Genomic DNA, 56,423 nt, shown 5'->3' on the forward strand with positions numbered 1-56,423 from the left:
AGAGAAAAATACGTTTATTGGTATAATGCAAAATATCGGCCGAATTTGATTCCCGTACTTGCAATCTCATAACATTGCTAGGCTATGCGTATTCTTATTCGGCTTCCAAATTGGCTGGGTGATGGAGTGAGAAGTGCCGGCTTTGTGTGCGCTTTGCATCCGTGACTCACCTATATTTCGTTACAAAAGCCAAGCTGGCGCCGCTAATGTTGCTGCTACCAGGAGGCGCATGTACTGTCGTGTTTCCCCTCAGTGAGTCAGACTATTAGGTGCTTGGCGTTTCGGCTGCTGGCTCCGGCAACTAAGGGCTATTCTACGCTTATTAGCCCACTTAACTCCTTTCCTGCCGGCCTGTTAGGTTGCAAGTCGTAACCACTAGCGTGTGGGCTGCGCGTGGGGTAGGAAATGGTTTTACGTGACAATCGCCGGCTCAATCTGTTAACTTGCTGCGGCGCTATTTTGGCGTTGCCTTCATCTTCTATCCTGTCTTTCCCATGCGCTACGGCCCCATCGACCCACACCTGTTCATCGAAAATCGCCGCCGTTTCAAGGAGTTGCTGCCCCCGGCGTCGCTGGCTATTTTCAATGCCAACGACATCATGCCCACCAACGCCGACGGCACCATGGCGTTTCGGCAAAACAACGATTTGTTCTACCTGTCCGGCGTCGATCAGGAGGAAAGTATTCTGGTCATCTGTCCCGATGCCAAGCTGCCACAGTACCGCGAAATTCTGTTTCTGCGCGAAACCAGCGAGCATATTCTAGTGTGGGAAGGCTACAAACTCACCAAAGACCAGGCCCGCCAACAGTCAGGCGTGCCCACCATCATGTGGCTCGACTCGTTCAAATCAGTATTGCCCGCGCTGATGAATGAAGCTGAAAACGTGTATTTGAACAGCAACGAGCACATCAGGGCTGTGGTGGAGGTGGAAACCCGCGACGCCCGCTTTGGCAAGTGGCTACGCGACGCCTACCCCCTGCACCAGTACCGTCGCGTGGCCCCACTCATGCATCAGCTGCGCGCCATCAAAAGCCAGGAGGAAATCCGGCTGATGCGCCAGGCCGCCGACATCACCGATAAAGCCTTTCGCCGTTTGCTGGGCTTCGTGAAGCCGGGCGTGATGGAATACGAGATTGAAGCCGAAATCTTCCATGAGTTCTTACGCAACGGCTCGCGCGGGCCAGCCTATAGCAGCATCATCGCCTCGGGCGAGAATGCCTGCATCCTGCACTACGTCAGCAACGAGCGCGAGTGCAAAGACGGCGACGTGCTGCTGCTGGACTTCGGGGCCGAATACGCAAATTATGCCGCAGATTTGTCGCGCTCCATCCCGGTGAATGGCAAGTTCACCAAGCGCCAGCGCGATGTATACGAGGCTGTGCTGAGCGTAATGAAGTTTGCAACCTCGCAGCTAGTGGCGGGCAATAACATTGAGGAGTACCACGCCGCCGTGGGCCGCCACATGGAGCAGGAGCTGATTAAGCTGGATCTGCTTAATGCCAACGATGTGAAGAACCAGGACCCGGCCGCGCCTCTGTATAAGAAATACTTCATGCACGGTACCTCCCACTACCTGGGCCTCGACGTGCACGACGTGGGCGACAAATACCGCGTGTTTGAGCCGGGTATGGTGTATACCTGCGAGCCGGGCATTTACATCCGGGAAGAAGGCCTCGGAATCCGTCTGGAAAATGATATTCTGATCACGGAAAATAGCAACGACGACTTAATGAAAAATATTCCTTTGGAGGCCGAGGATATTGAGCGTCTGATGCAAGCCAGCCGTTAATCTAGCCCGAGCAGTCTTAGCTCACCAAAATTCCCGCTGTGCTGCTACCATGTAGCACAGCGGGAATTTTAATTTTCAGCCGGAGTTTCTGAGGCTCTGTTTGTTATATTCGGATAATAAAATATATTTTTTTATGCTTAATAATTAGCCCTAAAATGCGGTCGATTTGCTTGAAAATGGGCTTTGTAGGGTGGTGCAAGGGGGTAGCCGGTAGGTAGCAGAATACACACTTGCTACAACTTTATTCTCCCTAGAACGGTATAGGCAGCATATTCCGCCTCATACTCTCTCCCATATTGAGCGGATCTACTACAAGTTTTACCCAATCTTTTCTCTTGTATGAGACACCTTTTAACCACAACGGCGGCACTCGGACTAGCCATGTTCGCAGCCGCCCCCAAAGCCCAGGCCCAGACCTCCGACCACAAGACGGTGATTGGCCTCTCGGCCAATGCCTTCCAGTATAAAGGCAACCTGGGTTCTGATTATTGGGACTTCAGCCGCTCCAAATGGGGCCCTGGCATTTCCATCAATCAGTACATCGCTCCCGGCCTGAGCATCGGTCTGCAAGGCAGCTATGCCGAGCTGAAGAAGTCGTTAGGCCCTAACAGCAGCACCTTCGCTACCAACATTGTAAGCGCCAATGTGCCCATCAAGCTGATGCTGAACAACGGCTGGGCTCTGAAGGAAGATGCCTTCGTGCAGCCCTACATTCTGTTGGCACCTGGCATCCTGTATTACAGCCGCGAGGGACAGTATCGTTCCAACAACGTAAACACCAACATCAACGCTGACGAGACCAAATTCGCTGGTCAGGCTGGTTTAGGTATCAACTTCCGCATCAGCGACAACATTGGCATCTTCGTGCAGACCTCGCAGGTAGTAGGCTACAAGGCCAACCTCGACGGTAGCACCGGTGGCGACAACGACGGCTGGGACGACCGTTTCCTGCAGCACTCGGCTGGTTTGAACATTGCGTTCGGCAAGGCGAAGGATGAGGACATGGATGGTGTGCCAGACCGCAAAGACAAGTGCCCCGGCACCCCCGCTGGTGTAGCAGTAGACGAAAATGGCTGCCCACTTGATGGCGACGGCGATGGTGTTCCAGACTACCAGGATAAGTGCCCCACTGAGAAAGGCTTGGCTTCGCTGGAAGGCTGCCCCGACCGCGACGGTGATGGCGTACGTGACTCAGAAGACGAGTGCCCCGATCAAGCTGGTCTGCCCGCACTGCGTGGCTGCCCCGATTCGGATGGCGACGGCGTAGCTGACAAAGACGACAAGTGCCCCAACACTCCTGCTGGTACTCAGGTTGACGCAACCGGCTGCCCTGTAGTAGTAGACTCTGACGGTGACGGTGTAAACGACGACGTAGATAAGTGCCCCGGTACTCCGGCTGGCGTAACGGTTGACGCCACTGGCTGCCCGCTGCCCATTCCCGCTGAAATCCGCAAGCTGGAGCAACCCATCCGCTTCGAAACCAACAGCACGGTAATCCAACGCAGCTCGTACACTACCCTCGATAAGATGGTACAAGTGCTGAAAGACCACCCTGAGTATAGCCTGCGCATCTCGGGCTACGCTGACAGCCGCGGTACCGATGAGTACAACCAAGGTTTGTCGGAGCGTCGCGCTGAGTCGGCTAAGACGTACTTCACTGGCAAAGGCATCGACACGAACCGTATCCCAACGGAAGGTTTCGGCGAAAGCAAGCCAGTTGTTCCGAACACCTCGCGTGCTAACATGGCGAAAAATCGTCGTGCCGAGTTCAAGTTCGAATTCTACATCCCTAGCCAGCCGCAACCCTAATCCTGCGCTGCGCTAAAGCAAAAGGGGCGAACCATTGGTTCGCCCCTTTTTTGTGTTGGTTGAATTATTAGATTACGGTGTGGTTTCGTGTACTACATTAGGTAGAAACTCCGCCAGCCGCTCGGCCTGCGCCCGAGTGAAGTTGCCGCTTACATCAAGTAGCACAAACGAATTGGGGGAACTGCTGAGGTGGCCGGTGGCTACCATCTCCTGCACTTGGTCGCCCTGCTGCCGAATGGCATAGCGCAACGCTGTATTATTGTCGGGGGCTGATACAGCTAACGGTGTGTACCGCTCGTTTCTTAGTAACCCGTCTACCTCTTGGCTTAGCCCTTCGTTGGTGAGTTTCAGCGCGCCCGCCGAGGTAGGCGTGAAGGCCAGCACCTTGCAGCTGCGGATAGACGACAGTGCTTGTGCCAGGTCGTTGTCGCCGCCTAGCTTACCCAGGCGGCCCAGCAGTAGCCGGGTGGTCAGCCCCGCCGACCACTCGGTGGTGCGGAAGCCCGGACGGCCATCATACTTGCGAAAAAACTCGGCCACAGTGCGGGCCGGCGTGCCGGGGCCACTGGCCCGGCAGCCACTTAGCAGCAGCACCAGCGCGGCCACCAAGGAAAAAGCATAGCGTTTCATGCGCCTAAATTGCGCCAAATTCCGCTGCTATGCTTTGTGTGGATTACTTCGCAGTCATTTTGTCGAACGCTACGGCATTCAGGAAATACACGTCGCGGTTGGCACCAGTAGTAGCCCGAATATGCTGGTAGCCGAAGGCCAGAAACCGGCTGCCGTACCAGGCCAGCATGCCTTGCTGGGTGGCGTTGTTGGCTTTTTCTTTGGTGTCGCTGAGAGTGGTTTGTACAGGCACCATCAGGTCGTTGGAAGACGCGTTGGCGCCGTCGATTAGCTTGTAACGAATGCGGTACTCGTCGAGGTAGGCCAGCACAAACCGCTGGCCATCGGGTAGGGGGCGCAGTTGTACCATCTCCACCAAATCATAGCTGCGGGCATTTTTCAAGACAAATGTATTGTCCCACAATAAGTTGCCTTCGTGGTCAAAGCCACAGACGATGGCGTGTGTGGTATAATAGCCATCAGTGTTGTTGCCGTACGTGCCCAGCGGCATGCCCGAGCTAGGCTGGTAGGGAACCGTATTGCGAAAACGCTGATTGTAGACCTCGCCCACCAGCACGTATCCATAGGAGGTAGGCAGCAGCTCGTGCGTGAGCAGGCGGTAGTGGAGGCGTAGGTTGCGGTTGGTGGCGCGTAGTTGCTCGCCGCGCACTTTCAGCCGCACCGCCCGCCTCGGCGACACAAAGTCGAAGAAGTGCTTCAGATTCAGAAAGTCGTAGAAGCGCAGGCTACGGCGACTGCCGGTGAGGGTAGGCGCCTCGTTCAGATCAGCCACAAACAGCCCTTGGGCATAGCGTGCATCGCGCAGGCTGTAGGTGCCCAGCAGCAGCCGGTCGCGGAGACCGGGGCTGAGCTGGGCCATGAGCAGGTTCCGGTCGCTCTCGGCTTGCACAAACTCCGAGCGCAGCAGCTGGCCCTCCGCCGACAGTTCCTTTACCTGTAGGCGCGATTTGTAGCCATTGGTCTGGCTGCTAATAAAATCGACGCGGCGCGCCAGCGGATCGACGGAAAAGGTGAAGTTGGTAGGTAGCTGTTCATAGATAGCCGGCAGCGAGCTAATGCGATTGTGGCGCAAATCCAGTAGCAAGGCGGTCAGATGATTTTCAATCATCACCGTGAGGAACGCCTGCCCACGCAGCACCCGGAAATCGTAAATACTGCGCACATCTTCCGCCTCAAACATGTGGGCATACAGCACACCCGTTTGGGCGTCTAGCTCGGCTATCCACAGTTGATTGCCTAGCAAATCGGGCCGGAATAACGCATAAACCGTCATGCCATCGGCCGTGAGTCGGTCGAAAGAAAATCCCTTGGGTACCTCCAGCGGCGACGACCACACGGGCCGCAGCTGATAGTCGTACTTCTGAAAGCTGAGGGTAGTAGCAAAAGCACCAGGCTTCAGTTGCTCTACCAGCAGCACTACGCTACTATCGGTGGGTAGGGGCTGAATGCTGACCTCGCTGTTGTAGGCATCCAGCGGTAGCTCCAGGCGGGCGGGCTGCGTGGGCTCCTCGGCAGCCAGTGCCGAGCCTATGCACAGCCAAAGCAAGGGTAGTAGAAATAGCTTCATCGATAGGTGTAGAAAGGGCGTAGTGGTAGAATTACGATAAATCAACCAGAAAAGCCAGTGCGTGCGCGTTGGTTTGTTACTACCTGATGCCAACCGGCGCTATTTTCCATAAAAAAGCCGGCCTTACGTGGAAGTAAAGCCGGCTGAAACAGTAAACGAATACGGGGCGCCTACCCTGCACCCAACTCCAGCAAGGTGTCGAACTCCTCGGACCGCAAGGGCATCACCGACAACCGCGACTGGCGTAGCAGGGCTATTTGAGTTAGGCGCTCATCGGCCTTTATCTGGGCCAGCGACACGGGGCGGGGTAGGGCCTCGCGCGGGGCCAGGGCCACGGCCACCCAGGGGCTGCCCGCTTCGGCGGTGGTATCGGGGGCGGCGGAGGCTACCACTTCGGCTACGCCTACTATCTCTTTGTCGGATACGCTGTGGTAGAACAGCACCAGATCCTGGGGTTGCATCTGCTGCAAAAAGTTGCGGGCCTGGTAGTTGCGCACGCCGGTCCAGTCGGTGCGGCCTTCTTGCAGGAAGTCCTGCCAGGAGTATTTTTCAGGTTCTGATTTAACGAGCCAGTAGTTCATAGAAAGCAAACGGAAAATGAGAACTACAAACTTATAACAAAGCGGCCTACCCGGATTGCACCAGGTAGGCCGCTTCAGGAGAGGTAGCAGTTGCTATCGTAGGTAACGGGCGCGTAGCAAATCACTGGTGGCCGATACAATCTGCACCTGAAAATCGGGCCTGGAGTTGTCGTTGAGATGCACGTAGAAAATCGTTTTATCATCATTCTGTGACCAAACACCTTGGTGTTGGGTAGGGCCAGGCCCAATACCGGGCGCGATATAGAGCAGGGTGCCATCTTTCTCAAAGCGGAAGCCGTCGCCGCCTTCAAAGGGCATATTGTAGCGCATCGGCTCCTCAACCCAGGTGTATCCTTGCGGACGATAGGTAGGCGTTTCATCCGACTTGGCCTCGTAGGAATTCAACCACAGCTGGCCAAATAAGTATGAATTGACGGCTTCCGGCGACACGTTGTCGTCGTCCGTGGAGCAGGCACTAAACAATAGGTTGGCGAGCAGAAAGCAGCCTAGAAGTACTAAAAAACGCATATATAGTATGAGTGCTAGAAAGGAAATGGGGTAACGTAAGAAGGAGCTATATCTTGCCCCAAACGTTGCATGCTACTTCTCCAGCCGCCGCACTTTCAATACATTATTTTCCAACGACACGATTTCCAGGCGGTAATCTGGCTCCTGCTTGTCGTCCAGGGAAATAAGCACGGTGTTGTCGCCGTCCATTTTCCAGGTGCCTTCGTGGCCTTCCAGGCCATCGGTAGGGGCAATGTCGTACTGTGTGAACAAGCCGGCGCGGTCGAAGGCAAAGCCCGTGCGGCCCCGCGAAGGTGGAAACGCGTAGGTGTTGGGCCGATAGACCAACACGCCCTCTTGGTCTTCCTCGTGAGCATGCAACCAAGTGCCTTCCAGCTTGCGCAGGTTGATGCTGGACTGCGTGCAGGTAGCGGCCAAAAACAGGATGCTTAGGAAAGTAAGGAAGGTGAAAAGACGCATAAGGGTGGTGGTTTTAAGGTAGCTCATCCTCGTGAGGAGAGCGTACGTTTTGCCGAAGGGTAGGATCAGATACTCCGAAGAGCGCAAAGTTTTTTCTTGCTTGCAGAAGGCTTACCGTATTTGCGCCACCTGCATAGGTCGGATTTGCAACTTGTACTCTATCGTCTTCCCAAAAGCAAACAGGGCATATATCGAAGGTATGCGTATTAGCTTCTGAAAACGTAAAGTAATCGCAGCAAAAGCATTGGTATAGGCCGAAAGAATTTTTCTTTCTTTCCATGAGCGTGCTTTGAATGGGAGAGGTCATCGCTGGAAACATATACGTATATCGGCTGTATTGGGGTCCGGCACGATGAATCCGTGTCCGAGCAACTGGTTTGCCCGTATCTTTACTGCGCTCTGTCCATCGCTGATATCCGGCGCAACCCAACCCCTAAGTTCCCTACCCGTGACCAATCGCGACCTGATTCGGGCTTTTAAACTGGCGGCGCAGCTGCTGGAGCTGCACGACGAAAATCCGTTTAAAATCCGCGCCTACGAAGGCACCGCCAATGCCCTCGACCAGCTCAACTTTCAGGTAGCGGATGTGGACCGCACCGGCCTACCCGACCGCACTGGCCTGAGCAAAAGCGCCGCCGCCCGCGTAGCCGAACTCCTTGATACCGGTTCGTTCGACGAGCTAACGCGTCTATTGGCCCTCACCCCGCCCGGCGTGGTAGAGCTACTGAACATCAAAGGCATCGGCCCCAAGAAAATTCGCCAGCTGTGGCGCGAGGCGGGCATCGAAAGCCCCGAGCAGTTGCGCGAAGCCGCCGAGCAGGACGAGGTGAGCAAGCTGAAAGGCTTCGGTAAAAAGACGCAGGATTTGATTCTGGCCGCCCTCGAATTCACCAGCCAGAGCAAAGGCAAGCTGCTGTTCCCGCAGGCCGAAGCTCTGGCAGCCGACCTGCAAGCCCGCCTCCGCGAGGCCTTACGCACCGAGCAGGTGGCCGTGGCCGGGGAGCTGCGCCGCTGCCTCGAAACCATTGAAACCGTGGTGCTGGTGGCCGCTACCTCCACCCCCGACCGCGGCCACGATACCCTGGACGCGCTGGAGGGACTAGCCGCTGAGCCTACTCAGTGCGGCGTATACTGCTGGCGCGGCACGGCTACAGAGTCGGGCGTGAAAGTGGCCGTGCATTTCGTGACCAAGGAAACCTTCACCAATCAGCTGTTTCTGCTCACTGGCAACGAAGCACACCTCACTGAAGCCTTACCCGGCGCCGCGCCCGGCCAACCGACTACGCTGCGTCAACTGGTCAAGAAAGAGCAATTTTATCAGGAGGAGGCAATCTACGAGAAAGCCGGCCTGCAATACGTGGTGCCTGAACTGCGCGAGGGTAGGGGCGAGCTGGCCCTGGCCAAAGAGCAGAAAATCCCGCGCTTGCTGGAAGACACCGACTTGCGCGGCTCCCTGCACAACCACAGCAACTACTCCGACGGCGCCCACACCCTGCGCCAGATGGCCGAGTGGCTGCGTGACCACCAGTACCAGTACCTCGGCATTTGCGACCACTCGCAGGCGGCGCACTACGCCAACGGCCTCTCACCGGAACGCGTGCGCCAGCAGCAGCAGGAAATCGACCAGTTGAACCAAGAGCTGGCGCCGTTCCGCATTTTCAAGGGCATCGAGTGCGATATTTTGGGTGACGGAGCGCTGGATTACACACCCGACGTGCTTAGCTCGTTCGATTTTGTGGTGGCCTCCGTACACAGCAACCTGCGCATGGATGAGCGCAAAGCCACCGACCGCATGTTGCGCGCCATCGAAAACCCGTATTGCACCATGCTGGGCCACCCCACCGGCCGACTGCTGCTGCGCCGTGAGGGTTACCCGCTCGATTTCAAGGCCATTATCGATGCCTGCGCAAAGCACGGAGTCATCATTGAAATCAACGCCAACCCCTGGCGCCTCGACCTGGACTGGCGTTGGGTGCGCTACGCTCTAGACCAGGGCGTGCGCCTCAGCATCAACCCCGATGCCCACCACACCGATGGCTACGCCGACATGCGCTACGGCGTGCTAATGGGCCGCAAAGGCATGCTAACGCCCGACATGACCTTTAATGCACTGTCGGTGGAGGAGGTAGCGGCCTATTTTGCGGCGCGGAAGGCCACTATCACGCCGCCATTGGAGTATAAGAAGTCGTTGTTTGAGTAGAAAGCGCGCATGAAAATTCTGGTTCTGCGTTTTTCCTCCATCGGCGACATTGTGCTGACTACCCCCGTAGTACGCGCCATCCGGCAGCAGGTGCCTGGCGCCGAGGTGCACTTCTGCACCAAGCCCGCCTACCGCGGCTTGGTCGAATCGAACCCATACATCAGCAAAGGGCATTACCTCAGCGGCTCCCTGCACAAGCTGGCCGCTGAGCTACGCGCCGAGCGGTTCGACTACATCGTTGATCTGCATAATAACTTACGCACTAGATTGTTGAAGGCTCAACTGCGCGTGCCCAGTAGTAGTTTCGATAAGCTGAACTTCCAGAAATGGCTGCTGGTACGGTTCAAAATCAACCGCCTACCCCACGTGCACATCGTGGACCGCTACCTGGCCGCGGCCGCGCCCCTGGGCGTGCGCAACGACGGCCAGGGCCTCGATTATTTCATTCCCGAAAAGGATGAGGTGGACCTTACCACCACGCTACTCACCCATTTTCAGCGCGGCTATGTGGCCTTTGCCATTGGGGCACAGCACGCCACCAAGCGCCTACCCGTAGAGCGCATTATTGAGCTATGCGGGCAGTTGGGCCGGCCTGTGGTGCTGCTGGGCGGCCCCGAGGACGAAAGCACTGGCCATGTGGTGGAGCTGGCCTTCGAAAAAGAGGCAGCTACCGTAGCCCCTCCGCCCCCACAAATTCCCGATAGCCCTTACTACTTCCCCAAAACCAAGACCTCAAGCCCCCAAGCCCCCAAGACCCTCATCTACAATGCCTGCGGCAAGTTTAACCTGAATCAGTCGGCCTCGCTGGTGCGGCAGGCGCAACTGGTTGTCAGCCACGATACAGGCCTGATGCACATTGCGGCGGCGTTCAAAAAGGAGATTTTCAGCGTGTGGGGCAACACAGTGCCGGCCTTTGGCATGTATCCCTATCGCACGGAGTTTCGGGTGCTGGAGGTGGAAGGACTGGCGTGTCGGCCGTGCTCTAAAATCGGCTTTGCGCAGTGCCCACAAGGCCACTTTAAATGTATGCGCGACATTCGGTTCAACCTCGATTTGCCACCCGCACAGGATGGACGATGAGGTGTTGCCGTTCTATATATTAAAAGTGCAATTATGGCATAGAGATTGAGAGGAAAGCGCCTGATTCAGTCAGGTAGAATCATATTTAACTCATCCTTTCATGTTTTCTATGCGATTTTTTACTCTTCGTGTACTAGCTGTTCTGCTAGTATCTAGTTTATTAACGGCTTGCGGCCCCAAAATTTACCTGGCCAACGATTTCAGTGCCTATGCGCCCAAGCACAAGGTAGTGGCAGTGCTACCGGCAGCAGTTACTATGGAGCTACGCCCCAATCAGGCCAAGCGTACCAGCGCCGAGCAGCAGCGCGACGTTGAATTCAAAACCGGCCTCGACTTTCAGGAGCGCATTTATAGCTGGTTACTGCGTCGGAGCCAGCAACAGCGGGGCTTCACGGTGCAGTTTCAGGATATCATGCAAACCAATGCCAAACTGCGTGAAAGCGGTATTCCGTTTGAAGAATTGCGCGCCCATTCTCCGCAGGAACTGGCCCGTATTCTGGGTGTTGATGCCGTGCTGACGACCAACGTGCGCACTACCAAGCCCATGAGCGATGGTGCCGCTATTGCCGTTGGTGTGCTGGTAGGTGCCTGGGGGGCTACCAATCAGGCCAACATCACCGTAAATATCCACGAAACTCAGGAAGGCAAGCTCCTGTGGAAATACGATTATCTGGCCGCAGGCTCGGTAGGAAGCTCCACCGAAAATATGGTAAATGCGCTCATGCGCAACGCCTCTAAAAAATTTCCCTACGCTCCCAAATCGTAAAACGACTACCCCTACCTTCTGCCTGACGTTTAGAAAGCTGCCTCCACCAGGGCAGCTTTTCTTTTATGCATAGTTGCTGGTACATTCGTGTAGTGGCTTGTTCTTCAACTTCCAACGAACGTATACCCGCCTATGGCTGCCCTTTGCCAACACCTTGCTGGTCTTACTCAACTTATGCCAGCTGCTGAACACGTGTGCCCCGAATGCGTGGCGCTAGGCGACATCTGGGTGCATTTGCGCGTCTGCCAGACCTGCGGCCACGTGGGTTGCTGCGATTCTTCCAAGAACAAACATGCCACCCGGCATTTTCGCGACACCCAGCACCCCGTGGTTGCTTCCGCCGAGCCCGGCGAGCAGTGGGTGTGGTGCTATGTGGATAGTCAGATGGCGGAGTATTGAAAGACAAAATTAGCTAAGCCGAGACTATCCAAAACACCTGCGAAGGCCGTAGAAGTTAATGGTCGGCTGATTGCCTTTTGAACTGCTGGATCTCCTATATCCGATGCTCGGTCTTGCTTTCGGTTGATGCAGTAAAACTTGTTGGATGATTGTACAAAGACGAAAGCTGCGGTGTAGCCTACCCTATCTACATTTCGTATTCTTTCGGCCATCAAGCCGTCAGATAAGTAGTAGTATAATGTTTTATAAGAGCCAGCAGGATCAGTAGAAATATAGTAAGGTCCAACTAGGTGTTGCTCACCTGGGTGCAGACAGGAAGTGAGCAAAAGCAGAAGTAAGACAAGATGCTTCGCGTACTTAATAGCCATTTTTGAAGATACATAAGAAAAGCCTCAGGCTCAACAAGCGTGTAGAACGCCATGTTGAGCCTGAGGCTTTTCTACCCAATGTGAATGCATTGCCTACCCAATCTTGCTGAACCCGCAGTACGAGTGCAGCACCTCGGGCAGCGCAATACCATCCGCCGTTTGGTTGTTTTCCAGCAGCGCGGCCACAATACGGGGTAGGGCCAGCGCCGAGCCATTGAGCGTGTGCAGCAACTGCGTTTTGCCACCCTCGGCGCGGTAACGCAGCTTGAGGCGGTTGGCCTGGTAGGTTTCGAAGTTGGAAGCCGAACTCACCTCCAACCACCGTTGCTGGGCGGCGCTCCACACCTCTAAGTCGTAGGTGAGGGCTGAGGTGAAGCCCATGTCGCCGCCGCAGAGGCGCAGCACCCGGTAGGGCAGCTGTAGCTTTTGCAGCAAGCTTTCGATGTGGCCTACCATCTGCTCCAAGGTAGCGTAGCTGTGCTCGGGCTCCGTAATCTGCACAATTTCCACCTTGTCGAATTGATGCAGGCGGTTTAGGCCGCGCACGTCGGCGCCCCAGCTGCCGGCCTCGCGGCGGAAGCAGGGCGTGTAGGCGGTGTTGCGGATGGGCAGCTTCTCTGTGGGGATAATCTCGTCGCGGTAGAGGTTGGTAATGGGCACCTCCGAAGTTGGAATCAGATAGAGATTATCCTGCGCATCGTGGTACATCTGCCCCTCTTTGTCGGGTAGTTGGCCAGTGCCGTAGCCCGAGGCCTCGTTCACCAGAATGGGGGGCTGCATCTCGGTGTAGCCGGCGGTGCGGGCTTCGTCGAGGAAGAAATTGATGAGTGCCCGCTGCAAACGGGCGCCCTGGTTTTTATACACCGGAAAGCCTGCGCCAGTGATTTTCACGCCCAGCTCAAAGTCGATGATGTCGTACTTCTTGATCAGCTCCCAGTGGGGTAGGGCATCGGCGAGTAACGCGGGTTTGTTGCCTACCTCGCGCACCACCTCGTTGTCTTGGGCCGAGCGGCCTTCGGGCACGCTGCTGTGGGGTAGGTTGGGTAGCTTCCAGAGCACTTGTTGCAGACCTTGCTCCACCTGCGCCAGCTCGTCGGCGTGCTGCTTGGTTTGCTGCTTGAGGGTAGCGGTGCGGGCTTTCAGCTCCTCGGCTTCGGCCTTGTTGCCAGCCTTCATCAGGCCACCAATCTGGCGGGCCAGCTCATTGGCTTCGGCCTGGGCCGAGTCATGCTCGGTCTGGAGCTGGCGGCGGCGCTGGTCGAGGTCGAGGACGGCTTGCACGTCGGCTTCGGCAGTTTTATAATGCTTCTTGGCGAGGGCAACCAGCGCCTCGGCGGTGTGCTCGCGCAGGACGGAAACTTGCAACATAAGACGGAGATATCGCGAAATGGGAGAAAGCAAAAGTACGCAGCCGGAACGGAAGCGCCGTACCCAGCGTTAGCCCACCAGTACCAACACGAATCCAGGGGCAGGGATTTTTTGAAAATCCACGTATCCCATTTGGCAAAGTGCGCGTATTACCCTAACATTGCGCTAAACAAGCCGGCCGCTGTTGCCGGGCCTACAGGTAATTTGTACTGTTGTGAGGCCCATGCCGATTTTCCAGCGCCTCCCCAGTACCTCCATTCTTTCTTCGTCTGATTTCGCGCTTCGCGCCGCTCGGCGGTTGCCTTCGTTGCCCAACGTAAGCCTATGCGGCCGTGTGTTCGGTCCCGAGTCCGCCCTTTCGCCCCTACTACCTAATTATGTACACTATTGACGAGTTAAAGAACCGTCTGCTGTCCGAGTTAAAGGAAATTGCAGAAGAGCTTAAGGTTGGTAACTTCCGCAGACTCAGCAAACAGGATCTGATTTACAAGATTCTCGATCAGCAGGCACTTTTGCCCGCCGATCAGCTCCCTCAAAAAAATACAACTCCTGCCCCGGTTGAAGCAGCAGAGGCACCGGCTGCGCCCCGCGCCAATGGTCGGGCTCCCCGTGCTGCTGCGCCGCGCCGGGCAGCCAGCCCCAAAACGGCCTCTCCGGAAGCAGAGGTGGCCGTAGCGGAGGCTTCGGTAGCAGAAGCTACTCCTGCATTGGAGGTTGCGCCTGCGCCAGTAGCAGAAGCAGCTCCTATCCCAGAAAAGCTCTCTGAGGAAGCTCCGACAGAAGCTCCTACCGGTAACGACCGCCCCATTAAACTATATCAGCGCCCCGAGCGCCGCCCCCGCAACGGGCAGAGCAGCCGGGAAAACGTGCCGGAAACGGCTATAGCTGCTAGCGACGTGGCAGTAGCCGACGAGCCAGCAGCAGTGGAAACCACCGCTGCTCCTGCGCCTATCCTCCGCGACCAGCCCACCGCTTTTGTGCGGGAAGGCAGGGAGCCGCGCCCCGAGCGTGACCAAAACCAGAACGGCCGCGACGGTCGGGAGCCCCGTGAGGGCCAGCGTAACGACGCGCCCCGGGAATTCCGCACCAACGATCGGCCCCAGCGCAACGACGCCCCGCGCACCGATGGACGGGAGCCGCGCCCCGAGCGTGACCAGAACCAGAACGGCCGCGACAACCGCGAGCCACGCCCCGACCGCGACCAGAGCCGCGCCGAACGCGACCAGCGCCGCGAGGAGCGGTTTGCCGCCCGTGAGCAGCAGCGCCAGCAGCGCCGCGAGGAGCAGCAGCAGAACCCGCGCCAGCAGCAGTCCGCCCCCGCTCGCAACGATTTGGATATCACCATTCAGAGCGAAGGCACGCTGGAAATGATGCCCGACGGTGGCTACGGTTTCCTCCGCTCGCCGTTTTACAACTACCTGGCTTCGCCCGACGATATTTACGTGGCGCCCCAGCAAGTGAAGCAGTTTGCCCTAAAAGCTGGCGACACAGTGAAATGCACCATTCGCCCGCCCCGCGAAGGCGAAAAATACTTTGCGCTGGTAAACGTGGAAAACGTGAACGGCCGCTCACTGGAAGAAGCCCGCGACCGGATACCGTTCACCAACCTCACGCCGCTTTTTGCGGAGGAGCGCCTCAAGCTCACCACCAAATCCGGGCAGTACAGCACGCGTATTCTGGACCTGTTTGCCCCTATTGGCAAAGGCCAGCGCGGTCTGATTGTGGCTCAGCCCAAAACTGGTAAAACGGTGCTGTTGCAGGAAATTGCAAACTCCATTTCCGAAAACCACCCCGAGGTCTACCTCATTATTCTGCTGATTGATGAGCGCCCGGAAGAGGTAACGGATATGGCCCGCTCGGTGAAAGCCGAAGTGCTCAGTTCAACCTTTGACGAAACCGCCGACCGCCACGTAAAAATTGCCAGCATTGCGCTGGAAAAGGCCAAGCGCCTGGTAGAGTGCGGCCACGACGTAGTGATTCTGCTGGACTCGATTACGCGTCTGGCGCGTGCCTACAACACGGTGCAGCCAGCTTCGGGCAAGATCTTGTCGGGTGGTGTGGATGCTAATGCCTTGCATAAGCCCAAGCGCTTCTTCGGCGCAGCCCGCAATGTGGAAAACGGCGGCTCGCTCACCATCATTGCCACGGCCCTCATCGAAACCGGCTCCAAAATGGACGAGGTGATTTTTGAGGAATTCAAAGGCACCGGCAACATGGAATTGCAGCTGGACCGCAAATTGGCCAACAAGCGCATCTTCCCAGCCATCGACGTGCCGGCTTCCGGTACCCGCCGCGAAGACCTGCTGATGAGCAAAGAGGAGCTGAACCGCATCTGGGTGCTACGCAAGTTCATGTCCGACATGACGGCCTCCGAAGCCATGGAGTTCCTGAAAGACCGCATGAAAGGCACCAAGGACAACGACGAGTTCCTGATTTCGATGAATGGCTAAGAAGTAATCGTTTAGCAATGAAAAGGCCCGCTTCGCGCAATGCGAAGCGGGCCTTTTTGCTTATTGTAAAACCGAAAGCCAATTACGGCTGCCGCTTGTCAAGAACCTGCTCGAGCACAAAGGAAATCTGTGTGCCGTCGTAGAAGCGGTAGTGCATCTCAGTAAAGCCGTATTGCGGATGAAAATAGAAGTCAAGATAGCTCCTGCCCAGTTTGCTGTGCTCGCCAACGGCATGGATCAGCCAGCAACCAGGTAGGGTTAGCGAACCATACTGACGAACTTCTTGCTTATCAACTTGGTAGGTAGGCGTAACCTTTCCCTTAAATGCTCCCCAGCCCATCATGATATATAATGGATTTTCTTGCCAGCTGCCTCCTACCCGCAACGACGCGGGCTTAACCTGTGGGAATGGCGCCACTTCGGTATAGGCATACTGATTACCGCGGATAGGATGCATCCAGATTTCCTGCCTGTTCTCGATAGCACCAGTAATCTCCTGTTCGTGCCACCAATATTTCTCTGGTTTGTCTAATCGCTTCGTTTTTGGATTTGGGTAGGCCAGAAACGTCAGCGAATCTTGAGTGGTGTAGGTATAGCGGACCTGAAAGCCAGTTTGTCGTTTGGGCTGCCCTACCCAAGGCTGTCCTAGAGGTTGAAATGTGATGCGTTCCTGGCTCAGCGTATCGCCTTTGGGACTGACGAAAATGGCGTGGTAATGATAGGTACGATTGGCGTTGAAAATAACGAGGCTGTCGGGTGGGGGCTGAGGTGCTGATAGCAAGCTGGTTAGCGAAAGAAAAAGTGGCAGCATTAGGATGGATTGAATCATAGAAAATAATAGTAGGCTATTTCGAACCAAAGTAAGCATAACGCTCATCCATTACCTTTACCCTATGGAACAGACCGCTGACCGCCCCGAAATTCTCTACCTCTTCGACCCTCTATGCGGCTGGTGCTACGGCATGAGCCCCGTGATTCGGCAGGCGCAGCAGGCCTTTGCGGGCCGCGTAGACGTATCCGTGCTGTGCGGCGGCATGCTGACGGGCAACGATGTAGCGCCTATTGGCGATAGTTGGGACTTTCTGAGCGGCGCGGCCGCGCAGATTGGCGAAGTGACAGGCGCCGAGTTTGGAGCCGCCTACCATACAGTGGGGGAAGAAGGAGCGGTGCAACTGAACTCGGAGCCACCGAGCCGCGCCATTGCCGTGTTTCGCCAGCTGGATGGCGACCAACAGCGCACCATTCAGTTTGCGCACGATGTGCAGACTGCTTTGTTCCGCGATGGTGAGAATCTGAACGACCTCGCTACTTATTTGCCGTTGCTTGCGCCGTACGACATCGATGCGGCTACCTTTCAGCGCCTGTGGGCCGCGCCAGAGACTATCCAGGTAGTGCAGCAGGAGTTTGCTACCGTGGGTCGGCTCAACCTGGAAGGCTTACCTACTACCGTGTTACGTGTGGGCAATGAGGGCTATATACTAGCCAAAGGATATCAACCCTACACCGTATTTGCGGCCGGACTAGAGCAGGCCTTAGCTGAGAAAGCCGGAGGGTAGGGACAAGCAGGAGTTAACTGCCGAAGCCGCCCAGCTGTACTACCTGCTTTTTAAGGGGCGAATAGGCAATCCGTCGGCGGTCCTCTTTCCCTACCAGATATTGAAAGCCAATAGCATCTGCGCGGCGCTGAACGTCGGCCCACGTGTCGCGGTCGAGGGGGTTGCCGGCGGGGAAAGGAGTTGAAGAGGGTAGGGCAGGCTGATGAAAGTTCTTATCAGCAAAAAAATCATCCATACGGCGGCGCACGTACGCCTCGCGGGCCCCAGGGGTGGGGGGCGTGGTACCAGCCATGTCGTAGACCATAGAAGCCTCCAGATCGGCGGCTGACAGCCTTTCATGAAAAATTACCTGTCCGGTGTGGTCAGTGATAGTGAAGTCTATTTGGCCGCTTAAAACATCCTGGCCGCGCAATACCAGCCGAAACACGTCGGGTATGCTGGGAGTGGAAAAGTCATGTCGCTTCTGTACCACTTTCAGCGTGTCAGACTGAGCCGACACCTTACCGGCACGGGCGGTATCGGGTGCTTCCAGCGGCGTAGTAGCAGCGGCAGTCGTCGTATCGGCAGCGAGGGGAGAAGGAGCCGAATATTGGCTACTTTGTTGATAACAGGCACTGGTGAGCAGTAGGCAGGAGAAAGCAATGAGAGGGCGCATACTGTAGAGGAGGAGTGGACGAGCTAGTTTAATACGGCAAGGTCTTGCTTGGCGTTTTCGGCTACTCGTTACCACCAGCGCCAGAGCAACATCGCCACAAACGCCGCGCTCATACACAGCGACGATACTTGGTTCATGCGCATGGTATAATCGAAATTGGCGGCGCTGGCATCGTGCCACACCAACCAGATCCAGCGGCCAAACAGCCCAACTACGGGTAGGGTAGCCACCAAAAACAGCAGCGCATGCGGCCACTCCTGGCGCCACGTATACACGGCCACCAACAGGGCTGCCCCCGCACCCAACGCCGCGCCCGCAAACACAAACGTGCCCCGAATGCCCAGGCGAAGGCTCAGCGTCCGGTCACCACGTTGAGCATCTTCTTGATGCTGATATACTTGCGTGAGGGGATAGGAGCCGCACAAAAACAAGGTGCTCACGAGGGCAAGCAGCAAGTTGCTAGAGTCCAGAATAACCGCTGGAGAAGCGCCTACCCCTATCTGCGTTATTAGAAATGTATAGGCCCCCTGAAACACCACCACCACCAGCGTACTCACGAGCGGGTACTTTTTCAAGCGGATGCCCTCGTAGCTATACGCCTTCGATACCAGCAGATACACGGCCACTAAACCCGCGAAGGGTAAGGACAAGAGTGCCCCGCCCAGCACAGCCAGCGCATCGAACAGCCACACCAAATGCAGCAATTCCCGCGACACAGGCGGCGGCTGACGCAGGCCGCCGATGCTGCCTTCGTCGCGGTCGTAGTAGCTATTGTAGCCGTTGGACGCAGGGTAGGCCAGCAGGTGCAGCACCACAAACACGCCCACCGCCCGCCATAAGCTAAATGGCTCCCGCAAGGCGCTCAGCCCAAACCAGAACACAGGCATCAGGTACACCGAAAATGGAATCCGCAATAGCGGCAGCGCCCGACGGTAGGAAGTCAGAAGTAACAATGAGTAATTGAAATAAGAATCAGCAGGCGGTTATTCGCGCAGCTTGCGGCATGCTTTCTATACTGGTGCAGCAGATGGTTGTGTTGGAAGCCGCACCAATAGAATTGCCCCCAATTTTAATTCTTAATTTTCAACTTCTACTCGATGCTTCGGCCAGCCCGTAAGGTAGAGCACCTGAGAGCCAGACCAGTGGCGGGCCTTGCCCACGCGCCATTCAAACGCGCCGGTAGGGTCGGCGCGGCGGGTTAGAGCCAAGAGTTGGTCGGGTGGGTACAAGCGTAGAATCGATACCACACCGTCCCAGATGGTGCACACCGGAATGAGGGGGATGAGGTAGGTGAACAGCAGCCGGCTCCAGCGAAATGGTCTGACAAACGGTGTAATACACAGCAACGCAATGGGCATGACGAAAGCTGCCAGCGCCACTTCGTGCCAATGCTTGCCGGCCCCCTCAAACACGCCAATGCCCGCTCGTTGCCGCACGGCGTCGGCCAATATGGCCTCGGCCACTGCAGGCGAAAAATGATGAAAAGCCGAAAACACCACCCGAAACCCCGATAGCGTGGCCGGCACACGGGTAGCATCCACGGGGGTAGGCATGAATGTAAGGCCGCCGCCCGTGCGCTCGTGTAGGTGTTGCCAGGCGGTGGGCTGGGGGTAGAGGTCGGTGAGGATAACGCCTAGTTGGGGTAGGCCTGTTGCCTGCAACTCCCGCCAGACGCCCTCCGTACCGCCGCCTGCGCCCGCACACAGCTCCAGCAGTTGGGTTTGGTTGGTGTGTTGGAGTGCCTCGCGCAGGAGGGAAACGATAGGCTGGTAGATTTTCAGCCCCGAAATCATGAAGCGCAGGTAGTCCATCATGCCCGCCCGCACCGCCTCCGGAAACCACGGCAGGTCTTCAAACTCGAATAGTTGCAAGCGTAGCTTCATGCGGCCGAGTAATGTGGCAATAGGTCATGGTTGACGTATACCGCTGCTACTAAAGCCGCTACCAGCCAGGGTAGGCTAATAGGTAGGCTCACCCAGCACACAACAAACAGCACATCGAAGTGAAAACTGCCCAACTTGCTGTACTCAGCTAGCAACCAGTAGCAGCCATACACCGCAAAAAACACCGCCACGAAACTCACAAAAATTCGGATGGTACCCCACAGCAAAGCCATTCGCTGCTCCGTCGAATCAGGTAGGAGGGCTGAGCGTATAAATAGCCATTTCATATGCAGGATGCGGAAGCATCCTGCTAAGAAAGCCCAAAAACCACCACAGAGCGAAAGGCATAGGTGACCCCAAAAGCCCATTGGAGTATCAGCTACTACCAGAAGCACAAACCCTAGCACGGTGCCGCCCCATGTGGTGTGCCACAAGTGCTGCCAGACCCTTTTTAGAGCCAAGTTGTTTTTCCGAATGTCCTTCATTGCCAACGTATCGTCCATGGGCAGGCGGCAGAGCAGCGCCGGATATGCCCTACTGCTACGCCGACTTCGCCTGAAACGTTAGCTGCTACCCGCTTAGGCGTTCTGGAAACGCGGTGGTGCTGGCTCGCATAGAAAATACACCGCCGCCAAAGCCGCCGCCAGATATGGCAACGACATGGTGAGTAGGCTGCGCAGATCAACCACTGGCAAATGATGCATCACAAAAAAGTTGGTCAATGCGTAGCATCCTACTACAGCCACAGTGCCAATGGTGCGCCGGGCCGAGCAGGTAGGCAACTGCCCTAGCAACCTGAACAAGGGTACACACAAGGGTAGCACTGCCAAAGAAACCAAAGCCGCCAATAAGCCACTGAACAGGCCAATAGAAAAATCAGCAGCGCGGTCGAGTGCAAAGTCAAGTGTCAGCAGCACGGTGCCGCCCAGATTGCTGAGTAGCCACAACGATAACGCCTTGCGCAAAGAGTAGTTGGTTAGTGAAGTAGAAAATAACATATAATGAAGCAGTAAAGAGTTGGAAAAAGTAGTGACGAAACGAGAGTTAAAAAGAATTTCTATTTTCTGGAAGCATTTCCCAAAAATGGGAAAAGTGAAACTGTATCTTGATTTTATATACGAAAGGGCGGTTTTACAGGATTTTTATCATTTGGAACTTTTTTTACGAAGTGCCTCATAACACCCAATCCAGGGCTTTTTATTGTAATTTTTTTACGGGCCGGCATATGCATAGCATGCAGCACTGCTATACGCTTATCTGTTGGGGCAATAAAAAATAGAACATGAAGAAGTACCGGCCAATAGAACGTCCCATTTTGATAGTAGCTGTTAGTCGCAGATTGGCCAATACCTAGGTGTTCTACCACACAGTTAGAAGAGGGTATTTGGAAATGATGAATCTATTCACAAGCTTTGCATCACAAAGTGCTCTGTACGCTATGAAGCCAGTTACTGATCCGCTCGCCCAACTCACGGAAATCCGCGCTATTATGGAGCGCTCGTCGCGGTTCATCTCGCTTAGCGGCCTGTCGGGGGTAGGGGCGGGAATAGTGGCGCTGGCTGGGGTAGGCGTGGGTAACTGGTACCTTAATAGTCAGTACGGCGAAGGCGGCTTTATGCGACTAATGAATGGCAACTACGCCAGTCGACTGGAAGCCCTACCGTTTCTGCTAGGTTTGGCGGCCATTATTATTGTGTTGGCACTAGGCGTGGCTTTCTTCTTCACCCAGCGCCGCGCCCGGCAAAACGGTATAGCTTTGTGGGGGCCACTGGGGCGGCGGCTGGCACTCAGCCTGGCCATTCCGCTGACGGCAGGTGGGTTGTTTTGCTTGATGCTTTACCTGCGCGGAGCCGCCGGACTGGTGATACCAGGCATGTTGTTGTTTTACGGTCTGGCCTTGCTCAATGCTAGCAAGTATACTTTGGATGAAATCCGTTGGCTGGGTCTCACCCAAATTGGGCTAGGACTGCTCGCAACCTTGCTTCCGGTTTGGGGGTTACTGTTCTTTGCCTTCGGGTTTGGGCTGTGCCACATCGGCTACGGCCTGCTCATGTATAACCGTTACGAACGTTCCCGCCCCGCGTGAAGTACGCCATTCATACGCTCAATAAAGCTTTCGATAACCGCGTGCGGCTAGGCGTCATGGCCGTGCTCATGACCACCGACTCGGTGAGCTTCAACGACTTGAAAGAAGCCCTGGACCTCACCGATGGCAATCTGGCCAGCCACGTATCGGCCCTGGAAAAAGCCGGCTACGTGACCGTCAGCAAGCAGTTTGTGGGCAAGAAGCCCAATACCACCTACACCGCTTCAAGCGAAGGCAAGCAAGCCTTTCAGGACCACCTGAATGCTCTGGAAAAGCTACTGAAAGGAGGGTAAGCTCTTTTTTTTTGTGCATAAACTTTGAAATACAAAGTACTTTAATAAAAATAAATTATGGCAACTTATTCACCCAGCGCTGCCTACCATTCTGTAGCTGCACCCACCGCGCCGCCTTTTCCGCTCACGGCCCTGCAAAAGCTAGCCTTGCCAGTAGGCGCCATCCTATTTGATGTTTTGTTCTGGCACGAGCGCATGGCGCTAAATATGCTGGTATACACAGTATTTGTGCTGGGCGTGAGCGTAGCCGGACTGCCACGCACGGCACCACAATGGCGCTCGGGCTATTGCTGGCTGCTGCTGCTAGGCACCATACTGAGCGCCTGCTTGGTGGCCGTGTACGCCTCCGGGGCAGCGCAGTTGGCGGCGGTGGTATCGTTGGCCGGGTGGTTGGGCTACCGCAACCAGCCCCACTTGCGCCTGGTGCTCTACGCTGTGTTCACGGGCTTGCTGAACCTGGGGCCGGCCACACAGCGCCTGTTCCAACTGCTGCGCTTGCCAGCCAACCTGAGCGACAGGGTAGGACGGGGCTGGTTCTATGGTCGGCTGCTGCTATTGCCGCTGGTGGCGCTGGTAGGCTTTCACTTGCTGTTCGTGCTGGCCAATCCGAAGTACGAAGCCCTCACGACGCGATTCTGGGAGATAGTAGGCGAGGCCCTGGACCTGCTATTCAGCCGATTGTCGGTGCCGCACGTGTTGTTTTTTCTGCTAGGGTTGGTGCTTACGGCGGGGGCGCTGCTAGTCCTACCCATTCATTACTTCATCGACCGTGAGTCGCGCTTCGGAGAATTTGTGCAGCGGCAGCGCGACCGGGTAGCCTCGCTGGGCGTGCGTCGCCCCGATTTTCGCACCGACCGTTTTCCACCCCTGGGCCTGCGGCGTGAGTACTTAATAGCCATGAGCCTGCTAGTGCTAATGAACCTGCTGCTACTCGTGGTCAACCTCATCGACATCAGCTGGATCTGGATAGATTTCCGACCTTCTGCCAGCTTCGACCTCACGCAGTTCGTGCATGAAGGCACGTATGTACTCATTCTGAGCATCTTGGTAGCCATGGGGATTGTGCTGTGGTTTTTCCGACGCAACCTCAACTTCTACCCTCGGGGCTTGCCTACCCTGCGGTGGCTGGCTACCGTGTGGGTGGTGCAGAACGCGGTGCTGGCTGTGTCGGTGGGGCTGCGCAACTACTACTATATTGTATACACGGGCCTTGCCTACAAGCGCATCGGCGTGTATGGCTTCCTACTGCTGACGTTCTTCGGCCTGCTCACGGTGCTATTGAAAATCTGGCAGCGGCGCTCGGCCTACTCTCTGGTGCGCCTGAACATGCTGGCCGCCTACGCGGTGCTGCTCCTGCTGGCTGCCGGCAACTGGGAAAGCTGGATGGTGCGCTACAACCTGCAACCCCGCTTCCACCGCGTCGACTACGGTTTCTTACTGGATATGCCCGACCGTGTGTTGCCCGAGCTGGCTGCTGCGGCGTCTACCCTCGTCGGCCGCGAGCTAGTGCAGGAAAACAACTACAACCAGTGGGTAGCCCTACCCGAAACCGAGGCGCAGTCCCGACTGCACCAGCGCATCCAAAACTTTCGGGCGCTGGAAGCCCAACGCCACTGGCCCAGCCGCTCCTGGGCCGATTGGCAGGCTATACAAACCCTCAAAGCAAACCCAGCTGCTCATGTTTCTCAACCTCGCCCTTAGTCTGCTCGCGCTGCTGAGTTGCGGCGGTGGGGTAGTGGTCTTGGCCGTGGTACTCACCTGGCAGGAGCACGCCGCCACCCCCGATGTGCGCTGGCGGCGGCTGGTGTACTTGGTACTACCCGTTACGGCGCTGGTAGCGGGCCTTATGCTTGGGTCATTGACGTTGGTTTTTCGGTATTGGACGCCGGCTGTGGCGGGATAATTCCTTATGTTTTATCTACTGGTTGAGGCTGGGTACTTCCTGCTACGAGCGTTTCGCCTGATTCCGGCGTTGCTATGGTGGGCACTGGCAGGATTGGTATTTGCTGGTTTGAATCTAGCGTTGCAGGATGAAGTGTGGCCCAACACGCCCGCCGCCGCGCCCGCTGCGGAGCTGCTAGCACTGAGTTGCCTACCCGTGGCACAATGGGGGATGATCATCACCCTGGAGAGAATCCGGCGCACCGTGCGACATACCTTCTGGTGGGCCTGTTGGTCGTTGGCATGGCTGCTGAGTATCTTGGCGTTTGCTGGGTTGGTACTTCTGTGCGTGTTTGGTGGTATAGAAGTGCTGAGGCAATAGAACATCAGCGAAAACCAGTGGGCCCGATACGGTCGGGCTACATCTGTGCGTTGAAGGGCTTTGCCTACCGTTCTGTGCCCGCCCGCGCCTAATCTGGTATATTTGTACCTGCCAGGCCCCTACCCGTTGCGCGGGCCGGTCCCAACGCGCTCCGCATGTCCGCTCCCGACCTTCCGAATCAAGAGAATTCTGCATCTGCCCCGCCTCGCCGCCGTTGGCCCAACCGCTTGTCGCGCTTTCTGTGGGCACTGTTTATCATTGGGGTAGGCGTGTTTCTGCTCTACCCTATCTTGGTGAGCACCAACTTTCTGTTTCTGTTTGGGAAGTCGCCGAGCTTGGAGGAGCTAGAGGACCCCAAAGTGGAGCAAGCCTCGGAGCTCTACTCGTCCGATGGCGTGCTGATGGGCACCTACTTCCGCGAAAACCGCTCGCCGGTGGCGTACAGCAAGATTTCGCCTTTGCTCATTAAAGCCCTGATTGCCACTGAGGACGTGCGTTTCTACGAGCACTCCGGCATTGATGCCACCGCCCTGGCCCGCGCCGTGGCGGGTGTGCTTAGTGGCGATACGCGCAGCGGCGGCGGCTCTACCATTACGCAGCAGCTCGCCAAAAACCTCTACAAAACCCGTCGCGGTGAAACCCGCGGCGGACTGGGCCACATTCCGGGCGTGAGCACCATCATCAGCAAAACCAAGGAATGGCTGACGGCCGTGGAGCTGGAAAAGCGCTACACCAAAGAGGAGATCCTACGCATGTACCTCAATACGGTAGAGTATGGCTCCAATGCCTACGGAATTAAGGTAGCCGCTAAAACCTTCTTCAGCACCTCCCCCGACAGCGTGGCCCCTCAGGAAGCGGCTATGTTGGTAGGTCTGCTCAACAACCCTACTGCCTTCAACCCCCGCTTTCACCCCGAGGCTGCTTTGAAACGCCGCAACTTGGTGCTCACGCGCATGGAGCAGGCAGGCTTTCTGCAACCCGCTGCCGCCGATTCCTTGCAAAAGCTGCCTATCGCGCTCCAGTATCACGTAGAGCGTCACATCGATGGACCGCCTACCTACTTCCGGGGCGCCATCAGCCAGGCGCTGAACACATGGTGCGAGCAAAATGGCTACGACCTCTACCGCGACGGCCTGCGCGTGTACACCACCATCGACTCGCGCATGCAGGAGCACGCCGAGTACGCGGTGGAAAAGCACATGAAGAACCTGCAACGGCGGTTTGATACGTTCTGGCGGAACCGCAACCAGAATCCCTGGGTGAACGAGAAGGGCAAGGAGATTCCGGATTTCATCGAAACCCAGATGAAGCGCACCCAGCAGTACAAGATGCTGGCCGCTGAATTCAAGGGCCAACCCGCCCGCCTGGATTCGGCCCTGCACGCCAAGCGCCCCATGAAGGTATTCACCTGGAAAGGCGACAAAGACACGACCCTACTGCTTTCCCCATTAGACTCGCTGGCCTACTATAAACACTTCTTGCAGGCAGGCATGATGACGATGGATCCCTTCACCGGCCAGATAAAGGCTTGGGTAGGCGGCCTCGACTACCGCTTCTTCCAGTACGACCACGTGAAGCAGGGCAAGCGCCAGGCGGGCTCTACGTTCAAGCCCTTCGTCTACCTCACTGCTATTGACAACGGCTATACTCCCTGCGACCGAATCCGCGATGAGCGCGTAACCATCAAGTACGTGGAGGACGGCAAGCCCATGGAGTGGCAGCCCGATAACGTAACGCGCTCTTATACAGGCACCAACATGACGCTGCGCCACGCTATGGCGCGCTCCGTAAATTCCGTGACGGCCCAGCTTACGGAACTGGTGGGCTGGGACAAAGTGGCCGAGTACGCACACAAGGTAGGTATCCGAAGCAAGTTATTGGGTGTGCCCAGCATCGGCCTGGGCTCGGGAGGCGATGTGAGCGTGTATGAGATGGTGAATGCCTACAGCACCTTCGTGAACCAGGGCTTCCGCTCTGAGCCGCGCCTGATTACGCGCATCGAAGACCGCAACGGCAACGTCATTGCCCAGTTCGACCCGCGCCAGAAACGGGTTATCTCGGCCGAAACGGCCTGGCTGATGACCTACATGCTGCGCGGTGGCATGGAAGAGCCCGGCGGCACCTCGCAGGCGCTGTGGGACTATGAGCTTTGGAAAAATAACAACCAGATTGGCGGCAAAACCGGCACCACCTCCAACTATTCCGACGGCTGGTACATGGGCGTGACCAAGGACCTCGTAACGGGCGTGTGGGTAGGCGGCGAGGACCGCAGCATCCACTTCCTCCACTCCGAGCAGGGTGAAGGCGGCCGCATGGCCCTGCCCATCTTTGGCCTGTACATGGAGAAAGTCTACCAGGACAAGGAGTTGGACTACAAAATGGGTCCGTTTCCGAAGCCTACCGTCAAAATCAATAAGAAATACCAGTGCGTGACGGAAGCTCCCCGCCGCCAGCGCGAAGCCGTCGACTCGCTGCGGATTGATAACCTGCTGGATCAGATCAACTCCGGGCGGAGCAGTGTACCGGATAGTTTATAAGGCAGTTCGAGCTTGTCATTCCGAGCGGAGCGGGGAATCTGAATAATCCCTTAGGTTAACTCAGATTCCTCGCTCCGCTCGGAATGACACTTACTCCTCCGGCTCGTAAATTTCCTCCAGCGCCTCCTGCAAATGCGGATATTCAAACCGAAAGCCGTGTTGCAGCACCTTATCAGCACTCACACGCTGGGAAGCGAGGACAATCTCGCTCATCTCGCCCATCAGCAGTTTCAGGCCAAAAGCAGGTACTTTGGGAAGAACTAGGGGGCGATGTAACACTTCAGCTAAGGTTTCGGTGAACTCGCGGTTGGTGACTGGGTGAGGGGCCACGCCGTTGTAAACCCCGCGCCACTCGTTTTCCTCCATGGCTTGGATGAACAGCCGGCACAGATCATCAATATGAATCCAGGACATATACTGCTTGCCTGAACCCAGCGGTGCGCCCGCGCCCAGCTTGGTAGGCTTGGCAATAGCGGGTAGGGCGCCCCCATCGGCGCTGAGCACAATACCAATGCGAATAACCACCGTACGAATGCCCAGGGCCTGCACACGCTGGGCTGCTACTTCCCATTTACGGGCCACTTCAGCCAAAAAGTCGTCGGGGTCGGGGGGCGTATTTTCGTCTACCGTGTCGCTACCCTGGTCGCCGTAAATACCGATTGCCGAAGCTGACAGAAACGTCTGTACACGGTGGTTGTCGCGGGCTAGCGTGCGGGCCAGTAGGTTGGTACCCTGCAAGCGGCTGTCGATAATCTCCTTCTTGCGCTCATCCGTCCATTTTCCGTCCGACACGCTGGCACCAGCCAAGTTAATCACATAGTCAGCGTAGGGAACGGCATTTTCGTCGATATCGTCGTGGCGCGGGTCCCAGTGAAAGCGTCGGAATCGCTCGGCGTGGGCTTCGCGGCTAAGCAGCGCCACTTCATAGCCAGCATCAATCAGCATTTCGGCCAGCCGGGTGCCAATCAGGCCAGTGCCGCCCGAGATGAGTACTTTTCGCGACATGCAGAAGGGAATTGCAGAGTGTAAGGAAAGGTCGTGATACAAACAAACGGCTGTCGGGCAGCAGAGTTGTAGCCCCCCGACAGCCGCAAGCTAATCCATAGGCTGTAATTGGCAACGATGATGCCGGCTTACTTGCCAATCAGCCGCAGAAACTCCTGCCGTAGTTGGGCATCCTGGCCAAAGGCGCCGCCGTACTCGGCCGTGAGTGTGCCGCTGCTAGTGTCGTTCACACCCCGGCTCATCACGCACAGGTGGTCGGCCTCAATGAGTACGGCCACATCCTCGGTGTGAAGGGCGTTTTTTAGTTCCTCAGCAATCTGGCGCGTCAGGCGTTCCTGCACCTGTGGGCGGCGGGCATAGTACTGCACCACTCGATTGAGCTTGGATAGCCCTACCACGTGCTCGCCGGGTAGGTAGGCCACGTGGGCTTTGCCAATGATGGGCACAAAATGGTGCTCGCAGCAAGAAAAAACCGTGATGTCGCGTTCTACCAGCATCTGCTGATAAGTGTAGCGGTTCTCAAACAAGCGTACCTCCGGCCGGTGTTCGGGATTCAGCCCCCGAAACCACTCCTGCACGTACATTTTGGCTACACGGTGCGGCGTGCCTTTCAGGCTATCGTCGGTGAGGTCGAGGCCCAGCAGGTGCATGATTTCGCGGAAATGACCGGCAATAGCGTCAATTTTTGTTTCGTCGGTCAGCGCAAAGGCATCGTCGCGTAGGGGGGTGCGTAGCTCGGGTGCCAAGTGGGTATCGGGGCCAGCGGAGTGGGACGAAACCGGCTCCGTCGGGTTAAAGTTGTCCATGATATTCTACAAAGTTGCGGTCGGTTTCGTAGAGCGTTACCGACAGGTGCAGGTCGGCGGCAAGGTGCGGGCGCAGCCGATTCCAGATAACGACGGCAATGTTTTCGGCCGTAGGATTGAGGTGGCTAAAATCGGCCACATCCAGGTTAAGGTTTCGATGGTCAAAGATACCCAGAATCTCGCGTTTCAATAGCTGGCTCAGGTCCTTCATATCATATACATACCCGGTTTCGGGATCTACTGCACCGCGCAGGCGCACGGTAAGCTCGTAGTTGTGCCCATGGTAATTCGGGTTGCTGCACGCACCAAAGACCTGCTGGTTTTGCTCGTCGCTCCAGGCAGAATTATATAAGCGGTGTGCAGCGTTGAAATGTTCTGTGCGGCAGACGGTGACTTGCATAGGACAGGTAAAACCGGTAGGGGTAGTAGAAGTTTCAGCTCTTTAGCCTAACAGCAGAAAGATAGATAGCCAACGAAAAGTGATGATGTGAGTAAGAGCGAAGGGTTTTTGGCAGTTAAATAATATGCCGTAGTATTTATTGAACAAAATTTGATAATCCCTGAAAAAATCAATTGTGGCGTAGCATTTGTAGTAGCGCAAGAGGGTAGATTTGGCGAGGTAGAATAGCTGATGACCACATTTATAAGACTGTAACCCCTTCCTTTCAACATACTTTGGCGCATATGAAACGAAGCCTACTCCTCTCTTTTTTACTATTGGCGTTGACCGTTGTAGGATATGCTCAACGCTCACCCGTAGATGAAACCGAAATGGCTGTGAAGGGCATTCCCCGCAAAGGCCAACGCGTAACGGTGCAGTTGGACAACAAGCGGGTAGAAGATGCCTGGGCCAAACAATTAAACGAAAAGTTTGGTAGCAAGCTGAAAAACGATAAAGGTATTTACACGCTCGACGGCGTAGTAATTGAGGAAATATCCAAAACGCCTATTCGCGTAATCAGCAAAGTAGACGCCGCGCCTACCGGTACCGCCGTGTGGTGGTCTATCGACCTGGGCAACGCCTACCTAAGCAAAGAGTCGACCCCGGCACAGTGGAAAGCCTCGGAGGACTACCTGAAGACATTTGCCCGCATGCTCTACCGCCAGGATTTGGCCGTGCAGGTGCAAGAAGCCGAAAGAGCTTTATTGGCTTCGCAAAACAACCACAGCGCGGTAATTTCCAAGCAGGATAACATCAAGAAAGACATCGAAAAGAACAAGGCGAAGAAAATAGAGATTCAGCAGCAGCTGGCGCAAAACGCCGCCGAACTGCTTAATCTCAACAACCAGGTAGACATTAACCTGAAAGAGCAAGAAGCTGCTCGCGCCGATATTGTGAATATGCGCGTGGCCTTGGAGGCAGTGAAAGACCGCATGAACAAGCTTGAGTAAGTTAGTGTAACAGCACTAAATAGAGAACCCCGCCTAGCAAGGCGGGGTTTTTTTTGTTGCCTTCGTAAGCGCCATATGCTCAATGCGTAGCTTCCTGCACCTGTTGTTGCGCAACTTGTTCATCCTTCCACCCCGCTACGCGCACACTTCCGGCAGTGGTGCCCGTTTGTCGGAACCACTGCTCCAGCATCGGCCGCACATGGGGGTAGTCTCGCTGGACTGCCGCCCACGTGGTAGCGCCGGGTAGGATGCGTAGACTTGGGCGTGCAGGCACTGCCAGGAGTAACTGCCGGGGTGTACCAGCCTCATCGAGCCGCAACAGCGCTATAGGCAGAATCTCCAGCACGGTGCCGGCCGGCTGACTTTCGGCCAGGATAAGCGCAGCGAGGGGCTGGCCTTGGGGGTAGCGTTTGGTAGGAATAGTATGAGTACCGGGCACAAAAGCCAGATTGCCGGGGTAGGGCAGAAACTCCACTACGCGGTCGGTGCCGGCGCGCTGTACGCGGCGGAAGGTGCGCGTAGCAGGGTCATACTGCTGTATATGGTTGGTGCCAGCCGGAATTTCTACCACCGCCTGCAACAGATGGTGTTCAGTGGAGAAAGTTGGGAGGTCGGCGTAATCGGTGCGGCAACTGCATAGTAGACTCAGTGCGCCCAAAAAGAAGAAAAGAACGGGTACGCGCATAGACAAAGGGTAGGAAATAGCGGTTAGCCATCAAGCTAATGAACTAGGTCAAGTTTACGGAATACTACTCAACTGCAGTCCCCCAACCTTTCCCTACCAGTCGCGTTTGCATAAGCACTTTCCACCTGCTGCTCTGGCAGCGTAACACCTACAACCCATGTCTTTTCATAAAGAGCCCAAAAACGATACCCAGCACCAAAACCATTTGGATGGCACTACCAAAGTCCTGAACTCTGATTTGCAGGAAGAAGCTAACCGTGCCGGCTTGGATAACACCTTGCAAAACTGGATTCAGGACATTAAGGACGCTGACAATCCCGAGTTTCATCAGATTGTGACTGATTTGCAGGATCTGAAAGCGCACTTCGGCTCCGGCACGCTCGATAAGAGCACCATCAAGCGCCTGCTCAACCGGTTGGGCGAAAATACGGTGAAGGCAGCTGTATTCGCCGAAAACCCGAATACGGCCGAGCGCGTGACAAAACTAGGCGAAGCACTGCTAGCAGCTAGTAAGCAGGTGCAGAGCAATGAAAATACGCCCGCGCAAGACCTGGCAGAGGATTCTGCTACCAACAAATAGTTAGCGCAACCCCACTAAAAAAGCCTACCCCGCAAAGGGTAGGCTTTTTTATGGATGCTATACAAGCACACCTTATTTCATGCGACGCTCCTTGATACGAGCAGCTTTGCCCGACAGGCCACGCAGGTAGAACAGACGAGCACGACGTACTTTACCACGACGGATCAGTTCAATTTTCTCGATGTTGGGCGACAACAGTGGGAAAATACGCTCGGTACCGATTTGGTTCGAGATTTTACGCACCGTGAACGTCTCGCCGTTCGAGCTGGCGTTCTTGCGCTGAATTACTACGCCCTGGAACTGCTGAACGCGTTCCTTGTTGCCCTCGCGGATTTTCACGTGGACGTTGATGGTGTCGCCGGCGGCGAAAACGGGGAAGCTGGCGCGGCGCTCCTGGGATTCCTGCTGGATAAAATCGAGTAGTACGCTCATGACTGAAAAAAAAATCAAATGGACGGCGCCGCCGTCCGGCTAGGTTTCGGGTAAAGAGGCGCAAATATAGCCCTCTGTTTTGAAGATTGCAAGTCTGGAAGATAAATGACTGAATTGTTAAATGGTTGAATGGCTGAGTGATTGGCTGTTTTGCCATTCAATAGGCAAACCAACAACTCGCCTTTTCGCTAGGTAGCTATTCAATCGTTTCACAATTGGGCCATTTAATTCAATAAATCGGGCCGGCGTTGCTGGGTGCGGGCCAGTGCTTGTTCGTGCCGCCACTCTTCCACGCGTGGGGTGTTGCCGGAAAGCAAGATATCCGGCACAGAATGCCCGCGCCACTCTGCCGGCCGGGTGTATACGGGTGGTGCCAGCAGGTTGTCTTGGAACGAGTCGCTGAGAGCCGATTCTTCGTTACCGAGCACGCCCGGTAGCAGACGCACCACGGCGTCTACCAGTACTGCTGCTCCTAGCTCACCGCCACTCAACACATAGTCGCCAATGCTGACCTCGTGGGTGATGTACGCCTGCCGGATGCGCTCGTCAACGCCCTTGTAGTGGCCGCAGAGTAGCAACAAATTCTCACCCAACGACAAACGATTCACCAACGGTTGGCGTAGGGTTTCGCCATCGGGCGTGAGGTAGATGATAGCATCGTAGGAACGTTGGGCCATCAACTCATCAAAGCACGCCGCAATGGGCTCCACGCGTAGCACCATGCCTGCACCGCCGCCAAACACATAGTCGTCGATCTGGCCGTGCTTGTTGATGGCATAGCGCCGCAAATCGTGCACGTGCAACTCTGCCAATCCTTTCTCCTGGGCCCGCTTCACGATGGAATAAGCAAAAGGACTCGTCAGTAACTCAGGCTGGCAGGTGACAATATCGATACGCATGATGAATGAGTTGGCGGTTAGTTGTTGACTTCCGCTTTAGTAGAAAGCCAACAGCCATCAGCTAAACTGAGCTAAGAGCCTAGGTAAATATCGAGCAGGCCTTCGGGTAAGGTTACGTAGAGCTTCTTGGCGGCTTGATCGGCGCGGGAGATGAGCTCATCGGCCACCGGAATAAGCACCTCCTGCTCTTTGTAGCGCATACCCATGACATCCTGTTGGGGAAGCTCGTAAAAGGCCTCCACAATGCCCAGTTCGCCCAGGTTTTCGTCTACTACGGTGTAGCCAATCACATCGTGGAAGTAGAACTGGTCTTCTTCCAGCTGAGGCAAATCGGCCAGTGGGCGGTAGAGCACGGCATTGCGGAGCGGCTCGGCGTCTTCTACCCGCTCAATGCCCTTCAGCTTCAGCAACACCCGATCGGCTGTTTGGGGCTGCACGCGCTCTACGGTGTATTCCTGGGGCTGGTTGGGGGTAGCGGGTAGGGCCAGCCACACCGCTTTCAGCTTGCGGTAGTCGTTCACGTTGTCTACGTCCAGAAACGCCACCACCATACCGCGTAGGCCGTGGGGTTTCACCACCGTGCCCAGCTGATAATATTCGTCGAGATTCATAAGAGAAAGGGCTAAACGTAAAAAGCAGAAGGCTTAGAAGGTAGGCCACGCGGGAAAGCCCGTCGTCACCTTCTTCCAAGCCTTCTGACTTTTACTCAGGTAGAAGCTGGCAATTAAGCGCCGGCTTCTTCCGTGGTTTCGGTAGCAGCTTCTTCCGTTGCTTCCGGAGCCTCGGCAGCAGGAGCTGCGGCGGCAGCGGCAGCAGCCTGACGCTGACGGATAGCCTCAGCACGCGCTTCACGCACTTTGGTTTCAGCAGCCAGCTGAGCCTGACGCTTCTCGGCTTGGGCGGTGCCCAGGCTGGTGCGCTTGTCCTCAATCTTGGCGTTCTTCTGCTCCATCCACTCGTTGTAGCGCTGGTCGGCAGTTTCCTGCGAGATGGCGCCTTTGATTACGCCAAGTTGCAGGTGCTTGCGGTAGAGCACACCACGGTACGAAAGCATAGCCCGAACCGTGTCGGTAGGCTGAGCGCCCTTCATGATCCAATCGAAGGCTTTGTCGCCGTCGAAGTTGATGCTGGCAGGGTTGGTGTTGGGGTCGTAGGTACCGAGCTTCTCGATGAAACGGCCGTCGCGAGGAGCGCGGGCGTCGGCTACTACGATGTCAAACTGAGCGGCCTTTTTACGGCCGCGGCGGGCGAGGCGGATTTTAACTGCCATAAACCGGGTTGGTTAAGCGACGCAACTCGTGCGTCTGGTTGAAAGTGAGGCGCAAAGGTACTCACATATTTCACAGATTGAAAGGATTGCGCCGAATTAGATTTTGTGCCTGCGATATGATGGTTGAGTATCTGACAGCCAGTATAAAAGGAAAGGCCGTTACTGTCTGGTAACGGCCTTTTCAGAGAGGAAAATGATGCATTAGGCTGCAACGCGCAGCTTGCTTCGGGTAGGCGTTTTGCGCTTGATTTTAATAATGCGCGCTTTGTCCAGCGTCCAGATGAACATATAGGTAGGATCAAATTCCCACCACTTCACACCGAAGTTCACGCGCATGGGCAACTTGTGGTGGTTGTTCTGGAACAACTCACCGAAAGCCAGGAAATCCAGCGCCAGCGTGTTCTTGGAGTGGTCGTGGTTGTCGAAGTTCTGGTAACCGTATTTGTGGCCGCCCCAGTTCACAATAGCACCGTGCAACGGACCCATCAGAAAGTGCAGGGGTAGGAGCAGGTACATCCACCAAGCCGTGGCAAAGTTGATGTAAAACAGCACATAGGCCGTGCCCCAGCCCAGGCGCGACATCCAGGAGTCACCGATTTTCTCAATCAGGTGCCACTCGGGGTAGTTGCCCTCGAAACGCTCGGCCAACTCGTAGTTGCGATTGAGTACGTCGTTGTAAATATTCTTGGTTTTCCACATCATCGTGAAGGCGTTCGACGAGTAAAGCGGAGAGTGCGGATCCAACTCCGTGTCGGAGAAGGCGTGGTGCATGCGGTGCAGCAGCGCATAAGCCCGTGGCGACAGGAACGACGACCCCTGGCAGATGTAGGTGAACAGGAAGAAGAACTTCTCCCAGAACTTGTTCATGGTGAACATCTTGTGCGCCGCATATCGGTGCAGATAGAACGTCTGCGTGAACAGCGACAGATAATAATGGGCAACAAAGAAAATGAGGATCGGCATGGATCAAAAGAGTTAGAAACGCCGTGAGAAATCGAGGTGAATTGCCCAAACAAAGCAAACGGGCTATATTTAGTTCACATTCACTTCACAAACCTACGGCCAGAGCATGCGTCGTTCAATAATCCTGGCCAAAAGGCCAAAATATTATTAAATAGTGAAGCCGTGGAATGATAGCGTGAGCGGGATAGGTAGGAAAGAAGTCTGTCATCCTTCGCAAGCTCAGGATGACAGACGCTTTTGTCACCTTAAACCAAACTTACCAATACGTTCCTACAAAAATGCCTGGGCGGCTTCCCAGTGAGCTACGTCGGGTAGGGGAGCCTGGAAGCACATAGCTTCTTTGGTAACGGGATGGTTGAATTCCAGCTGCCGGGCGTGCAGGGCAATGCTCACATCGGGTAGGGGAGCTAGGAAGCCGTATTTGACATCGCCCACAATGGGAGTGCCCAAGCCGGTGCTTAGTTGCGTCCGGATTTGGTGAGGACGGCCGGTGATGGGGTTTACCTGCACCAGCCAGCGCGAGCCGGCTTGCCCCAATACCTGATAGTCCAGCTCCGATTTTTGACCTTGTGGGTGCAGCTTGGGGTAGGCCTTCGTGACGTTGCGGATGGGGTCTTTCACCAGCCAGTGGGTGAGGTGCCCTTCCAGCGACTCGGGCGCTTTGCCTACCAGCGCCCAATAGGTCTTGTGCACTTTATTGTCCCGAAACATCTCGTTGAGACGGCTCAGGGCTTTGCTGGTCTTAGCCAACGCTACCACGCCGCTCACGGGCCGGTCGAGGCGGTGTGCCACGCCGATGAAGGCAGCGCCCGGCTTCTTGTACTTAAATCGCAAATACTCCTCCGCCTTGGCCGATAGGGGCTCGTCGCCGGTGGCGTCGCCCTGCACCAGTAGGCCAGCAGGTTTATTGATAATCAGCAGATGGTTGTCCTCGAACAGGATTTCGCGGCCCTCGGCCCAGATATTCGGACGATTCACGGATAAAAAATTATGAATTATGAATTAGAAATTATGAATGATGAAATAAGAATGCAGTTGATCAGCGTAGCGTGCAGGCAATTCCTAACTCTTAATTTTTTAATTCATAATTAAAGAATCAATACGCTTCTTCCTGGGTAGGGAAGTCGCGGTTTTTTACGTCTTGCACGTAGTGGCGCACGGCGTCGCTCATGATTTCGTGCAGCTCGGCGTAGCGACGCAGGAACCGGGGCTTGAACTCTTTGTTGATGCCCAGCATATCGTGCACCACAAGCACTTGGCCGTCCACATCAGGGCCGGCTCCAATCCCGATTACGGGAATGGTCAGCTGCTCGGCTACCTGCTTGGCCAGCTTCGACGGAATTTTCTCCAATACCACCGCGAAGCAACCAATTTCCTGGAGCAGCAAGGCGTCTTCAATCAGCTTCTGTGCCTCTGCTTCTTCCTTGGCCCGCACCGAGTAGGTGCCAAATTTATAAATACTTTGCGGGGTAAGGCCTAAGTGACCCATCACGGGGATACCCGCCGTAAGAATGCGCGTGATGCTGTCTTTTATTTCGGCGCCGCCTTCCAGCTTGAGCGCGTGCGCCCCGCTTTCCTTCATCACGCGTACGGCTGAGCGCAGCGCCTCCGACGAATTGCCCTGGTAGGAACCGAAAGGCAAGTCTACCACCACAAAGGCCCGCTTCACTGCCCGTATCACCGACTGCGCGTGGTAAATCATCTGATCCAGGGTGATGGGTAGGGTAGTCTCGTGGCCGGCCATTACGTTGGAGGCCGAGTCGCCCACCAGCAGCACGTCGATACCAGCGCCGTCTAGAATGGAGGCCATCGAAAAATCGTAGGCCGTAAGCATCGAAATTTTCTCGCCGCGCTGCTTCATAGCCAGCAGCTGGTGGGTGGTCACGAGCTTCACTTCTTTGTGTTGAGACATTTTAGGGTCTTGTGGGCTTAAGGACGTAGGGTCTTGCTTATGTATAGGCAAGAAGCGGTGCAAACAATTTACAGCACCAGAAACTCACGCAGCAGCAGGAACAAGGCCCAAAGCTCCTAAAAAATCAGGATTTAAGCGGTACCACTCCACTATCCGGCCTTTAGTTGTTCAGGAATGTCTTGTTGCGGTTCAGCTTCAGGCTCTGCAACAGCGCCGATTTAGCCGCAATAGTCACGTAGTAGCCCTGCGTATAACCAAAGGGGCGCCAGTTGCCGGTGATCTGCCAGCAGTGGAGGTCGCGCGAGAAGTCGAGGGAGGTGAACGTGACCGTGTTGTTCTTGAAATCGTAGCCCGTGCTGTAGCCTAGGCGCAGGTTATCGGTGAGCTTCACGGAGCCGCTCAGGCTGAGCGCTACAGCTGTAAGGGGCACCGGCCGTGTGTAGTACAAGCTGGTAGCGCGGGTACCGGGGTCTACATAGCTGGCGGTGAAGCTGGTGCTCAGCTCCCAAGGTAGCGTGAAATCCACATAATCCTCATAAGGATTCACAGGAATGGGGGTACCTAGCATGGGGTCGTTGGTGGGCGCCACAGCGCGCGGTACCGTCGACTTTTTATTACCGGATGTTGGGTTGAACTGGTAGGAAAGCTGTACCGCAGCCGTGGTGAGGCGAGCAAGACGCCGCTTGGGTTGATCGAATAGGTAGCGGTTAATCAGCACGCCCGTAGAGTCGCGCTGATATACCACAAAATTACCATTGATCAGGATATTAAGCTTGCGCGCCACCTGCGTGCGAAACGTGGCGGTAATCGGCGCGAAATTCAGCGAATCGACCGCAAAGTTGTAGCCAGTGCTAAAGTCGAAGCCATCAATCAGGCTTACTTTTTTGAAAGGGGTAGTGCCAGTGGTATCCTGGTCATCACGCACCTTCATTTCCAGAGAGTTCTGAAGAGAGAAAGTCAGGGCGCTGGTGCGTGTGCCGCTGGGCACACCGTAGGCAAAACCGTTGTAGCGCGATAGGGCCAGTTGATTGACAGGAACGCCAGGGTTAAGAGGGACGAGGTTACCACTCCGGTCCCGCACTGGCACCCCCTTTTCGGTTTTGAATTGGTTATACTGTAAGCCCTGCGAGTTCACCAGCGTACCCGTATTCAGCAGCGTGAAGTAGGCATCATTCGCAGCAAAGTTGGGAGAATATTGATAGTTCAGGCTGGGCGTAATCTTGTGGCGAATGGCCTCGATTTTCTTCCCCTTGATCTGATAGATACCATATAAATTAGTGCCCAGGTTTACACCGCCTGAGTAGTTATAGACCCGGTTGAAGCCCGTGACGGTATCAATCCGCACGGCGCGTGCCTCTTCTGAGTAACTGTAGTCCAAACGTTTGAAGTACCAGGTTTCGCCATAGTTGACGGATGGCTGTACGGTCAGGTATTTCAGAAAGGCTACCCGGTCGAGCAAGCCACCAAAAAATTGATCGGCCGTATAGCTACCCAACGAAATCTGAAACTGGTGCTGAATGCCGGTTTGTGCGTTGCGCAGCAGCGTGTTGATGTTGGACAGCTTTACGGGTAGGATTTGCGAAGTATTGGTGCCACCGATAAGCGGTATAGCTCCGCCCTCCAATACCCGCGACGGAATAGAATTGCTGATTTGGTTGCGGGCCGTGAGGGTATACGCCACGGCAAACTGCTCGTAGAATCGTCCTTTAGGTTGTAGACCTACCAGACTATACAGGTACTGACGAGCCACACCTACTGTCACGTCGGGCAGGGTGAAGTCCATCGTGCCGGTGGTGGTATTCTGGCTTTGGCTAGCCTGGATGGAGTAATTGATGGGTAGGTAACGCAGCTGCTTGGAGTAGGTGATGTTGGAGCTGAATGCTGGCGTAAGGTAGTTGCGGGCGTTGAAGTTGTTTTGCCGGTTGTAGTTGTTGCTACCTGCCTGCACGCTGGCTGAGAAGCGGCCGCCGCCGGGGCGTGCTACCGGCGTGTGCGACCAGCTTAGCCAGAACGTGCGGGGCGTGTACACGCGGCCTGCCGTACTTTCCAGCTGTATACCCCCCGGATTCAGAATGCGTTGAGCCGGGCGCTGGTCGTAGCTGAAGCTGAACAGGCCGGAATAGGCGTAGCGCTTAGTGTACTGGGCCTCGGCTTGCCCGCGGAAGCCACCAAAGGTTTCAGCATTGCCGGAGTATACATCGCCGGTAAAGCGGATGCCGATGTTCTGGTTGGGCACCCAGTAGTAGCCGCCGTTGCGTAGGAAAAAGCCCCGGTCGGCGCTCTGCCCAAAGGTGGGGATGATCAGGCCCGACGCTCTTCCCTTACGCGGGGTAGGGAAGTAGCCAAACGGCAGGCCAAGAGGGGTAGGAATACCGCCAATCACCAGGTTGAACGGACCGGTAATTACCTTCTGGCCTGGTATAACCTTCATCTTGGCCGTGTTGATATAGAAGTGCGGATGAGCCAGATTACACGTAGTATAGCGGCCGTTGCGGCCATATATCTCGTCTAAGTCGTTTTTCTTGACCACCTCGGCGTGTACAAATCCCTCGCCCTGCTGGGTGACTACTTCCCCAATTTTGCCTTTGCGGGTTTTGAAGTTGTAGTCAATCTTGCCGGCCTGGTAGGTGGTGGCGCCCTGCTTGAACAGTGGCTGCCCCTGCGTGCGCCCCGTAGAATCGGGCACCCCCACGGCCGACATCAAATTCTTATTATAGTCGACGGTGATGATGGCCGCTTTCAGCGACATGTCGCCGTAATCAACAGTTGCCTTGTCGTAGAGCTTGGCAATCTTGGCGTCGATATCGAACTCGATGGAGTCTTTGGCGGCGTATTTAACAGTAGTTTGAATCGGGCCTTTGGGCCGCGCCGCCAGTCGCAGCGAGTCGGCTACGCGCACAGAATCGGGCACGGGTTGCAGCGTTACGGCACGGGCGGTATCATTGGCATTGGGCCGAATGATGGGGTCGCGTCGCACGTCGGCGTTGGCCGGTGTGGCGGTGGTTTGCGGACGCTTATTGGTTTGGGCTACTGCATGCCCAACTACCCCTACCCATAAGAGTAGCAGCAGGATAGTGGAGGGCAATAGCTGCCGGATAAAGCGTAAAAAGAATACGGAAGACAAGGGGATGGTCCGGGCCACGTAGTTTTAATTCGTTTATTTTGTGGCTGCTTACAAAGGTAGCGGGTAGCTGCTCCAACTAACGAAAACTGTGCGGAATATTGTCATTGTCTGCACCGCTGTGCTGGTGTTTTTTGCCGGACCGTCGGTGGCCCTTGCGCCGGGTGTGGTGGCGCACACATCTACCGTACCACCTCAAAAGTACCGGATCAGGACGGTAGTGCTTGATGCCGGGCACGGTGGCAAAGATAGAGGCTGCGCTGGCACCTCGGCCCGCGAGGCCCAGGTAGCCCTAAAAACCGTGTTGGAGTTGGGGCGTCTCATCGAGCAGAATATGCCCGACGTGAAAGTGGTATACACCCGCAAAACCGATGTGTTTGTGGAACTGGCCGACCGCGCCGGCATCGCCAACAAGCACAATGCCGACCTGTTTATTTCGGTGCACTGCAACTCGGGGCCGTCGGTGGCCTACGGCACGGAGGTCTGGACCATGGGCCCGCACAAAACAGACGCTAATTTGGCCGTTGCTAAGCGTGAAAACGCCGTAATTTTGCAGGAAGACGATTATAAAGAGCGCTATAACGGCTTCGACCCCCGTTCGCCCCAGAGTCATATTCTGTTCTCGCTGTTTCAGAGCGCCTACATGGTGAACAGCATCCGTTTTGCGCAACACATTGACGCAGAGTTTAAAACCCGTGTGCAGCGCCACTCGCGCGGCGTAAAGCAAGCGGGCTTCCTGGTGCTCTGGAAAACGGCTATGCCGTCGGTACTCATCGAGTTAGGTTTCTTGACCAACCGCAACGAAGAACAATACCTCAACGATAAATCGGGGCAGTCGTATATGGCCTCGGGAATATACCGTGCTTTCCGCACGTATCGTGACGAGTTGGAGGGCACCAGCGAAGGATAGTTCATCCATCTGTTGCATCAGCCTTTTCAGTTTCCCAGTGCCTTATTATCTCATCTTTATTCTGACCGAACGTGTCAAAAGAAATAAAAGTAGCGTTGCTGGGTATCGTAGCCATAGCAATCCTGTTCATTGGTTTCAACTTTCTGAAAGGCTCTAACCTGCTTTCTTCAGACCGCACTTACTACGCCAAATACGATAACGTGGACGGTCTAGCCGTGGGCAACCCAGTGGTGCTCAACGGTATCAAGGTAGGGCAGGTGAAGCAGATGGAACTGCTGCCTAGCGAGCACAACCGCGTGAAAGTGGCGCTGGAGCTGGCCAAAGACGTAGTAGTGGGCGACTCTACCACGGCCAGCTTATCGGGCTCGTTGTTGGGTAGTAAGACCATCACGCTGTTTCTGGGCAAAAACTCGAAGGTGTACGACGGCGGCGAGGAGCTGCGCTCCTACACGGTAGCCAGCATTACGGATGCGTTTCAAGCGAAAGCCCTACCCGTGCTGGGCACCGTCGACTCCACGCTGATTAAAGTGAATAGCTTCCTGAGCAAGGATGCTCGTTTGAGCTTGCAGCAAACCTTGCAAAATGCGGAAGGGTCGTCGGAGGCGTTCAAGAATTTGTTGTTGATGAACCAGCGCAACATCAACCAGATTACCACCAACATGGCCCGCCTTACCCACGACCTGGCCGTAACCAGCCAGAAATTTGACAAGATTGCGGCCAACTTCAACCAGCTCAGCGACTCGCTGAAGCGGGCGCCCATTGGCCCTACCATGCGTAAGCTCAACGCCACCATGACCGAAGCACAAACGGCCATGACTACCCTGAACCAAGGTTTATCCAACCAACAAGGCTCGCTTAATAAGTTGATGAACGATGATTCGCTCTACAACAACCTCAACGCCACGGCAGCCAGCACCAATTCCCTGCTCACCGACTTCCAGGCCAACCCTAAGCGCTACGTGCACTTCTCCGTATTTGGTGGTGGCAAGGATAAAGTGAAAAAGGAAGTAACCAAAAAGCCGAACGGCGAGGTTGAAATCGACACGAAGCGGGTAGATGGCACGCCTGGTGGCATTGTGCAGCCTGCTACCACACCCGCCGGCCAATAGACATTCAGTTATTTTGATAGCTTTGAAATCCGCCCCAACAGGCGGATTTATCGCTTTATTGCCATTGGTGAAATAGTGAAGTGGTGAGTTTGTGAAATTATGAATCATCTGTCGGTCTGAGTGAAGCGAAGAATTTTCTCACGTTCGCACGAGTCGTTGTTACGCCTGTCGTGCTGCGTGCATAAGGTCCTTCGATCTGCTCAGGATGACAGACGTACTACCATTCACAGCTTCACAAACTCACCACTTCACCATTCCACCCCACCCACCCATGGATGTTGAATTCAACAAAAACGAAGACCACCTCAAGCAACTCACCTACCAGCTCTCGAAACGCTTACAGAAAGTAGCGCTGGGCGGAGGCGAGAAGCGCATAGCTGCGCACAAGGCTAAGGGCAAGCTAACTGCCCGCGAGCGGATAGCCTACCTGCTCGATAAGGATGCAGAAATGGTAGAGGTAGGCGCGTTTGCAGGCGAAGGTATGTATGCCGAAGAAGGTGGCTGCCCTAGCGGTGGGGTAGTGGTGGTGCTGGGCTACGTACAGGGTAGGCAATGCGTGGTAGTGGCCAACGATGCCACCGTGAAAGCCGGTGCATGGTTTCCCATCACGGCTAAGAAAAACCTGCGGGCCCAAGAAATTAGCATCGAAAACCGCCTACCCATCATCTACCTGGTCGATTCGGCGGGGGTATACCTACCCATGCAGGACGAGATTTTCCCAGACAAGGAGCATTTCGGCCGCATCTTCCGCAACAACGCGGTGATGAGTAGCATGGGCATTGTGCAGATTTCGGCCATTATGGGACCGTGCGTGGCGGGCGGCGCCTACCTGCCTATCATGTCCGACGAGGCCATGATTGTGGAGGGCACCGGCTCAGTGTTTCTGGCTGGTTCCTATCTGGTGAAATCGGCCATTGGCGAAACCATCGACAACGAAACGCTGGGTGGAGCCACCACACACTCCGAAATTTCGGGCGTTACGGACTATAAGTTTGCTACCGATGAAGAATGTCTCGACCACATCCGCAACATATTCGATAAGCTAGGTGACACGCCCAAAGCTGGTTTCAGCCGCGCCACACCTGCCGCGCCGAAAGAGAATCCGCAGGACATCTACGGCCTGCTACCCGCCGACCGCGCCAAGCCTTACGATATGATGGACATCATCAACCGGCTGGTCGATAATTCGGAGTTTGAGCCCTACAAAGACCTCTACGGCCAGACGCTCATTTGCGGCCTGGCCCGCATCGACGGCTGGGCCGTGGGCATTGTAGCCAACCAGCGTAAAATCGTGAAATCGAAGAAAACCGGCATGCAGATGGGCGGCGTCATCTACTCCGACTCGGCCGACAAAGCCGCCCGGTTCATCATGAACTGCAACCAGAAGCGGATTCCGCTGGTGTTTCTGCACGATGTGTCGGGCTTTATGGTAGGCAGCCAGAGCGAGCAGGGCGGCATCATCAAGGACGGCGCGAAGATGGTGAATGCCATGGCTAACTCGGTGGTACCCAAGTTTTCGGTGGTGGTAGGCAACAGCTATGGCGCCGGCAACTACGCCATGTGCGGCAAAGCCTACGACCCGCGCCTGATCGTGGCCTGGCCAACTGCCCAACTAGCCGTGATGAGCGGGGCCGCCGCTGCCAATACGCTCCTGCAAATACAAGTAGCCTCTCTGAAAGCCAAAGGCCAGGAAATCACGCCCGAAGCCGAGAAGGAACTCCTCGATACCATCAAAGCCCGCTACGAGGAGCAACTTTCGCCTTACTACGCCGCCGCCCGGCTGTGGGTAGATGCTATTATCGACCCGCTGGAAACGCGCAAGGTGATTTCACAGGGCATAGCGGCGGCCAATCACGCGCCGATAGAAAAGGCGTATAATGTGGGGGTAATTCAGGTGTGAGAGCAGTATGGAATCTAAGCAAGAATATATAAGCCAAGGACGTAGTGGCTATCTTCTCTATAAAGATGAACACTACTGTCTGAAGCTCTATTATGAGTTTGGAGGAGGTAATTGTGTCGTTATTATTCACGTTCCAACAATTGATGAGTGGGCGTCAGTAGCGAGTCGCCGCTTATCCGATAGAGCGCCGGTATTACGCTCCATAGCTGAGCAAGCCATAAAAGATCAGGCTCCAAACTGCTTTTACGTTCTCTCTGATAGGTATATTGAAATATTCAATAGGTAACGAGCAAATGTCTAACCCCAAGCAACGTTCTGCACCCAGCAGAATAGCTGTAGTGGCGCAGGCAAAACTACTGCCGCCTACGCCCTGCTCCCGAATCTGCTGGACTGCCGGGAGTTTGTAAGTGCCGACGAAATAGCGCGTGGCATCTCACCCTTTCAGCCCGAAACGGTGAGCGTGCAGGCTGGGCGGCTGATGCTGACGCGGCTGCGGGAGCTGCTAGCTTCGGGAGAAACCTTCGCGCTGGAAAACTATGCTGACTATAACAGCGGGCTTAAAAATTACCTATCGCCTACCTTTGCCGCTCATTCAGCTTTGCCAAGCATGACCGAGCCTACCCCTTCCGCTTTCGAAAAAGCCCGCACCGGCCTCTGGACCAGTCTGCAAAAACACCTGGCTGCCGTGTATGGCGCCGAGAAGTCTTTCCTGGCGGCTACGGCTTTCGTAGAGGCGTTTCCATTTGCCCTGCACGCCGCTACTGAGGAACAGCAAGCAGACTACCAGCAGGCTCGCCGTGTCCTGCGCGACCTGTACACCGACGAAACCACCCAGCTCGGCACGCTGGTGAAAGCCATCCGGACGAAAAGCTACACCGAGGACGAAAAGAAACAGCTGTACTTACTGCTGTTGGGCTACATGGATATAGCAGCCAGCGTGTTTGCCTTACTCACCACGCACGTGCCCACCAAGCTACCCGAAGACGAGGAGCTGGCCGCCACAATAGAAACATTTGAGCGCGTGCGCAAATTTGCCCGGCTGAACGTGAAGGGCCTGGCCGGGCTGCTGGGGTAGGAAAAATAGCGTACGTAATAGTCGCGCCTCGTGACGCGCACTTTATGAATTTCTGGCAAGGCAACTGAGCGTGTATTCAGGTGCTCTGCTGCTACAAGTATTTGCTCTCTTGCAAGAAATACGTTTCGTCACAGCATGGTAGGATAAAAAGTAGATGGGCTACAATATAATCTTTATAGCAGGCATATTTTTCTTACTAGTTAGCCTGCTTGCTCTGAAAAGCAGGGTGTATACTATTAAAAACCAGGAAAGTACGATGGCAACAGTTGTCAGAGTAGATCGTGAAAAAGACAGTGACGGCGATACTACGTACAGGGCAGTTTTTAGCTATACTACACCCGGCAACCAGGAATTTATTTATACCCAGACTTCTTCTTCCAATCCAGCAGCATGGGAGGTAGGCGAACAAGTACGGATTGTATATGATAAGGAAAATCCTGGTGATGCAATTGTGCTGAGTTTCTTCGAGGCCTTCGGGATGATCATCATACTAGCCATCATCTCGTGTGTACTGCTGATAGTAGGCGGTGGCCATTACTTTGCAAACAAGCTGTTTGAGAGTGTCAGTGGTTGAATAAGTAGGGTGCGTCATTCTGTGGTGTTTTAGAAACTCCAAGCAGCTGTGAATCTACGGCTCTGGAAAAGCGAAACCGTCCTTATTGAACGTGGCCTCGGCGTATTCCTGCTATAACCTTCTGTTCTAATCCGGTAAAGCGTCTCCCTACCCCTCGGCTTCCCGTATAGCCTTCGAAACGAAAACCGAAGACGATGGCGAAGAAGAAAGTATCCGAAATTCTGATTGATACCCTGCTGGCCGCCGGCGTGCAGCGCGTGTACGGCGTGGTAGGCGACTCCCTCAACGGCGTGACGGACGTTATCCGGCAGCGCGACGGCATTGGCTGGGTGCATGTACGGCACGAAGAAGCCGGCGCCTTTGCGGCCGGCGCCGAAGCCCACCTCACCCAAGAGCTAGCTGTGTGCGCTGGTAGCTGTGGCCCCGGCAATACTCACCTCATCAATGGCCTCTACGACTGCCACCGCAGCCGCGTGCCAGTGCTGGCCATCGCCTCCCAAATTCCAAGCGTGGAAATCGGGACGCAGTATTTTCAGGAAACCCATCCCGAGCGCTTGTTTCAGGAGTGTAGCGACTATTGCGAGCTGATTTCGACCCCCGAACAGGCCGTGCGCGTGATTGAAAGCGCCATCCAAACGGCCCTGGTGAAGCGCGGCGTGGCCGTGATTGTGCTGCCCGGCGACGTGTCGGAAATGGAGGTGGAAGCGCCCGAGCCGCGCCTACCTGCCCGGCACCGCTCGGCTACCTTGCGCCCTTCGGATACCGATGTAGCCGACGCTTCTACTATGCTGAATGAGGCGGAGAAAGTGACCATTCTGGCTGGGGCCGGCTGTGCCCAGGCGCACGCCGAGCTGATGCAGGTAGCCAGCGCCCTAAAAGCACCCATCGTGCACGCCCTACGCGGCAAAGAATATATCGAATATGAAAATCCTTTCGATGTGGGCATGACCGGGCTGCTGGGTTTTGCCTCGGGCTATCACGCCATTATGGATGCCGACGTGCTGCTGATGCTGGGCACTGACTTTCCCTATACCCAGTTTCTGCCGCACAAAACCAAAACCATTCAGGTGGACTGCCGCGCCGAGCACATCGGCCGTCGTACACGGGTAGACATTGGCCTGGCCGGCGACGTGGGCGAAACTATTCGACAACTCCTACCCCGTCTCACCACCAAAACCGAGCGGGCGCACCTGGATAAGGCTTTGTCGGATTACAAAGACTCACGCGAAAATCTGGATGAGCTGGCCATCGGCAAGCCCGGCGACGACTCCATGCACCCGCAGTACCTCACTAAGCTGGTCAATGAGCTGGCCGCGGAAGATGCTGTGTTCACCTGCGACGTGGGCACACCTACTGTGTGGGCAGCCCGCTACCTCACCATGAATGGCCAGCGCCGGTTGCTGGGCTCTTTCAACCACGGTAGCATGGCCAATGCCATGCCCCAGGCCATCGGGGCGCAATTAGTTTATCCCGGCCGGCAGGTAGTAGCCCTGGCTGGCGATGGCGGCTTTGCTATGTTACTCGGCGACCTGCTGACGCTGAAGCAGTTGAACCTGCCTGTGAAGCTCATCATCTACAACAACAGCTCCCTGGGTTTCGTGGAGTTGGAGATGAAAGAAGCGGGCCTGCTGCCCTTTGAAACGACCCTCGACAATCCCAACTTTGCTATGCTAGCCGAAAGCGTCGGCATCCGTGGAATACGGGTAGCTGACCCCGCCGACCTGCACGCGTCTCTGACAGAAGCCTTTGCCCACCCCGGCCCGGTTGTGATTGACGCTATTGTGAAGCGCGCCGAATTGTCTATGCCGCCTACCATTGAGCTGGAGCAGGCCAAAGGCTTCAGCCTCTATGCTTTGAAAGCCGTGATGAGCGGCCGCGGCAACGAAATCCTGGATCTGGCCAAGGACAACCTGAATTTGCTGGGGTTGTAAAGTCAGAACGTCATTTCGACCAGCGGGAGAAATCTCGCGTGGTAGTAATTCGTCATGCTGAGCGTAGTGAAGCATCTCTACCGCAACGGTAATCCAAATCGTTAAGAACAACTTACGGTAGGGATGCTTCGGCTCCGCTCAGCATGACGAATTACTATCTGCTGTCAGCACGCGAGATGCTTCGACTTCGCTCCGCATGACGGGCTGCGTAGTCGAAAATGACGCGTCAGTAGCTTTTAAATGAACATTTGCCGTAGTTAATGGTGTTGAAAGTAGCCGGTTTGGTGCGGAGCATCAAACCGGCTACTTTTATTCAGTATCTCCGCTCTGCCAGTTCTGGCTCCCGCCGCCGAAGTATCGGCCATGTCTATGACCAACAAAGAAATAAAGGCCCTTATCTCTCTGCTCGATGATCCGGAAGTAGCGCCTCAGATTCAGGGTACTATCCAGAATCTGGGAGAAAGTATCATTCCGTTTTTGGAAGAATCGTGGGAAGAAACACTGGACCCGCAGCAACAGCAGCGCCTCGAAGACCTCATTCATAACCTGCAATTCGATGGGCTGAAGCAGCGCCTGCGCGTGTGGCGCGACACCGGCGGCGACAGTCTGCTGGAGGGTATGTGGCTGCTGAACTCCTACCAGTATCCCGACGCCGATTTTCAGGCTCTGAACCGCGCCATTGAGCAGTTGCGCTTTGAGGCCTGGACCCAGATGCGCCCCGGCATGCACCCCGCCGACCAAGTGCAGGTTCTCAACCACGTGCTGTTCCGCACGCACAAGCTGGCGGCCAATACCCAGAATTTCCACTCGCCGGCCAACTCCATGTTGCACCTAGTGCTGGAAACCCGGCGCGGCAACCCGCTCACGCTCTGCGTGATTTACTTATTGGTGGCACAGCGCCTAATGTTGCCCATCTATGGCGTGAACCTGCCAAACCTGTTTGTACTGCTGTTCCGACCCACTAATCCTAACGTAGAGCCGTTTTACATCAACTGCTACAACCGCGGCCTCATCCTCACCCGCACGGATATCGAGCATTACATTGCCCAGCTCAACCTCACGCCCAACGAGGTGTTCTTCGAGCCCTGCTCGCACCTCGACATCGTGCGGCGCGCCCTGCGCAACTTGCAACTCAGCTTCGAGAAAATGCAGGAGCCTGCAAAGGCCGGCGAAGTAGCCGAGCTGCTAGCCATTCTCACGGATGAGGGCGAATCGATGACGGATAATGAAGGGGAGGAGTAAGGGCGTGTGAGGGTAGGCGGGTGTGGGGGTAGGAAGTAAAAAAGGTTGTCATCCTGAGCGCAGCGAAGGACCTTACCACGCGAGAACGAGTCGTTGTTACGATAACTGTTCAACGTGATAAGGTCCTTCGCTGCGCTCAGGATGACAACCTTTTTTACTTCCTACCCTCACACCCGCCTACCCCATACCCTCAACCAGCCCTAAAACTTCTTAATCAAACACCCCGCCACGCGGGTGTCGGCTACGCCGGCGGGGCGACCGGCTAGCAGGTTGTCGAGCACCTGGGCGAGGTAGCGCTGGCGCACGTCACTTTCCACCTGGGGGTTGTCGTCGATGGCGCCTTTGTAGCGCACCGTGAAGCCGTTGCCGGCGGGTTGCAGCACCACCACTTCGGGCGTTTTGGTGGCACCGAGCTGGGTGCTCACCTTCTGGCCTTCATCGGTGAGGTAGGTGATATTGTTGCTGTCGCTCTTGAGTACGAGCTTTTGCGCATCGCCGGCGGCATCTATGTTGATGGGAGCATCGATGTACAGAAACTGCACGCCCTGCCCGCCGTACGAGGAGGCCAGCGCATTGAGGCGGCCTTGGTACGACTTGGAAAAGGGGCAGTTTTGGTTGATAAACACCACTACCACGGCCTTGCTACCGGCGTAGCTGCTGAGCGACACCGACGCATTAGCCGCATTTTTCAGCGTAAAATCGGTAACGGTGCGCGTGCCTTGGGCACGTGCTACCCCTATGCCCACGGTGCAAAAAACCAAGGTAGCGGCAGCAAGAAGCGAAATTCGGCGGAAAGACATAGCGGGAAGTAAGAGGTGAGAAGCGTTGGGTGCGGAGGGCCAGCGTAAAGGGCTGCTACTCCAAGTTCATCAATTCAACGCAATACGTGAGCACATAGCCGGGCGCGGGGCGCAAATACGTCAGCTGGTGCTGGCTGCGGGAGTTTTCAAGCAGCAGGTGAGCCGTCAACTCGCCTGCCTCCCGCAGCCAAAACGGGTCGAGCAATAACTGCTCTTTAAACACCAGCCCCCGGCGACTATGCAGCTTATAGAGCGTCTCCTTGGCACTCCAATAGAGGCTATACTTGGCTGCATCGTCGCCGGCATCGGCCCGCTCGGCTTCCGATAGAAACCGCGAGGCCAGTTTTTGTGCTTTTCCACGAATTAATTCAACATCTATGCCAACTCTGCCTTGAGGTGATACCAGACCGGCTACCCACTCGCCGGAATGCGAGAGCGACACCGCGTAGTGGGGCAGGGCGGGGAAGTAGGGTCGGCCGTTGGAATCGTTGGCCAGGGTGGCGGGCGTGGCAGTTAGGTTGGGTAGCAGCGCATGAAGTAGCAGGCGGCCTGCGGCCCACTGCGCCGCACGGGTAGGGTCGCGGCCGGCCGGGTACAGGGCCTGGTACACGGTAGGGTAGGGGAGCAGCGGGAGCAGCTCGTCGGCGGTTTCGGCGAGGCGCCACAGTCCCAGGTAGGCGCCGTGGGGTAGGGGAGTGAGGGAGTGCAGGGGCATAAGCGGCAAAAAGGCCGTCAACCCATCGTGGCGCGGCACAAGCAAATCTGGCGTAATTTCGCCTAAATTCTCGTGTGCATGTCCGTCCCCGCCCGTCCTCAGGTCCAGAAACTCGCTACCCTCACTGGGCACCGCGACTGTGTATATACCCTGAGCGGGGCCGCCGACGAAGCCACATTTTACTCGGCTGGGGCCGATGGGCTGGTGGCCAGCTGGAACGTGCTGGACCCCGAAGCCGACGGCCAGTTGGTGGCAAAGGTGGAGAAGTCGGTGTATGCGCTGCGCTACCTGCCGGCGCGGCAGCTGCTGGTGCTGGGGCACAACTTTGAGGGCGTGCAGGTGATTGATCTACAAAACCGCCAGTTGGCACACGCCACTGCCCTGCCCCCGCTGGCCATCTTCGATCTGGCTTACTCCGAGGTGGCGCAACGCTTGTTTGTGGCCCTGGCCGATGGCACGCTGGCCGTGTTGCGCGCCACCGATTTCAGCCTGGAAAAGCTCCTGCGTCTCGCCGACAAAAGCCTGCGCTGCCTGGCCCTGCATCCTACCCGCCCGGAGCTGGCTGTGGGCAGCTCCGATACCACCGTGCGCGTGCTGGACGTGCACACGCTCGACACCCTGCACACGCTTTCCGACGCCACCAACTCCGTTTTCACCGTGGCCTATTCCCCCAATGGCCGCTACCTGCTGGCGGCCGGCCGCGACGCCCACCTGCGCCGCTACGACGCCACGGCCAGCTACGCACTAGCCGACACGGTGGTAGCCCACATGTTCACCATCAACCACCTCACGTTCTCGCCCGATGGCCGCTACTTGGCCACGTGCAGCATGGACAAATCCATTAAGCTGTGGGAGGCCGATACGCTGCGCCTGCTGCGGGTGGTAGACCGGGCGCGGCACGCCGGCCACGGCACCTCCGTGAACAAGTTATTTTGGTCGGGGCAGCAAAATCGGCTAGTTTCGTGTAGCGACGACCGCAGCCTGGCGGTGTGGCAGCTTACGTGGGCTGATAGCTGATGGCTATCAGCTGTTGGCTTTGTGCTTGATAACCAAGCAGCGTACAGCGATGCTGCAATAGATTGTCGGGTTGTGTCGTATTCTTACCACACGCAACGGCTGCTGGCTATCAGCTAACAGCTAGCAGCTAACAGCTATAAGATGAAAATCTCCGCCCTCGACATTCGGCAAAAGACCTTTGAAAAAGCCTTCCGGGGCCTTGATGCCGACGAAGTAAACGCCTTCCTGCTCACCCTCTCGCAGCAGTGGGAGCGGATGGGCGACGAAAACCGCGACCTGCGCAACAAGCTCGACTACGCCACCCAGGAAGTGCAGAAGATGCGCGAGATTGAAAGCTCGCTCTACCGCACCCTCAAAACCGCCGAGGATACCGGCCAGAACATCACCGAGCAGGCCCAGCGCAACGCGGAAATACGGCTGCGCGAGGCCCAGCTGCAAGCCGAGGAGCTATTGTCGCAGGCCCGGCAGAAAGCCCGTACGCTGGTGGAGGATGCCTATAAGCAAGCCGAGCGCAGCGTGACGGAAATGCAGGTGGAAGTGAGCCGCCTCAACCAAGAACACCAGCGCCTGGAAGGCGTGCTGGACTCTTTGGTGCGCGACTTGCAGCACCTGGCTACCGACACGATGGAGAAGGCCGATAAGGCCCGCAACCGACCCAAAGGCGGCACGGCGGCCATCCTTTCGCGGGCGGCTAGCGTAAAGGTGAGTAAACCCGAACCTTCACCTGAAGCCACTCCCGCCATGCATATCAACACTGCTGCCACTTCTTCTGCCGCTGCCGTAGGCGGCGCGCTGGTTGCCACCCAGTTTGGCAGCGAGGCCGCTACCTCGGCCCGCCCAATCGGGCCGCAGCCCGGCGCCTATAACCCAAAGCCCGGCCAGCAACCCGACCCCGGCGCGCCCGCGCAGATTCCCGGCCCGGAAATCAGCCCGGACCCTACCCCCAACGAAAACCCCGGCCAGGTACCGCCCTCCCGCATTGATGAGCCGGCCCCTTCGCGCATCATCGAGCCCGACTCGCCCAACGTGGAGCCCGTGCGCCCTGATATTCAGCCCGTGGGGCCCAGCCATCCCGAAATTGTGCCGCCGGCTCCGGCGCCGCAACCCGGTACAGGTAGCCCCGGTCCCGGCTTCAAAACTGAGCCGGCCGTAGCTGAGAAGTCGTTTTTCGACGAGATATAAGCCTGCAAAGCGCCTGTCATCCTGAGCGGAGCGAAGGACCTTATCACGCGAGAACGACCATCGTAACAACGATTCGTACTGCCGTGATAAGGTCCTTCGCTGCACTCAGGATGACAGGCGTTTTTATTCATCATTTCACAATCTCACCACTTCACCATTTCACCACATGGGCCAGATTGCGCTGGAAGGCATGGAGTTTTTCGCTTTCCACGGGTACTACGACGAGGAGCAGAAAATTGGTAATAAATACGGGGTAGACCTGTATATCGACACGGACTTACATGCCGCCGGAGCTTCCGATAAGCTTCAGGAAACCGTGAATTACGAGGTGCTGTACCGGGTAGTGGCCGAAGAGATGCAGGCGCCGGCCCGGTTGCTGGAGCATCTGGGGCACCGCGTGCTGGATCGGGTGCTGGCGGAGTTTCCCTATATCCATGGCGCCCGTGTGAGCGTGTCGAAGTTTAACCCACCGCTGGGTGGTATCTGCCACCGCGCCCGCATTACCTTGGAAAGGCGGCAATCTTAGGTTGCGCACGTGCACCGTTTCTGGCTCCGTTGTACCATGCGTACGGCGGAGCTTTTTTGCGTGATAGGGGGTACGTAAATTATTTTTTGCAGAGCACGTAACGAATGCTGAAATCGGCGGTACTCCTTTCAACTCTCTCCTAAACGCCTACTCTTTCCGCCGTGCACAGCCCCAGCGACGAAACCTTGATGGCGCAGGTCCGCAACAACGACCTCGATCAGCTTACCCCGCTGTTCGAGCGCTACCAGGGGCCGCTGTTTGGGTTTCTGCTGCGGCTCACCAACGACCGCGACACGGCGCAGGACCTCGTACAGAACGTGTTTCTGCGGGTGCTGAAATACCGCGCCAGCTACCAGCCTACGCAGCCCTTCCGGGCGTGGGTATACCAGCTGGCCCGCCACGTGCACGCCGACCACTGGCAGCGGCAGCCCGTGCCGGCCGGCGACCTGGAAGCGGCCGAGCGTACGCCTACCCTGCGCCGGGCCGCCCTGGCTGGGGTAGCAGCCAGCTCCGATGGTGCGCACCTGCACGAGGCGCTGGCGCTGCTACCCACCGCCCAGCGCGAAATCCTGGTGCTGCACCGCTTCCAGGGCTTCGACTACGCCGAGATAGGGGAGATGCTGGGCTGCTCGGAAGGGACGGCCCGCGTGAAAGCCCACCGCGCCCTGGAGGCGCTCCGCAAAATTTACTTCAGCTGATTTACTGCCTGCTCTGTGATGCTCGACGATAACAACCACTTCCTGACTTCGCCCGAATGCGCTGCGCTGGAGCCGCTATTGGCCGACTACGCTGCCCAGGCCTTACCCCCGACCGATGAGGCGCGGGTGGCGGCGCACTTGTCCCAGTGCCCCGGCTGCCGGGAGCGGGTAGCGCAATACGCTTCCTTGTTAAATGCATTTGATGATGAGCCGGTTGCCATGCCGCCACTCGCTCTGCGCGACAACTTTCTGGCGATGCTGAACGCCGAGAAAGCACTGTTGCCTGCCGCTGCACCGGCAACGTCGGTCACAGAAAAGCCGCCTGTGCCGATGTACCCGCCAGCGACGGCCGGCAGCAATACCGCGCTGTGGCTGCGCATAGCGGCCAGCGTGGCGCTGCTGGCCATAGGTACTGTGCTGGGGCTGCTCTTAAACCGGCCGGCCGCGCCAGTGGTAGCAACGGCACCCGCCAAAGAAGCGCAGACCTTGGCGGCGCAGCTCACGGCCGCTACCCAGCAGCCAGCTACGGCCAGCCACCGTATTCAATTGGTAAGTGATGCTACCGGCGACGCCCTCCCCGGCGACCCTACCGTGCTGGTGCTCATCAATACCCTGAATGCCGACCCCAACCCCAACGTGCGCCTGGCCGCTGCCGAAGCTCTCTACCGCCTGCGGGCCGATTCGCTGGTAGGCCCAGCCCTCATCCAGGCCCTACCTGTGCAAACCGACCCCAACGTGCAAATCACGCTGATTGAGTTGCTGGTGAAGCTACGCGACAAGCAAGCTGTGCCCCAGCTCCGCCGCCTCTCCCAGCGCCCCGATGCCCTACCCGCCGTGCGCGACCAGGCCAAGCAGGGTGTCAGCCTCTTGATTTAGCTTTTTTGGCCGCCTGAGCGGTGTAGAGACGCAAATAGGCGTCTCATCATTGAACGATATCGGCTACGCGGCGCGGACGACAAGACGCAACTATGCGTCTCTACGCTGCTCCAGATTAACTCAAACTTTCTCTCACTCTTCGCAGCGCTATCCACTGAAGTCCGCGGCTTCGGGCAGGCGTCTGCTCCTCATTCTCAGCAACACAAATCCTATGAAAAAGCACCTGTTTTTCCTACCCTGCCTGCTGCTGCTTGCCAGCAGTACCCTGCATGCGCAGGAGTTCAAGATGAAGCTGACCGGCAACGACCGCAAAGTCGTTATCGAGATGCAGAACAGCGACCATGTAACCGTAGAAGGCTACGATGGTGACGAAGTAGTGGTGAAAGGTGAGGGCGGCCGGGCCACTGAGGAAGCGCCCAAGCGTGCCGAAGGGCTGCGGCCCGTGTACAACTCGACGGTAGATAATACGCGCCTCGGACTGGGCGTAACTAAAGAAGGTAATACCGTTCGTATTGTGAAGGCCTCGCGCCGGGAGGGTGGCTACGTGATTCGGGTGCCGCGCACGGCCGATGTGGTGTATCGTGAGGCCCAGTGGGGCGGCAACCGTGTGCTGCTGCAAAACCTGCAAGGCAAGCTGGAAGTGATGATGAAAAGCGGCGACGCCAAGCTCCTGAACGTAACTGGCCCCGTGGTAGCCAACAGCACCAGCGGCGACATCACGGTGGTGTATACCACGCTGAAGGCCGGCCCCAGCTCCATCAGCAACATCAGCGGCGCCATTGATGTAGCTATGCCTGCCAGCACCAAAGCCTCCCTGACCATGCGCACCATTTCGGGCGAGGTATACACCGATTTCGACATCGCCCTACCCAAGCCGGCCAACGCCAACAGCCTCGTGCAGATAGGCGGCCAAACCCTCAACGGGGCTGTGAACGGCGGCGGCACGGCCATTTCCCTGAAAAACGTGAGCGGCGACGTGTACGTGCGCAAAGCCAAATAACTGATTGAGTTGCCAGTTGTGCGTTGCGAGTGAAAACGTGTGTCATTCTGAGCGTAGCGAAGGACCTTCTCACGTCAGCACGACAGACGCAACACTGACTCGTTCGCGCGTGAGAAGGTCCTTCGCTACGCTCAGGATGACACACGTTTTCACTCGCAACGCACAACTCACATCTCCAAACACCCAAACTCAACTCTTCCCATGTTTCGTTTTTTATCACTGCTGTTGGTTCTGGTAGGACTGAGCAGCCTGGGTGCTCACGCCCAAAAAGTATTGGAACAAAAGGCTGATATCCGTGCCGGGCAGCGCCTGAATCTGGAGTTGAAACAGGCCTCCACCATCAAAATTCACGCGGGTAGCGGCTCGCAGGTGGTGCTGCGCGCCACTGCTACCATCAACGGCGGGCAGCTGAACGACGCGTTGCTGCTCACAACCAGCAAGACCAACGAAGGCGTGACCATCACTTCTGCTTTTGATGATAGCCTGGTGAAAACCAGCCGCAGCATCGAGTGCCCCGAGGGGCAGGGCTACACGC

General features: G+C 56.3%; 57 protein-coding genes (1 of these 57 only partly in view). 30 read left to right on the top strand and 27 right to left on the bottom strand.

Annotated elements, in window-relative coordinates; genetic code table 11:
* The first annotated feature begins 494 nt into the window (after nt 1–494).
* Nucleotides 495–1,790, top strand: a complete 1,296-nt coding sequence (locus H8B15_RS06760; RefSeq protein WP_187318915.1) for an aminopeptidase P N-terminal domain-containing protein — start codon at nt 495–497, stop codon at nt 1,788–1,790.
* A 339-nt stretch (nt 1,791–2,129) separates the two neighbouring features.
* Nucleotides 2,130–3,599, top strand: coding sequence for an OmpA family protein (locus H8B15_RS21180; protein WP_187318916.1), 1,470 nt, complete (start codon nt 2,130–2,132; stop codon nt 3,597–3,599).
* 72 nt (nt 3,600–3,671) lie between these two features.
* Here H8B15_RS21180 and H8B15_RS06770 read toward each other — a convergent pair whose 3' ends face one another.
* From H8B15_RS06770 to H8B15_RS06795, 6 genes are all read right to left on the bottom strand, one after another.
* Nucleotides 3,672–4,229: a DUF4252 domain-containing protein gene (locus tag H8B15_RS06770; RefSeq protein ID WP_187318917.1), complete on the bottom strand. Its 558-nt coding sequence runs from the start codon at nt 4,227–4,229 to the stop codon at nt 3,672–3,674.
* Nucleotides 4,230–4,272: 43 nt separating this feature from the next.
* Nucleotides 4,273–5,796 (bottom strand): hypothetical protein, encoded by a 1,524-nt coding sequence (locus tag H8B15_RS06775; protein WP_187318918.1) that lies wholly within the window; start codon nt 5,794–5,796, stop codon nt 4,273–4,275.
* A gap of 170 nt (nt 5,797–5,966) precedes the next feature.
* Nucleotides 5,967–6,377, bottom strand: coding sequence for an EVE domain-containing protein (locus H8B15_RS06780; RefSeq protein ID WP_187318919.1), 411 nt, complete (start codon nt 6,375–6,377; stop codon nt 5,967–5,969).
* 93 nt (nt 6,378–6,470) lie between these two features.
* A complete protein-coding gene (locus H8B15_RS06785) occupies nt 6,471–6,905 on the bottom strand; it encodes a hypothetical protein (RefSeq protein WP_187318920.1) in 435 nt (144 codons plus the stop codon).
* A gap of 72 nt (nt 6,906–6,977) precedes the next feature.
* Nucleotides 6,978–7,391 (bottom strand): lipocalin family protein, encoded by a 414-nt coding sequence (locus H8B15_RS06790; protein ID WP_246455337.1) that lies wholly within the window; start codon nt 7,389–7,391, stop codon nt 6,978–6,980.
* Entirely contained in the window at nt 7,378–7,683 is a 306-nt protein-coding gene (locus tag H8B15_RS06795; protein ID WP_343069136.1) for a CPCC family cysteine-rich protein, read from the bottom strand. The genes H8B15_RS06790 and H8B15_RS06795 overlap by 14 nt, the downstream gene beginning before the upstream one ends.
* A 129-nt stretch (nt 7,684–7,812) precedes the next feature.
* On the opposite strand from H8B15_RS06795, the gene H8B15_RS06800 reads away from it, so the two are divergent.
* The 4 genes from H8B15_RS06800 to H8B15_RS06815 all read left to right on the top strand — a co-directional run bounded on the left by H8B15_RS06800 (nt 7,813) and on the right by H8B15_RS06815 (nt 11,809).
* Nucleotides 7,813–9,564, top strand: coding sequence for a helix-hairpin-helix domain-containing protein (locus tag H8B15_RS06800; RefSeq protein ID WP_187318922.1), 1,752 nt, complete (start codon nt 7,813–7,815; stop codon nt 9,562–9,564).
* A 9-nt stretch (nt 9,565–9,573) separates the two neighbouring features.
* Complete coding sequence (locus H8B15_RS06805) at nt 9,574–10,644, top strand: glycosyltransferase family 9 protein (protein ID WP_187318923.1); 1,071 nt, start codon at nt 9,574–9,576, stop codon at nt 10,642–10,644.
* A 109-nt stretch (nt 10,645–10,753) separates the two neighbouring features.
* Nucleotides 10,754–11,410, top strand: coding sequence for a hypothetical protein (locus H8B15_RS06810; RefSeq protein WP_187318924.1), 657 nt, complete (start codon nt 10,754–10,756; stop codon nt 11,408–11,410).
* A gap of 174 nt (nt 11,411–11,584) precedes the next feature.
* Nucleotides 11,585–11,809 (top strand): UBP-type zinc finger domain-containing protein, encoded by a 225-nt coding sequence (locus H8B15_RS06815; protein WP_246455338.1) that lies wholly within the window; start codon nt 11,585–11,587, stop codon nt 11,807–11,809.
* Nucleotides 11,810–12,270: 461 nt separating this feature from the next.
* On the opposite strand, the gene serS is transcribed toward H8B15_RS06815, so the two are convergent.
* Nucleotides 12,271–13,545: a serine--tRNA ligase gene (gene serS, locus H8B15_RS06820; RefSeq protein WP_187318926.1), complete on the bottom strand. Its 1,275-nt coding sequence runs from the start codon at nt 13,543–13,545 to the stop codon at nt 12,271–12,273.
* Between the two features lie 377 nt (nt 13,546–13,922).
* On the opposite strand from serS, the gene rho reads away from it, so the two are divergent.
* On the top strand, nt 13,923–15,995 hold the full coding sequence (gene rho, locus H8B15_RS06825) for a transcription termination factor Rho (protein ID WP_187318927.1): 2,073 nt from the start codon (nt 13,923–13,925) through the stop codon (nt 15,993–15,995).
* Nucleotides 15,996–16,077: 82 nt separating this feature from the next.
* Here the strand turns inward: rho and H8B15_RS06830 are convergent, their stop codons facing one another.
* On the bottom strand, nt 16,078–16,824 hold the full coding sequence (locus H8B15_RS06830) for a hypothetical protein (RefSeq protein WP_187318928.1): 747 nt from the start codon (nt 16,822–16,824) through the stop codon (nt 16,078–16,080).
* A gap of 64 nt (nt 16,825–16,888) precedes the next feature.
* Between H8B15_RS06830 and H8B15_RS06835 the strand changes: the two genes are divergently transcribed.
* Nucleotides 16,889–17,551, top strand: coding sequence for a DsbA family protein (locus H8B15_RS06835; protein ID WP_187318929.1), 663 nt, complete (start codon nt 16,889–16,891; stop codon nt 17,549–17,551).
* A gap of 13 nt (nt 17,552–17,564) precedes the next feature.
* On the opposite strand, the gene H8B15_RS06840 is transcribed toward H8B15_RS06835, so the two are convergent.
* The 5 genes from H8B15_RS06840 to H8B15_RS06860 form a co-directional block, all read right to left on the bottom strand.
* Nucleotides 17,565–18,206 carry a hypothetical protein gene (locus tag H8B15_RS06840; RefSeq protein WP_187318930.1) on the bottom strand — a complete coding sequence of 214 codons (642 nt, stop codon included), beginning with the start codon at nt 18,204–18,206 and terminating at the stop codon, nt 17,565–17,567.
* 68 nt (nt 18,207–18,274) lie between these two features.
* Nucleotides 18,275–19,159 (bottom strand): UbiA family prenyltransferase, encoded by an 885-nt coding sequence (locus tag H8B15_RS06845; RefSeq protein ID WP_187318931.1) that lies wholly within the window; start codon nt 19,157–19,159, stop codon nt 18,275–18,277.
* Nucleotides 19,160–19,282: 123 nt separating this feature from the next.
* Entirely contained in the window at nt 19,283–20,089 is an 807-nt protein-coding gene (locus H8B15_RS06850) for a class I SAM-dependent methyltransferase (protein WP_187318932.1), read from the bottom strand.
* Nucleotides 20,086–20,376 carry a hypothetical protein gene (locus H8B15_RS06855; protein ID WP_187318933.1) on the bottom strand — a complete coding sequence of 97 codons (291 nt, stop codon included), beginning with the start codon at nt 20,374–20,376 and terminating at the stop codon, nt 20,086–20,088. Before H8B15_RS06855 ends, H8B15_RS06850 begins: the two co-directional genes overlap by 4 nt.
* Nucleotides 20,377–20,667: 291 nt before the next feature.
* On the bottom strand, nt 20,668–21,087 hold the full coding sequence (locus H8B15_RS06860) for a hypothetical protein (RefSeq protein WP_187318934.1): 420 nt from the start codon (nt 21,085–21,087) through the stop codon (nt 20,668–20,670).
* 440 nt (nt 21,088–21,527) lie between these two features.
* Between H8B15_RS06860 and H8B15_RS06865 the strand changes: the two genes are divergently transcribed.
* From H8B15_RS06865 to H8B15_RS06890, 6 genes are all read left to right on the top strand, one after another.
* The gene (locus tag H8B15_RS06865) at nt 21,528–22,175 is read left to right on the top strand and encodes a hypothetical protein (protein ID WP_187318935.1); all 648 of its coding nucleotides are present in this window, start codon (nt 21,528–21,530) and stop codon (nt 22,173–22,175) included.
* Entirely contained in the window at nt 22,172–22,468 is a 297-nt protein-coding gene (locus H8B15_RS06870) for a transcriptional regulator (protein WP_187318936.1), read from the top strand. The genes H8B15_RS06865 and H8B15_RS06870 overlap by 4 nt, the downstream gene beginning before the upstream one ends.
* A gap of 57 nt (nt 22,469–22,525) precedes the next feature.
* Entirely contained in the window at nt 22,526–24,169 is a 1,644-nt protein-coding gene (locus tag H8B15_RS06875) for a DUF4153 domain-containing protein (RefSeq protein WP_187318937.1), read from the top strand.
* Nucleotides 24,147–24,371, top strand: coding sequence for a hypothetical protein (locus tag H8B15_RS06880; RefSeq protein ID WP_187318938.1), 225 nt, complete (start codon nt 24,147–24,149; stop codon nt 24,369–24,371). The genes H8B15_RS06875 and H8B15_RS06880 overlap by 23 nt, the downstream gene beginning before the upstream one ends.
* 6 nt (nt 24,372–24,377) lie before the next feature.
* Nucleotides 24,378–24,731, top strand: a complete 354-nt coding sequence (locus H8B15_RS06885) for a hypothetical protein (protein WP_187318939.1) — start codon at nt 24,378–24,380, stop codon at nt 24,729–24,731.
* 155 nt (nt 24,732–24,886) lie between these two features.
* Nucleotides 24,887–27,268, top strand: coding sequence for a penicillin-binding protein 1A (locus H8B15_RS06890; RefSeq protein WP_216859095.1), 2,382 nt, complete (start codon nt 24,887–24,889; stop codon nt 27,266–27,268).
* Nucleotides 27,269–27,358: 90 nt separating this feature from the next.
* Here H8B15_RS06890 and H8B15_RS06895 read toward each other — a convergent pair whose 3' ends face one another.
* From H8B15_RS06895 to H8B15_RS06905, 3 genes are all read right to left on the bottom strand, one after another.
* Nucleotides 27,359–28,273: a TIGR01777 family oxidoreductase gene (locus H8B15_RS06895; RefSeq protein ID WP_187318940.1), complete on the bottom strand. Its 915-nt coding sequence runs from the start codon at nt 28,271–28,273 to the stop codon at nt 27,359–27,361.
* Between the two features lie 128 nt (nt 28,274–28,401).
* Nucleotides 28,402–29,079, bottom strand: a complete 678-nt coding sequence (gene folE, locus H8B15_RS06900; protein ID WP_187318941.1) for a GTP cyclohydrolase I FolE — start codon at nt 29,077–29,079, stop codon at nt 28,402–28,404.
* Nucleotides 29,066–29,479 (bottom strand): 6-pyruvoyl trahydropterin synthase family protein, encoded by a 414-nt coding sequence (locus H8B15_RS06905; RefSeq protein WP_187318942.1) that lies wholly within the window; start codon nt 29,477–29,479, stop codon nt 29,066–29,068. Before H8B15_RS06905 ends, folE begins: the two co-directional genes overlap by 14 nt.
* Before the next feature lie 284 nt (nt 29,480–29,763).
* Between H8B15_RS06905 and H8B15_RS06910 the strand changes: the two genes are divergently transcribed.
* A complete protein-coding gene (locus H8B15_RS06910) occupies nt 29,764–30,471 on the top strand; it encodes a hypothetical protein (RefSeq protein ID WP_187318943.1) in 708 nt (235 codons plus the stop codon).
* A 79-nt stretch (nt 30,472–30,550) separates the two neighbouring features.
* Here H8B15_RS06910 and H8B15_RS06915 read toward each other — a convergent pair whose 3' ends face one another.
* Nucleotides 30,551–31,156: an inorganic diphosphatase gene (locus tag H8B15_RS06915; protein WP_187318944.1), complete on the bottom strand. Its 606-nt coding sequence runs from the start codon at nt 31,154–31,156 to the stop codon at nt 30,551–30,553.
* 157 nt (nt 31,157–31,313) lie between these two features.
* Here H8B15_RS06915 and H8B15_RS06920 point away from each other — a divergent pair, with 157 nt between their 5' ends.
* A complete protein-coding gene (locus tag H8B15_RS06920; RefSeq protein WP_187318945.1) occupies nt 31,314–31,736 on the top strand; it encodes a hypothetical protein in 423 nt (140 codons plus the stop codon).
* Nucleotides 31,737–31,808: 72 nt separating this feature from the next.
* Here H8B15_RS06920 and rplS read toward each other — a convergent pair whose 3' ends face one another.
* From rplS to H8B15_RS06960, 8 genes are all read right to left on the bottom strand, one after another.
* Complete coding sequence (gene rplS, locus H8B15_RS06925) at nt 31,809–32,168, bottom strand: 50S ribosomal protein L19 (protein WP_185281119.1); 360 nt, start codon at nt 32,166–32,168, stop codon at nt 31,809–31,811.
* A gap of 224 nt (nt 32,169–32,392) precedes the next feature.
* Nucleotides 32,393–33,067, bottom strand: a complete 675-nt coding sequence (gene trmD / locus H8B15_RS06930) for a tRNA (guanosine(37)-N1)-methyltransferase TrmD (RefSeq protein ID WP_187318946.1) — start codon at nt 33,065–33,067, stop codon at nt 32,393–32,395.
* Between the two features lie 71 nt (nt 33,068–33,138).
* Nucleotides 33,139–33,678 (bottom strand): ribosome maturation factor RimM, encoded by a 540-nt coding sequence (rimM, locus tag H8B15_RS06935; RefSeq protein ID WP_187318947.1) that lies wholly within the window; start codon nt 33,676–33,678, stop codon nt 33,139–33,141.
* A gap of 113 nt (nt 33,679–33,791) precedes the next feature.
* Nucleotides 33,792–34,337, bottom strand: a complete 546-nt coding sequence (locus H8B15_RS06940) for a 30S ribosomal protein S16 (protein ID WP_187318948.1) — start codon at nt 34,335–34,337, stop codon at nt 33,792–33,794.
* Nucleotides 34,338–34,538: 201 nt separating this feature from the next.
* Complete coding sequence (locus tag H8B15_RS06945) at nt 34,539–35,300, bottom strand: acyl-CoA desaturase (RefSeq protein WP_187318949.1); 762 nt, start codon at nt 35,298–35,300, stop codon at nt 34,539–34,541.
* Between the two features lie 270 nt (nt 35,301–35,570).
* A complete protein-coding gene (locus H8B15_RS06950; protein WP_187318950.1) occupies nt 35,571–36,278 on the bottom strand; it encodes a pseudouridine synthase in 708 nt (235 codons plus the stop codon).
* A gap of 118 nt (nt 36,279–36,396) precedes the next feature.
* The gene (gene panB, locus H8B15_RS06955) at nt 36,397–37,212 is read right to left on the bottom strand and encodes a 3-methyl-2-oxobutanoate hydroxymethyltransferase (RefSeq protein ID WP_187318951.1); all 816 of its coding nucleotides are present in this window, start codon (nt 37,210–37,212) and stop codon (nt 36,397–36,399) included.
* Nucleotides 37,213–37,372: 160 nt separating this feature from the next.
* Nucleotides 37,373–40,336: a putative LPS assembly protein LptD gene (locus H8B15_RS06960; protein WP_187318952.1), complete on the bottom strand. Its 2,964-nt coding sequence runs from the start codon at nt 40,334–40,336 to the stop codon at nt 37,373–37,375.
* 145 nt (nt 40,337–40,481) lie between these two features.
* On the opposite strand from H8B15_RS06960, the gene H8B15_RS06965 reads away from it, so the two are divergent.
* The 7 genes from H8B15_RS06965 (at nt 40,482) to H8B15_RS06995 (ending at nt 49,074) form a co-directional block, all read left to right on the top strand.
* Entirely contained in the window at nt 40,482–41,243 is a 762-nt protein-coding gene (locus H8B15_RS06965) for an N-acetylmuramoyl-L-alanine amidase family protein (RefSeq protein ID WP_425489790.1), read from the top strand.
* A gap of 71 nt (nt 41,244–41,314) precedes the next feature.
* The gene (locus tag H8B15_RS06970; RefSeq protein ID WP_187318953.1) at nt 41,315–42,352 is read left to right on the top strand and encodes an MlaD family protein; all 1,038 of its coding nucleotides are present in this window, start codon (nt 41,315–41,317) and stop codon (nt 42,350–42,352) included.
* 271 nt (nt 42,353–42,623) lie between these two features.
* The gene (locus H8B15_RS06975) at nt 42,624–44,252 is read left to right on the top strand and encodes an acyl-CoA carboxylase subunit beta (RefSeq protein WP_187318954.1); all 1,629 of its coding nucleotides are present in this window, start codon (nt 42,624–42,626) and stop codon (nt 44,250–44,252) included.
* A 454-nt stretch (nt 44,253–44,706) separates the two neighbouring features.
* On the top strand, nt 44,707–45,327 hold the full coding sequence (locus H8B15_RS06980; protein WP_187318955.1) for a hypothetical protein: 621 nt from the start codon (nt 44,707–44,709) through the stop codon (nt 45,325–45,327).
* Between the two features lie 256 nt (nt 45,328–45,583).
* On the top strand, nt 45,584–45,901 hold the full coding sequence (locus H8B15_RS06985) for a DUF3592 domain-containing protein (protein ID WP_425489787.1): 318 nt from the start codon (nt 45,584–45,586) through the stop codon (nt 45,899–45,901).
* 194 nt (nt 45,902–46,095) lie between these two features.
* Complete coding sequence (gene poxB, locus H8B15_RS06990) at nt 46,096–47,832, top strand: ubiquinone-dependent pyruvate dehydrogenase (RefSeq protein WP_187318957.1); 1,737 nt, start codon at nt 46,096–46,098, stop codon at nt 47,830–47,832.
* A 369-nt stretch (nt 47,833–48,201) separates the two neighbouring features.
* A complete protein-coding gene (locus tag H8B15_RS06995; protein WP_187318958.1) occupies nt 48,202–49,074 on the top strand; it encodes a transglutaminase-like domain-containing protein in 873 nt (290 codons plus the stop codon).
* 200 nt (nt 49,075–49,274) lie between these two features.
* Here the strand turns inward: H8B15_RS06995 and H8B15_RS07000 are convergent, their stop codons facing one another.
* Together H8B15_RS07000 and H8B15_RS07005 are read right to left on the bottom strand one after the other, a co-directional pair.
* On the bottom strand, nt 49,275–49,874 hold the full coding sequence (locus tag H8B15_RS07000; protein WP_187318959.1) for a redoxin domain-containing protein: 600 nt from the start codon (nt 49,872–49,874) through the stop codon (nt 49,275–49,277).
* Nucleotides 49,875–49,929: 55 nt separating this feature from the next.
* On the bottom strand, nt 49,930–50,589 hold the full coding sequence (locus tag H8B15_RS07005) for a 4'-phosphopantetheinyl transferase family protein (protein ID WP_187318960.1): 660 nt from the start codon (nt 50,587–50,589) through the stop codon (nt 49,930–49,932).
* Between the two features lie 78 nt (nt 50,590–50,667).
* Between H8B15_RS07005 and H8B15_RS07010 the strand changes: the two genes are divergently transcribed.
* The 7 genes from H8B15_RS07010 to H8B15_RS07040 form a co-directional block, all read left to right on the top strand.
* Nucleotides 50,668–51,606, top strand: coding sequence for a WD40 repeat domain-containing protein (locus tag H8B15_RS07010; protein ID WP_187318961.1), 939 nt, complete (start codon nt 50,668–50,670; stop codon nt 51,604–51,606).
* 141 nt (nt 51,607–51,747) lie between these two features.
* On the top strand, nt 51,748–52,788 hold the full coding sequence (locus H8B15_RS07015) for a DivIVA domain-containing protein (RefSeq protein ID WP_187318962.1): 1,041 nt from the start codon (nt 51,748–51,750) through the stop codon (nt 52,786–52,788).
* A gap of 166 nt (nt 52,789–52,954) precedes the next feature.
* A complete protein-coding gene (gene folB, locus H8B15_RS07020; RefSeq protein ID WP_187318963.1) occupies nt 52,955–53,314 on the top strand; it encodes a dihydroneopterin aldolase in 360 nt (119 codons plus the stop codon).
* 161 nt (nt 53,315–53,475) lie between these two features.
* Entirely contained in the window at nt 53,476–54,012 is a 537-nt protein-coding gene (locus H8B15_RS07025; RefSeq protein WP_187318964.1) for a sigma-70 family RNA polymerase sigma factor, read from the top strand.
* Nucleotides 54,013–54,030: 18 nt separating this feature from the next.
* A complete protein-coding gene (locus tag H8B15_RS07030) occupies nt 54,031–54,888 on the top strand; it encodes a zf-HC2 domain-containing protein (RefSeq protein WP_187318965.1) in 858 nt (285 codons plus the stop codon).
* Between the two features lie 211 nt (nt 54,889–55,099).
* Nucleotides 55,100–55,888, top strand: a complete 789-nt coding sequence (locus tag H8B15_RS07035; RefSeq protein WP_187318966.1) for a DUF4097 family beta strand repeat-containing protein — start codon at nt 55,100–55,102, stop codon at nt 55,886–55,888.
* Nucleotides 55,889–56,089: 201 nt separating this feature from the next.
* On the top strand, nt 56,090–56,423 hold the 5' end (the start) of the coding sequence (locus H8B15_RS07040; RefSeq protein WP_187318967.1) for a DUF4097 family beta strand repeat-containing protein. Its footprint extends 386 nt past the window's final position; 334 of the gene's 720 nt are visible here — the first part of the coding sequence; its start codon is at nt 56,090–56,092; its stop codon lies beyond the right edge, outside the window.

Source organism: Hymenobacter citatus (assembly GCF_014333615.1).
GTDB lineage: Bacteria > Bacteroidota > Bacteroidia > Cytophagales > Hymenobacteraceae > Hymenobacter > Hymenobacter citatus.

Excerpts from the sequence above, each read along its gene's own strand:
- H8B15_RS06760 (WP_187318915.1), top strand. The coding sequence starts at position 495 with ATGCGCTACGGCCCCATCGACCCACACCTGTTCATCGAAAATCGCCGC.
- H8B15_RS21180 (WP_187318916.1), top strand. The coding sequence starts at position 2,130 with ATGAGACACCTTTTAACCACAACGGCGGCACTCGGACTAGCCATGTTC.
- H8B15_RS06770 (WP_187318917.1), bottom strand. The coding sequence starts at position 4,229 with ATGAAACGCTATGCTTTTTCCTTGGTGGCCGCGCTGGTGCTGCTGCTA.
- H8B15_RS06775 (WP_187318918.1), bottom strand. The coding sequence starts at position 5,796 with ATGAAGCTATTTCTACTACCCTTGCTTTGGCTGTGCATAGGCTCGGCA.
- H8B15_RS06780 (WP_187318919.1), bottom strand. The coding sequence starts at position 6,377 with ATGAACTACTGGCTCGTTAAATCAGAACCTGAAAAATACTCCTGGCAG.
- H8B15_RS06785 (WP_187318920.1), bottom strand. The coding sequence starts at position 6,905 with ATGCGTTTTTTAGTACTTCTAGGCTGCTTTCTGCTCGCCAACCTATTG.
- H8B15_RS06790 (WP_246455337.1), bottom strand. The coding sequence starts at position 7,391 with ATGAGCTACCTTAAAACCACCACCCTTATGCGTCTTTTCACCTTCCTT.
- H8B15_RS06795 (WP_343069136.1), bottom strand. The coding sequence starts at position 7,683 with ATGTTTCCAGCGATGACCTCTCCCATTCAAAGCACGCTCATGGAAAGA.
- H8B15_RS06805 (WP_187318923.1), top strand. The coding sequence starts at position 9,574 with ATGAAAATTCTGGTTCTGCGTTTTTCCTCCATCGGCGACATTGTGCTG.
- H8B15_RS06810 (WP_187318924.1), top strand. The coding sequence starts at position 10,754 with ATGCGATTTTTTACTCTTCGTGTACTAGCTGTTCTGCTAGTATCTAGT.
- H8B15_RS06815 (WP_246455338.1), top strand. The coding sequence starts at position 11,585 with ATGCCAGCTGCTGAACACGTGTGCCCCGAATGCGTGGCGCTAGGCGAC.
- serS (WP_187318926.1), bottom strand. The coding sequence starts at position 13,545 with ATGTTGCAAGTTTCCGTCCTGCGCGAGCACACCGCCGAGGCGCTGGTT.
- rho (WP_187318927.1), top strand. The coding sequence starts at position 13,923 with ATGTACACTATTGACGAGTTAAAGAACCGTCTGCTGTCCGAGTTAAAG.
- H8B15_RS06830 (WP_187318928.1), bottom strand. The coding sequence starts at position 16,824 with ATGATTCAATCCATCCTAATGCTGCCACTTTTTCTTTCGCTAACCAGC.
- H8B15_RS06835 (WP_187318929.1), top strand. The coding sequence starts at position 16,889 with ATGGAACAGACCGCTGACCGCCCCGAAATTCTCTACCTCTTCGACCCT.
- H8B15_RS06840 (WP_187318930.1), bottom strand. The coding sequence starts at position 18,206 with ATGCGCCCTCTCATTGCTTTCTCCTGCCTACTGCTCACCAGTGCCTGT.
- H8B15_RS06850 (WP_187318932.1), bottom strand. The coding sequence starts at position 20,089 with ATGAAGCTACGCTTGCAACTATTCGAGTTTGAAGACCTGCCGTGGTTT.
- H8B15_RS06855 (WP_187318933.1), bottom strand. The coding sequence starts at position 20,376 with ATGAAATGGCTATTTATACGCTCAGCCCTCCTACCTGATTCGACGGAG.
- H8B15_RS06860 (WP_187318934.1), bottom strand. The coding sequence starts at position 21,087 with ATGTTATTTTCTACTTCACTAACCAACTACTCTTTGCGCAAGGCGTTA.
- H8B15_RS06865 (WP_187318935.1), top strand. The coding sequence starts at position 21,528 with ATGAAGCCAGTTACTGATCCGCTCGCCCAACTCACGGAAATCCGCGCT.
- H8B15_RS06875 (WP_187318937.1), top strand. The coding sequence starts at position 22,526 with ATGGCAACTTATTCACCCAGCGCTGCCTACCATTCTGTAGCTGCACCC.
- H8B15_RS06880 (WP_187318938.1), top strand. The coding sequence starts at position 24,147 with ATGTTTCTCAACCTCGCCCTTAGTCTGCTCGCGCTGCTGAGTTGCGGC.
- H8B15_RS06885 (WP_187318939.1), top strand. The coding sequence starts at position 24,378 with ATGTTTTATCTACTGGTTGAGGCTGGGTACTTCCTGCTACGAGCGTTT.
- H8B15_RS06890 (WP_216859095.1), top strand. The coding sequence starts at position 24,887 with ATGTCCGCTCCCGACCTTCCGAATCAAGAGAATTCTGCATCTGCCCCG.
- H8B15_RS06895 (WP_187318940.1), bottom strand. The coding sequence starts at position 28,273 with ATGTCGCGAAAAGTACTCATCTCGGGCGGCACTGGCCTGATTGGCACC.
- folE (WP_187318941.1), bottom strand. The coding sequence starts at position 29,079 with ATGGACAACTTTAACCCGACGGAGCCGGTTTCGTCCCACTCCGCTGGC.
- H8B15_RS06905 (WP_187318942.1), bottom strand. The coding sequence starts at position 29,479 with ATGCAAGTCACCGTCTGCCGCACAGAACATTTCAACGCTGCACACCGC.
- H8B15_RS06910 (WP_187318943.1), top strand. The coding sequence starts at position 29,764 with ATGAAACGAAGCCTACTCCTCTCTTTTTTACTATTGGCGTTGACCGTT.
- H8B15_RS06915 (WP_187318944.1), bottom strand. The coding sequence starts at position 31,156 with ATGCGCGTACCCGTTCTTTTCTTCTTTTTGGGCGCACTGAGTCTACTA.
- H8B15_RS06920 (WP_187318945.1), top strand. The coding sequence starts at position 31,314 with ATGTCTTTTCATAAAGAGCCCAAAAACGATACCCAGCACCAAAACCAT.
- rplS (WP_185281119.1), bottom strand. The coding sequence starts at position 32,168 with ATGAGCGTACTACTCGATTTTATCCAGCAGGAATCCCAGGAGCGCCGC.
- trmD (WP_187318946.1), bottom strand. The coding sequence starts at position 33,067 with ATGCGTATCGATATTGTCACCTGCCAGCCTGAGTTACTGACGAGTCCT.
- rimM (WP_187318947.1), bottom strand. The coding sequence starts at position 33,678 with ATGAATCTCGACGAATATTATCAGCTGGGCACGGTGGTGAAACCCCAC.
- H8B15_RS06940 (WP_187318948.1), bottom strand. The coding sequence starts at position 34,337 with ATGGCAGTTAAAATCCGCCTCGCCCGCCGCGGCCGTAAAAAGGCCGCT.
- H8B15_RS06945 (WP_187318949.1), bottom strand. The coding sequence starts at position 35,300 with ATGCCGATCCTCATTTTCTTTGTTGCCCATTATTATCTGTCGCTGTTC.
- panB (WP_187318951.1), bottom strand. The coding sequence starts at position 37,212 with ATGTCTCAACACAAAGAAGTGAAGCTCGTGACCACCCACCAGCTGCTG.
- H8B15_RS06975 (WP_187318954.1), top strand. The coding sequence starts at position 42,624 with ATGGATGTTGAATTCAACAAAAACGAAGACCACCTCAAGCAACTCACC.
- H8B15_RS06985 (WP_425489787.1), top strand. The coding sequence starts at position 45,584 with ATGGCAACAGTTGTCAGAGTAGATCGTGAAAAAGACAGTGACGGCGAT.
- poxB (WP_187318957.1), top strand. The coding sequence starts at position 46,096 with ATGGCGAAGAAGAAAGTATCCGAAATTCTGATTGATACCCTGCTGGCC.
- H8B15_RS06995 (WP_187318958.1), top strand. The coding sequence starts at position 48,202 with ATGACCAACAAAGAAATAAAGGCCCTTATCTCTCTGCTCGATGATCCG.
- H8B15_RS07000 (WP_187318959.1), bottom strand. The coding sequence starts at position 49,874 with ATGTCTTTCCGCCGAATTTCGCTTCTTGCTGCCGCTACCTTGGTTTTT.
- H8B15_RS07005 (WP_187318960.1), bottom strand. The coding sequence starts at position 50,589 with ATGCCCCTGCACTCCCTCACTCCCCTACCCCACGGCGCCTACCTGGGA.
- H8B15_RS07010 (WP_187318961.1), top strand. The coding sequence starts at position 50,668 with ATGTCCGTCCCCGCCCGTCCTCAGGTCCAGAAACTCGCTACCCTCACT.
- H8B15_RS07015 (WP_187318962.1), top strand. The coding sequence starts at position 51,748 with ATGAAAATCTCCGCCCTCGACATTCGGCAAAAGACCTTTGAAAAAGCC.
- folB (WP_187318963.1), top strand. The coding sequence starts at position 52,955 with ATGGGCCAGATTGCGCTGGAAGGCATGGAGTTTTTCGCTTTCCACGGG.
- H8B15_RS07030 (WP_187318965.1), top strand. The coding sequence starts at position 54,031 with ATGCTCGACGATAACAACCACTTCCTGACTTCGCCCGAATGCGCTGCG.
- H8B15_RS07035 (WP_187318966.1), top strand. The coding sequence starts at position 55,100 with ATGAAAAAGCACCTGTTTTTCCTACCCTGCCTGCTGCTGCTTGCCAGC.